Source organism: Mucilaginibacter pankratovii (assembly GCF_014773265.1).
In the GTDB taxonomy this organism is placed as follows: Bacteria; Bacteroidota; Bacteroidia; order Sphingobacteriales; family Sphingobacteriaceae; genus Mucilaginibacter; species Mucilaginibacter pankratovii.
Genome location: NZ_JACWMY010000002.1, coordinates 230137 through 287458, shown reverse-complemented (window position 1 = coordinate 287458; position 57322 = coordinate 230137). Strand labels below are relative to the sequence as shown.

Annotated in this window: 59 protein-coding genes (2 of these 59 running past the window's edge); 30 read left to right on the top strand and 29 right to left on the bottom strand. The window is 44.1% G+C overall.

The window, feature by feature from the left end; translation table 11 throughout:
• The 4 genes from IDJ77_RS04240 to IDJ77_RS04225 form a co-directional block, all read left to right on the top strand.
• Positions 1-27: the final stretch of a tautomerase family protein gene (locus IDJ77_RS04240; RefSeq protein WP_191187687.1), read on the top strand. It extends 192 nt beyond the left edge of the window; the window shows 27 of its 219 coding nt (coding positions 193-219); its start codon lies beyond the left edge, outside the window; its stop codon occupies positions 25-27.
• Between the two features lie 4 nt (positions 28-31).
• On the top strand, positions 32-766 hold the full coding sequence (locus IDJ77_RS04235) for an SDR family NAD(P)-dependent oxidoreductase (RefSeq protein WP_191187686.1): 735 nt from the start codon (positions 32-34) through the stop codon (positions 764-766).
• A 72-nt stretch (positions 767-838) separates the two neighbouring features.
• The gene (locus IDJ77_RS04230) at positions 839-1219 is read left to right on the top strand and encodes a nuclear transport factor 2 family protein (RefSeq protein WP_224750957.1); all 381 of its coding nucleotides are present in this window, start codon (positions 839-841) and stop codon (positions 1217-1219) included.
• 13 nt (positions 1220-1232) lie between these two features.
• The gene (locus IDJ77_RS04225; protein ID WP_191187684.1) at positions 1233-2318 is read left to right on the top strand and encodes an NAD(P)H-dependent flavin oxidoreductase; all 1086 of its coding nucleotides are present in this window, start codon (positions 1233-1235) and stop codon (positions 2316-2318) included.
• 141 nt (positions 2319-2459) lie between these two features.
• Here the strand turns inward: IDJ77_RS04225 and prfH are convergent, their stop codons facing one another.
• The 4 genes from prfH to IDJ77_RS04205 all read right to left on the bottom strand — a co-directional run bounded on the left by prfH (position 2460) and on the right by IDJ77_RS04205 (position 6842).
• The gene (gene prfH, locus IDJ77_RS04220) at positions 2460-3068 is read right to left on the bottom strand and encodes a peptide chain release factor H (RefSeq protein WP_224750956.1); all 609 of its coding nucleotides are present in this window, start codon (positions 3066-3068) and stop codon (positions 2460-2462) included.
• 11 nt (positions 3069-3079) lie between these two features.
• Entirely contained in the window at positions 3080-4480 is a 1401-nt protein-coding gene (locus tag IDJ77_RS04215) for an RtcB family protein (protein ID WP_191187682.1), read from the bottom strand.
• 5 nt (positions 4481-4485) lie between these two features.
• Positions 4486-5214, bottom strand: a complete 729-nt coding sequence (locus tag IDJ77_RS04210) for a hypothetical protein (protein ID WP_191187681.1) — start codon at positions 5212-5214, stop codon at positions 4486-4488.
• A gap of 1016 nt (positions 5215-6230) precedes the next feature.
• On the bottom strand, positions 6231-6842 hold the full coding sequence (locus IDJ77_RS04205; RefSeq protein ID WP_191187680.1) for a hypothetical protein: 612 nt from the start codon (positions 6840-6842) through the stop codon (positions 6231-6233).
• A 154-nt stretch (positions 6843-6996) separates the two neighbouring features.
• Between IDJ77_RS04205 and IDJ77_RS04200 the strand changes: the two genes are divergently transcribed.
• The 3 genes from IDJ77_RS04200 (at position 6997) to IDJ77_RS04190 (ending at position 10372) form a co-directional block, all read left to right on the top strand.
• Positions 6997-8799, top strand: a complete 1803-nt coding sequence (locus IDJ77_RS04200) for a tetratricopeptide repeat-containing sensor histidine kinase (RefSeq protein WP_191187679.1) — start codon at positions 6997-6999, stop codon at positions 8797-8799.
• Positions 8800-8845: 46 nt separating this feature from the next.
• Positions 8846-9466 (top strand): response regulator, encoded by a 621-nt coding sequence (locus tag IDJ77_RS04195; RefSeq protein ID WP_191187678.1) that lies wholly within the window; start codon positions 8846-8848, stop codon positions 9464-9466.
• A 69-nt stretch (positions 9467-9535) separates the two neighbouring features.
• Entirely contained in the window at positions 9536-10372 is an 837-nt protein-coding gene (locus tag IDJ77_RS04190) for a hypothetical protein (protein WP_191187677.1), read from the top strand.
• Positions 10373-10584: 212 nt separating this feature from the next.
• Here the strand turns inward: IDJ77_RS04190 and IDJ77_RS04185 are convergent, their stop codons facing one another.
• A complete protein-coding gene (locus tag IDJ77_RS04185; protein ID WP_191187676.1) occupies positions 10585-11223 on the bottom strand; it encodes a hypothetical protein in 639 nt (212 codons plus the stop codon).
• 93 nt (positions 11224-11316) lie between these two features.
• Between IDJ77_RS04185 and IDJ77_RS04180 the strand changes: the two genes are divergently transcribed.
• A complete protein-coding gene (locus tag IDJ77_RS04180; RefSeq protein WP_191187675.1) occupies positions 11317-12309 on the top strand; it encodes an HNH endonuclease signature motif containing protein in 993 nt (330 codons plus the stop codon).
• Here the strand turns inward: IDJ77_RS04180 and IDJ77_RS04175 are convergent.
• From IDJ77_RS04175 to IDJ77_RS04105, 16 genes are all read right to left on the bottom strand, one after another.
• Positions 12282-14237 (bottom strand): AIPR family protein, encoded by a 1956-nt coding sequence (locus IDJ77_RS04175; RefSeq protein ID WP_394368027.1) that lies wholly within the window; start codon positions 14235-14237, stop codon positions 12282-12284. The genes IDJ77_RS04180 and IDJ77_RS04175 overlap by 28 nt on opposite strands.
• A gap of 87 nt (positions 14238-14324) precedes the next feature.
• Positions 14325-17489 (bottom strand): Z1 domain-containing protein, encoded by a 3165-nt coding sequence (locus IDJ77_RS04170; RefSeq protein WP_191187673.1) that lies wholly within the window; start codon positions 17487-17489, stop codon positions 14325-14327.
• Positions 17486-18016 (bottom strand): hypothetical protein, encoded by a 531-nt coding sequence (locus tag IDJ77_RS04165; RefSeq protein WP_191187672.1) that lies wholly within the window; start codon positions 18014-18016, stop codon positions 17486-17488. Before IDJ77_RS04165 ends, IDJ77_RS04170 begins: the two co-directional genes overlap by 4 nt.
• 2 nt (positions 18017-18018) lie before the next feature.
• Positions 18019-19494, bottom strand: coding sequence for an ATP-binding protein (locus IDJ77_RS04160; protein WP_191187671.1), 1476 nt, complete (start codon positions 19492-19494; stop codon positions 18019-18021).
• Positions 19464-20918, bottom strand: coding sequence for a DNA cytosine methyltransferase (locus IDJ77_RS04155; protein WP_191187670.1), 1455 nt, complete (start codon positions 20916-20918; stop codon positions 19464-19466). The genes IDJ77_RS04160 and IDJ77_RS04155 overlap by 31 nt, the downstream gene beginning before the upstream one ends.
• A gap of 116 nt (positions 20919-21034) precedes the next feature.
• The gene (locus IDJ77_RS04150) at positions 21035-21454 is read right to left on the bottom strand and encodes a very short patch repair endonuclease (RefSeq protein ID WP_191187669.1); all 420 of its coding nucleotides are present in this window, start codon (positions 21452-21454) and stop codon (positions 21035-21037) included.
• A 24-nt stretch (positions 21455-21478) separates the two neighbouring features.
• Positions 21479-21778 (bottom strand): hypothetical protein, encoded by a 300-nt coding sequence (locus IDJ77_RS04145; RefSeq protein WP_191187668.1) that lies wholly within the window; start codon positions 21776-21778, stop codon positions 21479-21481.
• Positions 21775-22053, bottom strand: coding sequence for a hypothetical protein (locus IDJ77_RS04140; protein WP_191187667.1), 279 nt, complete (start codon positions 22051-22053; stop codon positions 21775-21777). Before IDJ77_RS04140 ends, IDJ77_RS04145 begins: the two co-directional genes overlap by 4 nt.
• Before the next feature lie 7 nt (positions 22054-22060).
• Complete coding sequence (locus tag IDJ77_RS04135) at positions 22061-22333, bottom strand: hypothetical protein (protein ID WP_191187666.1); 273 nt, start codon at positions 22331-22333, stop codon at positions 22061-22063.
• Between the two features lie 67 nt (positions 22334-22400).
• On the bottom strand, positions 22401-22625 hold the full coding sequence (locus tag IDJ77_RS04130; protein ID WP_191187665.1) for a hypothetical protein: 225 nt from the start codon (positions 22623-22625) through the stop codon (positions 22401-22403).
• Positions 22626-22627: 2 nt separating this feature from the next.
• Positions 22628-23155: a DUF6908 domain-containing protein gene (locus IDJ77_RS04125; RefSeq protein WP_191187664.1), complete on the bottom strand. Its 528-nt coding sequence runs from the start codon at positions 23153-23155 to the stop codon at positions 22628-22630.
• A complete protein-coding gene (locus IDJ77_RS04120) occupies positions 23118-23600 on the bottom strand; it encodes a J domain-containing protein (protein WP_191187663.1) in 483 nt (160 codons plus the stop codon). The genes IDJ77_RS04125 and IDJ77_RS04120 overlap by 38 nt, the downstream gene beginning before the upstream one ends.
• Positions 23597-23725 (bottom strand): hypothetical protein, encoded by a 129-nt coding sequence (locus IDJ77_RS27815; protein WP_262892789.1) that lies wholly within the window; start codon positions 23723-23725, stop codon positions 23597-23599. Before IDJ77_RS27815 ends, IDJ77_RS04120 begins: the two co-directional genes overlap by 4 nt.
• A gap of 65 nt (positions 23726-23790) precedes the next feature.
• A complete protein-coding gene (locus tag IDJ77_RS04115; protein WP_191187662.1) occupies positions 23791-24402 on the bottom strand; it encodes a hypothetical protein in 612 nt (203 codons plus the stop codon).
• 4 nt (positions 24403-24406) lie between these two features.
• A complete protein-coding gene (locus tag IDJ77_RS04110) occupies positions 24407-24598 on the bottom strand; it encodes a hypothetical protein (protein WP_191187661.1) in 192 nt (63 codons plus the stop codon).
• Between the two features lie 184 nt (positions 24599-24782).
• Entirely contained in the window at positions 24783-24932 is a 150-nt protein-coding gene (locus IDJ77_RS04105; RefSeq protein ID WP_191187660.1) for a hypothetical protein, read from the bottom strand.
• On the opposite strand from IDJ77_RS04105, the gene IDJ77_RS04100 reads away from it, so the two are divergent.
• The 3 genes from IDJ77_RS04100 to IDJ77_RS04090 are packed head-to-tail and all read left to right on the top strand — an operon-like array spanning position 24931 to position 27317.
• Entirely contained in the window at positions 24931-25641 is a 711-nt protein-coding gene (locus IDJ77_RS04100) for a hypothetical protein (RefSeq protein ID WP_191187659.1), read from the top strand. The genes IDJ77_RS04105 and IDJ77_RS04100 overlap by 2 nt on opposite strands.
• 20 nt (positions 25642-25661) lie before the next feature.
• Positions 25662-26360, top strand: coding sequence for a GNAT family N-acetyltransferase (locus IDJ77_RS04095; RefSeq protein WP_191187658.1), 699 nt, complete (start codon positions 25662-25664; stop codon positions 26358-26360).
• Positions 26361-26402: 42 nt separating this feature from the next.
• Positions 26403-27317, top strand: a complete 915-nt coding sequence (locus IDJ77_RS04090; RefSeq protein ID WP_191187657.1) for a DUF4238 domain-containing protein — start codon at positions 26403-26405, stop codon at positions 27315-27317.
• 9 nt (positions 27318-27326) lie between these two features.
• On the opposite strand, the gene IDJ77_RS04085 is transcribed toward IDJ77_RS04090, so the two are convergent.
• Positions 27327-27758, bottom strand: coding sequence for a hypothetical protein (locus IDJ77_RS04085; protein WP_191187656.1), 432 nt, complete (start codon positions 27756-27758; stop codon positions 27327-27329).
• Positions 27759-27845: 87 nt separating this feature from the next.
• On the opposite strand from IDJ77_RS04085, the gene IDJ77_RS04080 reads away from it, so the two are divergent.
• Together IDJ77_RS04080 and IDJ77_RS04075 are read left to right on the top strand one after the other, a co-directional pair.
• Positions 27846-29564, top strand: a complete 1719-nt coding sequence (locus IDJ77_RS04080; RefSeq protein WP_191187655.1) for a hypothetical protein — start codon at positions 27846-27848, stop codon at positions 29562-29564.
• Positions 29565-29637: 73 nt separating this feature from the next.
• The gene (locus IDJ77_RS04075) at positions 29638-31263 is read left to right on the top strand and encodes a hypothetical protein (protein WP_191187654.1); all 1626 of its coding nucleotides are present in this window, start codon (positions 29638-29640) and stop codon (positions 31261-31263) included.
• Positions 31264-31290: 27 nt separating this feature from the next.
• On the opposite strand, the gene IDJ77_RS04070 is transcribed toward IDJ77_RS04075, so the two are convergent.
• The 3 genes from IDJ77_RS04070 to IDJ77_RS04060 all read right to left on the bottom strand — a co-directional run bounded on the left by IDJ77_RS04070 (position 31291) and on the right by IDJ77_RS04060 (position 32669).
• On the bottom strand, positions 31291-31572 hold the full coding sequence (locus IDJ77_RS04070; RefSeq protein ID WP_191187653.1) for a hypothetical protein: 282 nt from the start codon (positions 31570-31572) through the stop codon (positions 31291-31293).
• 32 nt (positions 31573-31604) lie between these two features.
• A complete protein-coding gene (locus IDJ77_RS04065; protein ID WP_191187652.1) occupies positions 31605-32258 on the bottom strand; it encodes a hypothetical protein in 654 nt (217 codons plus the stop codon).
• 132 nt (positions 32259-32390) lie between these two features.
• Positions 32391-32669 carry a helix-turn-helix domain-containing protein gene (locus IDJ77_RS04060; RefSeq protein WP_191187651.1) on the bottom strand — a complete coding sequence of 93 codons (279 nt, stop codon included), beginning with the start codon at positions 32667-32669 and terminating at the stop codon, positions 32391-32393.
• A 382-nt stretch (positions 32670-33051) separates the two neighbouring features.
• On the opposite strand from IDJ77_RS04060, the gene IDJ77_RS04055 reads away from it, so the two are divergent.
• From IDJ77_RS04055 to IDJ77_RS04040, 4 genes are all read left to right on the top strand, one after another.
• Complete coding sequence (locus tag IDJ77_RS04055; protein WP_191187650.1) at positions 33052-33324, top strand: hypothetical protein; 273 nt, start codon at positions 33052-33054, stop codon at positions 33322-33324.
• A 145-nt stretch (positions 33325-33469) separates the two neighbouring features.
• Positions 33470-34810 (top strand): TlpA family protein disulfide reductase, encoded by a 1341-nt coding sequence (locus IDJ77_RS04050; protein ID WP_191187649.1) that lies wholly within the window; start codon positions 33470-33472, stop codon positions 34808-34810.
• Positions 34807-37998: a SusC/RagA family TonB-linked outer membrane protein gene (locus tag IDJ77_RS04045; RefSeq protein ID WP_191187648.1), complete on the top strand. Its 3192-nt coding sequence runs from the start codon at positions 34807-34809 to the stop codon at positions 37996-37998. The genes IDJ77_RS04050 and IDJ77_RS04045 overlap by 4 nt, the downstream gene beginning before the upstream one ends.
• A gap of 6 nt (positions 37999-38004) precedes the next feature.
• The gene (locus IDJ77_RS04040) at positions 38005-39387 is read left to right on the top strand and encodes a RagB/SusD family nutrient uptake outer membrane protein (RefSeq protein WP_191187647.1); all 1383 of its coding nucleotides are present in this window, start codon (positions 38005-38007) and stop codon (positions 39385-39387) included.
• 94 nt (positions 39388-39481) lie between these two features.
• On the opposite strand, the gene IDJ77_RS04035 is transcribed toward IDJ77_RS04040, so the two are convergent.
• The 3 genes from IDJ77_RS04035 to IDJ77_RS04025 all read right to left on the bottom strand — a co-directional run bounded on the left by IDJ77_RS04035 (position 39482) and on the right by IDJ77_RS04025 (position 40996).
• Positions 39482-39757 (bottom strand): hypothetical protein, encoded by a 276-nt coding sequence (locus IDJ77_RS04035; protein WP_191187646.1) that lies wholly within the window; start codon positions 39755-39757, stop codon positions 39482-39484.
• A gap of 147 nt (positions 39758-39904) precedes the next feature.
• Complete coding sequence (locus IDJ77_RS04030) at positions 39905-40336, bottom strand: DoxX family protein (protein ID WP_191187645.1); 432 nt, start codon at positions 40334-40336, stop codon at positions 39905-39907.
• A gap of 93 nt (positions 40337-40429) precedes the next feature.
• The gene (locus IDJ77_RS04025) at positions 40430-40996 is read right to left on the bottom strand and encodes a Crp/Fnr family transcriptional regulator (protein WP_191187644.1); all 567 of its coding nucleotides are present in this window, start codon (positions 40994-40996) and stop codon (positions 40430-40432) included.
• Between the two features lie 176 nt (positions 40997-41172).
• On the opposite strand from IDJ77_RS04025, the gene IDJ77_RS04020 reads away from it, so the two are divergent.
• Together IDJ77_RS04020 and IDJ77_RS04015 are read left to right on the top strand one after the other, a co-directional pair.
• A complete protein-coding gene (locus tag IDJ77_RS04020) occupies positions 41173-42432 on the top strand; it encodes an aminotransferase class I/II-fold pyridoxal phosphate-dependent enzyme (RefSeq protein ID WP_191187643.1) in 1260 nt (419 codons plus the stop codon).
• On the top strand, positions 42429-43271 hold the full coding sequence (locus IDJ77_RS04015) for an RteC domain-containing protein (protein WP_191187642.1): 843 nt from the start codon (positions 42429-42431) through the stop codon (positions 43269-43271). Before IDJ77_RS04020 ends, IDJ77_RS04015 begins: the two co-directional genes overlap by 4 nt.
• 153 nt (positions 43272-43424) lie before the next feature.
• On the opposite strand, the gene IDJ77_RS04010 is transcribed toward IDJ77_RS04015, so the two are convergent.
• A complete protein-coding gene (locus IDJ77_RS04010; protein ID WP_191187641.1) occupies positions 43425-43874 on the bottom strand; it encodes a DUF6922 domain-containing protein in 450 nt (149 codons plus the stop codon).
• 265 nt (positions 43875-44139) lie between these two features.
• Here IDJ77_RS04010 and IDJ77_RS04005 point away from each other — a divergent pair, with 265 nt between their 5' ends.
• The 11 genes from IDJ77_RS04005 to IDJ77_RS03955 form a co-directional block, all read left to right on the top strand.
• Positions 44140-50481 (top strand): hypothetical protein, encoded by a 6342-nt coding sequence (locus tag IDJ77_RS04005; RefSeq protein WP_191187640.1) that lies wholly within the window; start codon positions 44140-44142, stop codon positions 50479-50481.
• The gene (locus tag IDJ77_RS04000; RefSeq protein WP_191187639.1) at positions 50459-51208 is read left to right on the top strand and encodes a response regulator; all 750 of its coding nucleotides are present in this window, start codon (positions 50459-50461) and stop codon (positions 51206-51208) included. Before IDJ77_RS04005 ends, IDJ77_RS04000 begins: the two co-directional genes overlap by 23 nt.
• The gene (locus IDJ77_RS03995) at positions 51208-51795 is read left to right on the top strand and encodes a hypothetical protein (protein WP_191187638.1); all 588 of its coding nucleotides are present in this window, start codon (positions 51208-51210) and stop codon (positions 51793-51795) included. Before IDJ77_RS04000 ends, IDJ77_RS03995 begins: the two co-directional genes overlap by 1 nt.
• Positions 51796-52076: 281 nt before the next feature.
• Complete coding sequence (locus IDJ77_RS03990) at positions 52077-52580, top strand: hypothetical protein (RefSeq protein WP_191187637.1); 504 nt, start codon at positions 52077-52079, stop codon at positions 52578-52580.
• Between the two features lie 11 nt (positions 52581-52591).
• Entirely contained in the window at positions 52592-52897 is a 306-nt protein-coding gene (locus IDJ77_RS03985) for a DUF4134 domain-containing protein (protein ID WP_191187636.1), read from the top strand.
• Positions 52894-53202 carry a DUF4133 domain-containing protein gene (locus tag IDJ77_RS03980; RefSeq protein ID WP_191187635.1) on the top strand — a complete coding sequence of 103 codons (309 nt, stop codon included), beginning with the start codon at positions 52894-52896 and terminating at the stop codon, positions 53200-53202. Before IDJ77_RS03985 ends, IDJ77_RS03980 begins: the two co-directional genes overlap by 4 nt.
• Positions 53189-55648, top strand: a complete 2460-nt coding sequence (locus IDJ77_RS03975) for a TraG family conjugative transposon ATPase (protein ID WP_191187634.1) — start codon at positions 53189-53191, stop codon at positions 55646-55648. The genes IDJ77_RS03980 and IDJ77_RS03975 overlap by 14 nt, the downstream gene beginning before the upstream one ends.
• Positions 55645-55956 (top strand): hypothetical protein, encoded by a 312-nt coding sequence (locus IDJ77_RS03970; RefSeq protein ID WP_191187633.1) that lies wholly within the window; start codon positions 55645-55647, stop codon positions 55954-55956. The genes IDJ77_RS03975 and IDJ77_RS03970 overlap by 4 nt, the downstream gene beginning before the upstream one ends.
• Entirely contained in the window at positions 55956-56624 is a 669-nt protein-coding gene (locus IDJ77_RS03965) for a conjugal transfer protein TraI (protein ID WP_191187632.1), read from the top strand. The genes IDJ77_RS03970 and IDJ77_RS03965 overlap by 1 nt, the downstream gene beginning before the upstream one ends.
• Complete coding sequence (locus tag IDJ77_RS03960; RefSeq protein ID WP_191187631.1) at positions 56611-57240, top strand: hypothetical protein; 630 nt, start codon at positions 56611-56613, stop codon at positions 57238-57240. Before IDJ77_RS03965 ends, IDJ77_RS03960 begins: the two co-directional genes overlap by 14 nt.
• Positions 57227-57322: the beginning of a TerB family tellurite resistance protein gene (locus IDJ77_RS03955; RefSeq protein WP_191187630.1), read on the top strand. It continues 552 nt past the right edge of the window; 96 of the gene's 648 nt are visible here — the first part of the coding sequence; its start codon is at positions 57227-57229; its stop codon lies off the right edge, out of view. Before IDJ77_RS03960 ends, IDJ77_RS03955 begins: the two co-directional genes overlap by 14 nt.

Genomic DNA, 57322 nt, shown 5'->3' with positions numbered 1-57322 from the left:
AAAGGCATTACTGCCGAAAAAAAATAATACAATGAAAAAACAAACAATAATTGTTACCGGTGCCTCATCTGGCATTGGTAAAGAGATAGCCCGCCATTTTTTAGAAAAAGGCGATAATGTAGTGATCAATTCATTTACAGCAAAAAAGCTGGAAGAAGTTTACCAGGAACTTGGGGCAGGTGAAAACCTGGCCATGGTTGCCGGTAATGTGAGCGATAAAAAAACAGGCGAAAGGCTTGTGGCAACCGCTGTAGAAAAATTCGGTTCGGCAGATGTACTGGTAAATAACGCCGGTATTTTCGAAACCAAACCTTTCCTGGAGGTAGATGAAGCCTACCTCGACCGTTTCTTAAATACGAATTTGAAGGGTACTTACTTCACCACCCAGGCCGTTATTCCGCAAATGCTGAAACAGCGTGATGGTGTGGTAATTAATATTGGCACGCCACTGGTAAACCATGCACTCGGCGGGGTACCTATTACTGCGCAAATGGCATCAAAAGGGGCAATACACGCGCTAACCCTGCAACTGGCAGCCGAGTTTGGTAAAGACAACATCAGGGTAAATACCGTTGCACCCGGCACCATCCGTACACCTATGCATGGTAAAGATGCCGACGATAGTGCAGGTTTGCACCTGCTGAACCGTGTTGGCGAAGTGGAAGACATTGCCGAAATGGTTTATACAGTTGCAAAGAGCAACTTTATCAGCGGCGCCATTATCAACGTAGATGGTGGTTTGGCAGCGGGCCATAACTTAAATTGAGTGAAAACGTTTTTATTAACAGCTTTTTTGTCCTGTATATTACAGGTATCTAAAGCACAACTTCAAAACAAAATGGAAACTGATCAACAAGATAAATTAGCGATCACCCGGGCACTGGAGGATCTTTATCTGAAAGGAATATACGAAGGTGATATCAACCTGCTCCGCAAAGTGTATCATCCCGGCACGCTCGTATTCGGAGATATTAAAGGGGTACCGTACGCTAAAACGCTCGAACAATACCTTGATGGCGTAAAAAACCGCCAGAGTGTAAAAGACTCCGGGAAGCCGTTCAAGGGTATAATTACCTCCATCGATGTAGTGAATTCTATAGCCGTAGCCAAATTACATGTTAAAATGTATGATTTCAATTACGATGAATTTCTGTCTTTTCATAAAATTGACGGACAGTGGTTTATCGTCAATAAAATGTTAACAGACGTAGCCCAATAAATATAGCAGCATCATGTGGTATCAAACAAAAGCAACCGAAATTCTGGGTATTCAATACCCTATCCTGCAAGGGCCGTTCGGCGGTAACCTTTCATCTGTGCAACTGGTATCAACTGTATCAAATGCGGGCGGACTTGGCGGATACGGCGCTTATACGCTTAGCCCGCAAGAGATCATCGAAGTGGACCGCCGGATAAAGGCGGCAACTAATAAGCCCTACAATATCAACCTGTGGGTATCTGATACCGACGCGGTTGACGGCACGATCTCCGACGAGCAGTTCAGTCGGTCGCAACAACTATTCAAACCTTATTTTGATGAGTTAGGGATAGAGCTGCCCGAAAAACCTGCACCATTCAAAACCCGGTTCGAAAACCAGGTTGAGGTGATCCTGCACCAGCGACCACCGGTATTTAGCTTTATGTTTGGTACCCCATCTGCTGATATTTTAGAACAAAGCAAAAAGCTCGGTATTGTTACCATTGGTGCCGCAACCACGCTTGATGAGGCTATTGCTTTGGAAGCAGCAGGCGTGGATATGATCATCGCTTCGGGTTTTGAGGCGGGCGGCCACCGGCCATCATTCCTGGCACCGGCTGAATCGTCAACGGTGGGAACGTTTGTATTGCTGCAACTTATTAAAGAGAAAGTAAAAACACCGGTAATTGCAGCAGGTGGTATAGCCAATGGCAAAGGCGTAGCCGCAGCGCTGGCGCTTGGCGCCGATGCCGCGCAAATAGGTACAGCTTTCCTGGCCACCGATGAATCAAATGCCACAGCTGTTCATAAACAAATGCTGTTTTCTGACGCAGCCAAATACACCACATTATCGAGGGCATTTACCGGCAGATTGGGCAGAGGTATAACAAGCCGGATTGCAAAGGATCTGGTACACCAGGAAAAGGATTTTCTGCCTTTCCCTTTGCAAACACAGTTTATGGCGCATATCCGCAAGGCGGCCATCGAACAGGAAAAATGGGATATGATCTTGTTTTGGGGTGGGCAGATAGCGCCGGTATTGAAACATAAAAAAGCCGCCGAACTAATGCACGCGTTAATTGAAGAAACCACCGCCTATTTTGAAAACTTAAAAGCTTAAGATGATGGAAAATGAGATCAATGTGATTTTACGTGTGCGGCTTAGTCGGCGGGCCCTTTGGTTTATCGGAAAATTCAATAAAAAACCGCCCCACAAATATCATGAGGCGGTCTGTTTTATTAGTCTGAATAACGTCAAGGGTTAAAACAATTTAGCCTTTATCGTTTTTACCGGATTGCCCCGCTCCAGGGCGTTATGTTCCTGCCACTGGCTTTGCTGTTGCGCTATCAGTTGTTCGGTTTGCCAAACCATTATTTTGGCTTCCAGCCGGGCCAGGCAAAGCTTCTTATTCTCCAGTTGTGAGCGCGTATCCATCGCCATAACTTGCAATCCCGACGGCAGATGGGTTCCCCGAACTGCGGTTTCCACCTTATTTACATTCTGCCCACCCGGCCCGGAAGAACGGCAGGTTTCCAGCTTTACATCTTTAGGGTTCCATTGCATCAGTTCCTGCACATCAAAAGCGGCTACACCAACAAACCAGTTCTTGCGCTTGTGGTATTTACGATAAGGGCTTTGCGCTATCCATTGTACGGTGCCGCTCCATTCTTTTACAAATGCATCCAGGTTATGACCCATAGCCATCATGGTTGCAGATAACAAGGTGCCGTTTAATTCGCCGGCTTTGTTTTCCAGCACTTCAATTTGGATATCCTGTTGTTTGGCCTGCTTCATCATCAGGCTTTGCACGCAGGCTACAACCCGGCAGCATTCTGCCGGGCCTTTGCCCGAGGTGATTTGTATCATCATCTTTTTCATCACTAATCCTTGTTCATTCTAACGATCCGTGGATAAAACTTGCCCTGGATATCTATCAGGTCGTGTTGAGCTGCTATTACAGTCTCGATATCCTTGTAAGCCAAAGGGTTCTCTTCAACCGTGCCGCCAATCAGGTTTACATTGGCATTGGTCAGCATTTTTTTCATCGCTGATACTGTCATGCTATCCTTAGCCTTTTGCCTGCTCATGGCCCGGCCGGCACCGTGCGATGCGGAGTATAATGCATCGCTGGTTCCTTTGCCTGCTACCAGGTAAGCCGGTGTGGTCATGCTGCCGGGAATAATACCCAACTCGCCTTTGTGAGCAGGTGTTGCACCCTTGCGATGGATAATAACATCCCGGCCATCAGCCAACTGGTCTTTCCAGGCAAAGTTGTGGTGGTTCTCTACCACGTGCAGAGCCTTCAAACCTAAGGCCTTTAACAGATTAGCATGGATACGTTCGTGGCAAGCTTTGGCATAATCGCCGGCCAGAGTCATAGTTAACCAATATTCCTGCCCCGCTTCGCTACTCATATCCAACCAGGCCAATTGCTGTGCATGGCGCGGAAGTTTGCAGGTATTCATGGCTATCTGCGTGTAATGCCTTGCAATGGCCGAGCCTAAACCACGGCTGCCTGAATGTGTCAGCAGGGCCGCATACTTTTTAGCCGGTAAGCCTAATGTGTTATCGGCTAATAATTCGATCTCGCCAAACTCCACAAAGTGGTTGCCGTTACCCGATGTGCCTAATTGCCTTACAGCTTTACTGCGCAGTGGTTTCAAAAATGGAATTTGGTTAAACACGGGGCTATCTAAAACTTCGTGTTCCTGCCTGGTTTCCAAACCACCTTCCATCCCAAAATGGGTATGAGTTTTTAGGGCTTGTTTAATTTGATATTCAAATCGCTTTAAGAAACCATCACTTTCATCAATAATTGATAGGGCCATGCGGCAGCCAATATCCATACCTACAGCATACGGTATTACCGCATTATTTGTCGCCAATACGCCACCAATAGGCAAACCAAAGCCCATGTGCGCATCGGGCATTAATGCACCTTGTACGCTCACGGGAAGCAGGTTAGCCAGCTCCATTTGTTTTTTTGCCGATTGCTCAATGTGCTTGCCGCCATAGGTTTTACAGTATACCGGTTCATCCCGCAGTTCAAATGTTTTAAACAGAGGCGCATCCGTTTTGCCGATTACCTTTTCGGCTATCTTGCTTGTTAATTCATCATCCAAATAGGCGCCCGGATTATTTTTAATATTCACCAACAGGTCAAGCAATTGCTGGTTGCTGTAGTGCTTGAAATTTTTAGAGGCTATGCCAATTATCAGGCTTCGCAGCTGATCGTTATGATAACCTATTTTACTTAGATCTTTTGTTCTTAAATTGCCCATGTGGGTTATGTTTCTAATTCCAGGTAGGCTTCTTTATAGGCATACCCGGGTATGTTTTTTAATTTGTTAATGTATTTGGCGGGCTCGTTAAATTCATCTTTCCAGCGGTAACGACGGCCGCGGGTTAAGCGATAGAGACGCGGTTCGAGATAGTAGCTATCGATACGATTATCTATATACGCCAGCTCCTTTTCAATATCTACATCCATCAATTTAACATGCGTTATTATGCGAGGCAATATTTTCAGTACATAGCGCCAGGGTTCGGTAACCACATATTTCACATCTAACCTGCGGTTCGTATTCATAAATTCCACGCGTGTAAAGCAGGTTTTCTCATTCTCGGTTAATTTCATCCGGTTAACTTGCCAGCTGTAGTCATAAAACTCCTGTAATTGCTGTTGCTTAACTACGTACACGTTGCGCCCTTTACGTCGCTTTTTGCGTTTGAACGATTTATCGTGATGATACTCAACCGTGTTAATTTTTACCAGCAAAGCCTCATAAAAATCGGCTTGCGGACTACGTTTAATATCATCCCGCAGCACAAAGAAACGTTTCCAACCGCGCTGATAAGGGTGTTCTAAACGCACCTTTGGCAAAAGCCTTTGTTGTTCCCAAAGTTCATCGCGCCTTTTGTTAAGCTGTATCAGTTGCTTATCCCGATCTGTTTTTACGAGCCGCCTTTTTTGCCGCGCAGATTTGATACAGCGCGGCCATTCATGTATGTCCATCGGACTTCCATTTAATTTTGTCTTGAAATGTTATTGGATCTCTATTTCGTCCTTGAGTAAGGATATACCCTTTTAAGAGCGCTCAACAAAAGCCCAATAAATTAATTCGGCAGGCAAAAACAATCAGCATAACCACTAAAGCGGTTTAAATAATTTCAATAAAAAAAAGCATGGTGTTTGCCTACCTAATTGGCAATGAGCGAAAGGGGCGATATGTAGCGTAGCTCTGTCATGATTCCTTGATATTTAAAAGATTAACAAATCAGGAATTGGATGCAAAGATAGAATTTTAATTGAATTAACCATGAAATATACAATTATGCTTTCTTGTCGGATAAATCTTCCGGTTCAAATATTTTCGTACCTATTCCATACCAAAAAAAGCAGCTACATTTTCATGTAACTGCTTTTTATCAGTGCGCCCACCTGGGCTACACTTATATCTCTATTTCGTACTGAATTTCAATCATTTACGAGGTGCACAAAAGGCTTGGTAGCCGCTTTGGGGATTCACCTCTCTGACAATACAAAAATACCTAAAAATCAATATTTTACAAAGGAAAAAAAATCGGGGTCCCAGGTTCGAGCCGAACCCGGGCTATCATCGATAAATTGATTGTTTGATTTTCACAATGCTTGATGCCAGATTTGTGTTACACCTTAAAATTACCTGATTTTAAGGTGTAAATGAAATTATAGATTCGAGCCAAACCTATGCGCATGTGCAAATTACTTGATAATGATAGACATACTTTTTAAGATTAAGGCTTATGGCTGTTCTGTTTTTCAACCACCTTTTCCTTGAAGGAACTCCTGATCCGATCACAGTGATGTAAACCCCATTCAATTAGAGAACGCAAGCCTGGTAGCCGTTATTATCATGCTTCCACGGAAGAAGCGATCGCGGCTAAGTCTATTGCCGAAGTCATCGGTAAACAACTGAACCTGCTGGTAATGGTCTGTATTACCGGAAACAGTGGTTGAATACTGCAGTTAGCCGGTTAGCACATCGCATATTAATACGAAGTACTGATCGTTTGATTGTTACTATTAGTCACCTCAATAGACCAACGGAAATTGTCGGATTTGCCGATACTCATCAGGACAGCATCCTGGTAACTTTTCCCATTATACGCAAACCGAACGTTGGCCTGGCCGAAGCTGTTGTTGGAGCCGTCATGAGACCTGTAAGAAAGGCTGCTGTGGCTGGAGGTGGCGCAGCCTGAACTGGAGCAGGCGGTGCGAACGTTGCTGTAATCAAAGAAGCGTATAGTTCCGTTGATGTGCAGCCCGTCCGATTCATAATCCTTAAAGGTAATAATGACATCAGCGGTAGAAGTATTAAGGCTGGAAGATGATGATGACGCACGCGTCACACTATAACTGCCGCTCACAGTCGCTGTTCCGGAGGTACCGTTAAGTACCTTGTTGGTGTAGGTCTGGTTGGTTCCGGATAGCGCGGGCCCCAGTGTATTGGTCCACAAACTGTTCATTTTAGAAAACAGCGCTTTGGCACCGGTCTCATCGGTGATCGGCGCTCCGCTGCCGTTGGTATCATTTCCTTCTTTTTTGCAGGCTCCCAGCACGCAGATGGCAACCAGGGCGATGATGGTCAATTTGTTTTTCATGGTATGTTTTTTTATTCAAAATTACCGGCGGATTTTTCCTTAACCAATAGAACAAAAGTTACATTTTACGTAAATTAGAGGCGTGCAGGTTAAATACATTTCTTATTTAACGTTTTGGTTACTGCTTTTTTTAGCGGAAAATGCCTTCGCACAGATGGAAACGGGACTGGATAAAGACAGCCTGAAAAGAAAGTTATCGGTTATGCGGGCAGATTCGGGTAAGGTACAGACTCTGATCAGGCTGGGGCAGCAATATGAAACCAATAGGCCCGATTCGGCTTTGTATTATTATGCGGCTGCCGGCAAATTGAGTGCAGCGCTGCATTACCCACAGGGCACTCTACGTTATATCGCCAACTATACGGCCGTACTGAATGTCCAGGGGAAGTTTAAAGAATCATTGCAGCTGAACTTAAAGGCCATAGCTATTGCCCGGCAGGGCCGTCTGCAGCGGCAGTTGATGAAGGCGCTCAACAATACCGGGGCCGTTTATCAATATACGGAGCATTACCGGGAGGCGGTGAATTATTATTTGCAGGCGCTGCCGCTGGTCGATTCCATAGGGAGTTTACAGGAACGTTCGATCGCCTACGGGAATCTATGCGGCCTCTACCGTAATTTAAAACAGCCGCAAAGCGCTTTGCGATACGCGCAGCTGGCATTGGCTTTCGGCGAAAAGAACAGGGATGATTACGCCGTCGCTATGGCCAGCACCAACCTGGGCAACTGTTTGAAAGATCTGGGCAAGGTACGGGAAGCGATCAGTTCTATTGAACGGGCAGGAAGACTTGGCCGTAAATTAGCTGACGATAATATACAGGAAACGGCCTTGATCAACCTGGGGGACGCTTATCTGTCCCTTAAGCAACCGGCGAAATATGTGCCGGCTTTTAAAGCGGCCCTGCCCATCGCCCGTAAAATAAGTGATGTATCCGGGGAGTGTTTTGCTTTACATGGGATAGCCCTGGGCCTGTTTTTTCAAAAAGAATATCTTCAAGCGGAACGACTGCTGAACACTTCGATCGCTTTTGCCCGGCAGCACGACCAGAAGGAAGTCTGGAGCCGTATGCTGCTGCTGATGTCGGATGTCCAGATCGGACTGGGCCGACCGGAAGCTTCGCAGGATTACCGCGGACGCTATGATTCGGTAAGCAATGTGTTGCTCAATGCGCCACTGCAAAAAAACATCCAGGAACTGGAAGCGCGGTATGGGTCGGAGAGAAAACAAAGACAGCTTTTACAGAAAGACCTGCAGTTAGCCGGTAAACAACGCTGGCTGGTGATCTCTCTGGCCGGATTGGCAGTGCTGGCGCTGGTTTTTATGCTGGTTTACCGAAAACAGGAAACCTTGCGGGTTAAAGCGATGCTGGCCGGTGAGCAGCAGGAACGCCGGCGGATCAGCCAGGAAATGCATGATGATATGGGATCGGGATTAACCCGCTTACTTTTTCTAACCCGTTCTTTGATAGCCGGCCATGAGGCGGCACCGAAGATCAGCGATGCTGTTAATGGCCTCATCCGCCAGATGAACGAGGTGATCTGGATGATGAACAACGAGCGGGATACGCTGGAAAGTTTGGTCGCTTACCTGCGTGCCGCTTGCGGGGAGATGTTGGATGCGGCTGGTATAGCTATGATCTTTAAAGTGCCGGATAAAGTGCCGGACGTGATCTTAACGCAGGAGGTCAGGCGGAATATGTACTTAGCAGTCAAGGAAGCCGTGCACAATGCTTGCAAGCATTCAGGGGCAAACACTGTTACGATCGCCATCCTTACGGAGAAGGGATTAGCGGTCTCTGTGCAGGATAACGGCCGGGGTTTAGCTACGGCAGGAACGGCTTTGGGCAACGGGTTGGGCAATATGCGGCAGCGTATGGAAAATATAGGGGGAAATTTTGAAATGGTTAGTGAAGCAGGGACGACGCTGCTGCGTTTTTCGGTGCCAATATCTATATAACTTTTGTTCTATTATAAATGTGAACAGCAAACAGGAACTTTACCTGATGGAAAATATACGCGTAAGTATTGTAGAAGACCTGCCCGAGATCAGGGATGGTCTCCGTTTTATTGTTAGCCAGGCCGCCGGCCTGAGTTGTTTGGCGGCTTATGGCAGCGGCGAGGAGGCTTATGCCGGTTTGCTGGCAACCCCGCCAGATATTGTGATCATGGACATTTCGCTACCCGGCGAAACGGGTATTGCGTGTATCAGGAGATTAAAAGGTAAGGGATTTGCCGGGCAGTTCCTGATGTTTACCGTTTACGAGGACAGCGACCAGGTTTTTGAGGCGCTGAACGCCGGGGCAAGCGGTTACCTCCTGAAAAGCGCAGCACCGGAAAAGATCATTTCGGCGGTGCAGGAACTATATGAAGGCGGCTCGCCGATGAGCGCCGCTATTGCCCGCAGAGTGGTCAATTCCTTCCGCTCCTCGGGTGAAGGTGATAAGCTCAGCTCCCGAGAAATGGAAGTCCTGACCTTGTTATCCAAAGGCTATTTATACAAAGAGATCGCGGCCCAGCTTTTCCTGAGCGTAGGTACCATCCGGCAGCATATCCATCATATCTACGAGAAACTGCACGTGCAAAACCGTACCGAAGCGCTCAATAAGGTCTTCGGAAAAATGTAACTTTTGTTCTATTGAGGCGCTTTCTTCAGCAAGCTAATTTTGATGCATCACTCACCAAAATCAAAGCTTATGAAAACGCTGAAAATGTTGATCCTGTTGGCTACACTACCGGTACTGGCGCTGGCGCAAACCAAAGAGCAGGCACTCCAAAACGTCAAAGACCGCAAAGGCTGGTACATTGGTCCGGGCATCTATTATGCGGACCTTACCACCCAATGGAAATACAATCAGACGCCGCCGGCGACCGGCGTGCCTTTCTTTGACGCCTCGCAGGGTTTCGGCCACGACGAAAGCCGCACCTTGATAACCATTGGTATTGAGCGCAAATCCATTTTCGGAACGCCGGCCCTTAGGGATGGTATTTTCGTGAACCACTATGATTACAGCGGTAATTACAGGGGAACGGAATATGCCCCAAGCTTCAACTTTGTAGATTTTGATTTAGGTGCCGATGTATTGATCGGCCCGTCGGGAAAAACCTATGCGCACTGGCTGGATACCGATGAACCTATTTCTTCAGGCGGACTGACCGCAGGCGCTTCCGCCTATATCCGCATGTCATGGCAACTTATTTTATCGCCCAAACTTCGACTTACACCATTCTCTGTTGCAATTGGCGGGCAATACCTACATATCAAAAACAACGGTAATGGTTCGGCCCAAAGCCCGCTATTGAAAGATTTTAATTACGATCAGGGCTGGAATGAAAATCTCAGCACGCTTTATTTATCAGTAGGTATCTTGGGAATAGAAACTGGCAGTTTGAGTATTACACCAGAGGTCAGGATACTTACGCTCAGCGCTGCTTCCACCAGCCTGAAACCGGCCCGTATCATTGGCGGTGTACAAAGTGAATCGAACCCGACATTTATTACTTTCGGCGTTAAGGTATTGAAGAAGTTTTGAAAGGCCGTCATCAACACCTTTGATCCGGATGGATTTCAAGATGCCCGGCAAAATTGCTTAATTTCCAAAGTATTGAATATTCCGATCAGTTCAGAAGCACATTTTGTTTCTTAATTGAAATAGATTTAATCTGTATTTGAATAAGGATTTCCTGGTGGTTGGTAATTTACGTAGCCCATCCGCGGCTACCATTGAAAAACTGTAAAATAGATTTATGTGCTTTTAGACAGCCGCGCGACAGTATCAACAAAAAAACAGGCAAACTGATGAGCCCTTATTTTTGCAAAGATCAACAGAACAAAAAACAACAAAAGCTCATACCATTTATGTTCAATGGCCGAGATGAGACATCCCGCAAAGAAAATCACATATACCGCTTTGAAAAGGTCGTTGAGTATATACCAGTAGCCCGCATTATCATAGTTTTTGTCCTTCTGTAACTTCGCACATAATATCCAGAATTCTTCAGTTGTGGAAAATGCCTTCGGGGTCGTATTTCCTTTCCAGTATGTGACCACCTGGAATACGATCCTGTGCCGGTAAAACAGGAATTCGTTTATTTTAAGGAACCACCGCCACCATTTGCTGGTTTTAAGTAATGGATGAAGCCATACATAGTATTTCATCATGATAAAGTCTATGGTGTTGACGATATGCCCGACGATATAAATAAATGGGATAAGAAAGATGACCAGTATAACAGCATAGTCTTTTACAAAAGTGTACTGTACCGAAATACAGGAAATCTGATTAACTACAATCTGAAAGAAAATAATTCCCAGTGTGATAAGCAGCAATAGTCCGGTCATTAAATAAACCAGAAAATCCCTGAAAGTAAAATTGGTTGTCATAGGGCCGGTTATAAGTTATCATGCAAAGGTCTTTAAAGCGTCTGATATATTGATTTTTATCAGTAACTTTATTTACAAAACCAATTTTATACTATGTCCCAAAATCTCTGGATATTGAAGTCAAAGGGCGAGAAAAGCAGTTTCGGCGGAAATGACGGGTATGATGACAAACCTGATGCCTATTATGTGTATGATAATTTTGTGCCTAACCATAACAAATTACGGAAAGGCGACTATGTACTGATTGCAGATAAAAAGTATCTGCATGGCTTTGCGGTTGTTGATCATATAGCTGTAACCGAAGGCCTGGAGAAAAAACGATACAGCTGCCCGGTATGCGGGATCAAGGAACACTCCGCAAGAAAGAACAAAACGCCGAAATACAAATGCAGAAAAGGACATGAGTTTGAAACGCTAAAGGAAGAAATAACACCTATTCGCGAATACCGAGCCGATTACAGCACCAGCTTCATCAATCTGCCCGAAAAGACAAGTGTCCAATTGCTGAACAAGTACTATATGAACCGGAATCGATATTATTCAATTCAGCGCGCAATGCCATCGTTCCTGGAGGAGCTGTTTCCCGATCTGTTGCGACAGCTGGGCTCACCTGCAGGAGTTGTTCTGAGGCCATATATCAATACGGAACCTTATAAACCATCAGAAAAAGACGAAAGGGCATTCCGCACCGGGAGATCATATTACCGGCCGGATCAAAGTAAATTCAGGAGCGATCTGTTCGGATATTACGGCATAAAATGTATGCTGACAAATTGTACAGTTGCTACTGCACTGGAGGCCAGCCATATCTGCCACTATCGCGGTGATGAAGACAACCATTGCGAAAACGGGCTTTTATTGAGGCGTGACCTGCACGCCTTATACGATGCTGACCTACTCGGTATCTGCCCGGATGATCTGACAGTTGTGCTGGGCAGTGAAATCGCAAATACTGTCTACGCCGGGTTTCAGGGTAAAGCCCTTGATCTTAATAATTCAGGTTGCAGGCCTTCATCAGTGGCGCTGGAAATACGCTGGAAGGTATTTCAGGAAAAAAATCACGTCGTAACCGCTGCATTGCGATAGATTTCCAGCAACGCAACGGCCTGTTCGCTCAGTTGTTCTGTCAATTGCCGGTCGAGCTTCAGTCGCCGGATCACGTTTCTTATGATATTGATCTGGAACAGGTCAAATCCCAGCCTTTCCCTACCTTCTGTTTCTATTTTCTCCCAATCTGCAATCTTCAGTCCGTTCAGGTTATCCGTATTTCTGTTCAGGACTGTACCGGCTGCAATAGGTTCATTAAGGTCCGCAGCGATAAGTTCAAAGTTTATGCCCATTTCGGCCGGGGCAATTGATGAAAGGGCCTTCCAGCATTCTTCGCGTTTTCCCCATTCGCTGATCAGCGCAAATTCCTCCGGTTTCTGCTGAAAGAACTCATTTATCTTCAGCAGTACGCTTTTCAGTAATAGCCATAGCGAGTCGGATAACCGCTGCGCGTTCCAGATCTTTGAAAGATTCAGCCGTTCTTCGGTATGATAATTTATCCATGCAACTGTATAAGGTACCACCAGATAACGGAGATCACCCATCGAGTTCGGTTTTTTGCCGTAAATACTTTCGGCGGCTTTAAAAAAAATCGCAACAGCCACATTATCCTTGAAATATTGCCTTGAGGGCTCGGTATCTTTTTCCTGCCAGACAAAATGAAGATAGTTCTTCTGGCTCCCTCTGGCCACCCAGTAAGGCAAAAGCTTCCAGCTGTTCCTGTATTTGGCAAACTCCTCTTTCCGAAGCACCTGCCACGAAGGATTTTTCAATTTGAATGCATTTTTTCGGGTGGTGGTGTGCTCTTTATTCAGCTCTTCTTTGTATTGACCTTTCACCCGTTCATAAAACCATCGGGTCTGCTGATTCCCGTTTCCCGCTGGATTGGCCCAGGTAGTTCTGGACAGTTCTTCCAGTTTGATCTGGAAAGGCTGATTTGATGTCAGGTCAATTTCGCTCACTTTATTCTGGCTGTTGGCATATTTGGATATTTTGGAAACGATCTGATCCATCTGCCGCGCATTATTAACGCAGGTTATTTTAATCTGTACATTGACCTTACGTAGTTCGGCCCTGTCCTTTTTTCTTGCATAAAATATTGAAGATGTGGTTTGACCACCGTTTACGATCTGAAGACCATTGATGCGTTTGATAAAAGGGAGTCCTGTAATACTGTCATCTTCAAAAGTTATGTCGCTTGCCGTTGCTGATATCCCGTTATTATAAGCCATAAACATGCCTGGACTGTCAAGAATTGTTTTACGGATTTCACGGTTCACTTTGCCAAGATTCTGAAGATATACCCGCACGTTCTGCTCCAATAATCTGGTGCCATAAATATTGTAAAGGTCGGCAAGCAACCCTGCGGGTGCTACGGTTAAATAAGCAGAGTACTGATCGTCTTCCTGTTCAACAGCAAGGAAACGGAGTTTCTGACCGAATTGTTCTGGCAGATCAATTTCGATAGATTCCCTTTTACCCTGTGATGACCATACCTGATAGATGCGTTGCAGATCCCAGACCTCAAAAACAATATCTTCATCTTTTGAAGTTTTGGGAAGGGCAAAATCACTGCGTGTGAGCGCATCTGTTAGCAGAATTATCCTTGTCCGCATTATTTTCGTCTTAAACTCCTGAAAATTGCTGATGAATTCTGTTTCGGCGGCTGATTCCTCTGTCTGCGTTAGATCACCTTTCTCAATATATCTGAGAAACCTGTATCCTAAGTTCAGATTGCTGGTTACCCTTGCCTTCTCCATATTATAGATGGTGCCATCGCCTTTATAATCGGCAATGAAAATGTCCAGCGTTTCAAAATCATCCCATATGGCATAACCATTCATCTGACGAAGACGGTTCTGGGATTTGTTTCGATGTACACTTGTACATATCTGGCAGTTCCCTGTCTCACCGGAATCGGCAAAATATTCCATGACCAGCTGTGTGAAAGCGGTCTCTCTGAACATCCCGTCCCTACTGTTTTCCAGTATCTCCTCGATGTTCTGGAAAAGCAGTGAGCTGAAATTCTGTATTTCAAAATTAGCCGCCATCCCTTATTTCGCCTCCTCTTCGTCGTCCGGAAGTTCCTCCCCCGCATCATCCGGCTGATGAAAGAGCTCATTGATTTCTTTAACAAACTGAGGATTGGCCAGATATGAGATCGGTTCGTCACCGGTGACAACCGGTAAACTTATGGCATATCCCGTTGCCGGCACATCAGTGCCACCAAAACCTGCGGGATCTAAAATATAGATCAACAACAATGCATTTTTAGCACCACGGTATTTGCGGACAAACTTACCAACTGCCTTGGTATTCACTTCGGCTGCGGCCCGTTTTGCTTCAGTGAACCGGCTGTCCTGATCATCCATATCCAGATACTCGTGCGGCGGACTGATAATATGGGATTTTCTGATCCAGTAAGTATCTTGCCTGGTATATTCCTTGCCGTCCTTATCTTTAAAACTTCGTTCCTGACGACGCGTTCTGCCGACTGCAACATCGGCACCATTCACATCAAACAGATGAGGATTCTCATCGTTACTGTTACTGATCAGCACAATGGTCCAGTTTGTCAGATTATTTTTTGCTGCTTGCGCTGCAAAATATGCTCTCAGATATGCCGGAGAAATATTCGCCTGACCCGTACTGTAATTATTAATAAAACCGTCAACCACGCTTAATTCCGCATTTTCCCAGATCAGGTGTTGGCCCTGCCTGGTAATACCGGACGGCTGACCCAATGCCGCCATTAAAGAGGCAGCAGTATCAAGGTTTTTTTGCAGAATCTGCGGCGATTTGGAAAGCAGATAGGTTTCCAGAAGTTCTCCGGAATAGCTGAGATCAAGATCAGTACCGCTTCTGGTTTTCGCCGGAGAAGATACCAGCAAAATTTTACCAGGGGCTTTCCAGACTTTCAAACCGTAGTTTCTTGGTTTCCGCTCAGCAAGTTCCATAATATCAAACTGATCTTTCAGGTCCTCAGCAGCCTTGGCAATATACTGATACCATAATACCAGGTCTTCTGTTGTAAACAGACGGCACAAATCAGCATACCCCGGGCGGTAACCGAACCAACGTCCCATCTGGAGAAGGGTGTCATAGAATCTTGTCGCACGAAGAAAATAACTGATCGAAAGACTTTCCAGCGTTAGTCCTCTGGATAATTTATTGCCGCCGACCGCTATTACCCAAAGCCCGTCCGGATGTTCTTCATAGTCCAACGGTGCAGTATTTGTGTAGGAAAGACCTTTCTGCGGGCCATGGACAGCGCGGACTTCTATTTTTTCAGCAGCAAAAGAAAGATACGGAATGATCTCATTCCACGAATTTTCCATCACCCTGGGGTCATCGTATCCGAGCCCGGCCATGATCGCCTCGCTCTTTCCCGCAAATTCTGCCAGCCAGATATCATGAAGAACGGATAAAAAACTTTCGTCATAGCGAATGAGATTCCTTAGCTCAGTAAGATAATCATTGGTCAGCTCTGCTATTTTATTGATCCATCTGATATACCAGGAAATATGGACTAGCATAGAATTATGATCTCTTTCCTGACCGCGGGCCATCCTTATCGCACATACCAGGATAAAACAGCAGACTGCCCGCTTCAGGCTATGCGGAATTGCCTCTGGCAAATCATCATTTTTCCGGTGGTCGGCAGGTATTTCCGGACTGTCCGCCTCGATGAAATTTACAAAACTCAGCTGATTGCCTTCGGTTTCACTTTCCGGGTCTTCCAGGGTTGTCCGGAAGACCTTCTGATAGCCGATGTAGTTGGAAGGCGGTGGCAGGTTAATGATGAAATCTCTGGGAAAAAGATCTTCACACAGTTTTATCTTTTTCCCACCGATGTCAAGTGTATTTTCTGCCGTCTGGTTGATATCATCGATAAATACATTGGCAAAAGGTGTCGCCGTATAGCCTATAAAAGCGCTCTGATCAAACAGACCCAGCAATGCTCTGATACAAGCATTTATGGTGGATGCTGAATCTTTGCTGATGTTCAGTGAGGCATAATCAGCCTCATCGTCAATAACCAGCACCGGAATATTACGGATGATAAGTGAGCCGTTATTTTCAACGGCATTCGGACTGTTTACAAACCAGGAAAGCAAGCTCTTAAGAACGGTAGGGTTTTTCTTGATAACGAGCGCATAGTAGTCATTTGTATTCAACGGATTATTCCGTAATGTTCTCATTTTAATATCACCGTCAGAACCGCTGTGGGTGATGGTATGCACCGGGGGCAGGTTGCTTTTGCGGTAAACTCCTGTTCCGGTTACGGTCTGTGATTGTGAAAACTTCCCGGTAAACCCTTCGTCCACCCGTAGTTGGGTTTGTTTACGCAGGTTTTCATAGAGACCGGACAGCACAATGATAATACGGTAGCCCGCATCTGCAGCTTTATTAATCAGTCCGATATAATTGCCTGTCTTTCCTGACTGCACATCGCCGACAATCATTCCTCTTTTGTCCCACGAACCACCCGCGGCCGGATTGCCAAGCCTGGTCAGGATATCGTCGGTTAGCTGGTCCAGCTTTTTAATTACCGGAACCGGCATGTTTTTCCCGTGCAGGTATTCTTTATAGAACTTCCAGAAACTCCAGGGGGCGCGGTCTGTATCCACTGTCCAGCGGTCTGTTATGTCTTCCCGGTCAAAAATCTGGTAATCCGGCGCATTGACTTTATGTTTACCCCTGAAACTTACTTCAACGGCGATGCGGTTAAGCAGGGAGTCAATGTTACCCGCGGAAAATGAATCAAAACCCCGGAATGCGGCTTCCAGTGCCTGCGTCAGCGCTTCATCATCGATATTGGTTTCATCAGCCATTTCAAGAAACCCCTCTGCAGTCTGCAAAACATTTTTTCTGATCTGTTTTTTCCGGGCAAGTGCCTGTTGCATCTGTTTCAACTCCTCAGCGATCTCTACCGGCGGCTTTCCCTGCATAGCTTCCTTTACTAACTGCTCTGCCTCATCAAAAGCATCCAGATTTAAGGCGAGGTAGGCGGCACTCTGATAAAGCACCGACCTGCTGGGTTCGACATCTACTCTTTCTTCCAGCGACCTTGCCGCTGCCTTTTCAAGATTAAGCGCTTTCTGTATCAGTTTACAATAGATGCTGTATTCTTTACGGCGACGGGCGGAAAAAGCCATTTCAGCAAATTCCATAGACTCTTCGTGCCGGTCATTAACCTTTTTTTCGAGCTCGTTCATCTTATTCCGCTTAATGTTCTTGGGTTACTGAATTCGACTACCACCGCGTATGCAGGCAGATATGTTTCTTTATCATCAGACACTTTTGTCTGCTTCAGCTTTTCAGTCAGGCGGTATCCGGTCTGCTGTTCTGTTCCGGTGATAATACCGCTGACTTCAAGCCGTGCAAATTCCTGAAAGGGAAAACTTTCAGTCTGTGTGCCCAGCCAGTAGTCGAATCCCGTGCCTTTCACACTTCTTTTTGCGATCATCGAAGTTTCTGTAGCTACAATAGACAAGGCAATGCCGCAGGCACCGTACTCGGTGGCTTCCTGCATATCGCTAAAACTGTTCCTCATGATCTCGCTTACCTCACTACACGTAAATTCATAATCATCCTCAAAGTGTCCTTCAGCCGGCATGACGATCACCCTCGGATGGCCGTTAAAATCGAGACATACAGAGGCAGCTTCTGCCAGATTACCTCCGGCACCGGGTGATAATCCGACTGTTCCGTCTTTGAGAATGTTCAGGTTTATTTGTTTCATTGTCAGGTTAATTGTTCGGTAAGGTGGGGATAATTACTGAACGGGTCAATGAAATAAAGTTCTTCTTTTGCTTTCTGCGGGGAAAAGCCTTCACTTATCAGTTTATTATAAACCGCTTTCATCATTTCCGCGACAGCCTGGTCGTCAACTGGCGGTGGTGCAGGCTGGTCAGCGTACAGGTTTTCATTAAAAACAATGGATTGAACCGGCAGCGTCATTTCCAGCAGGCTGATGAGGCGTTCAAAATCGCGCGCGTTTTTTCCAAGCTGATCACGGACAATCCGGTATGACGGATGTTTCCGGTTGATCTTAAACACTTCCCGGCCTTGTTCCTCCGCGGTTATCCAGGCAAATTCGAAACTGGAGCGTCCCATCTTCCGTTGTTTCTGTTTACCTCGGTAACGATAAACCTCAACAGCATTTTTTCTGATCTCAGCACCGTATCGTTTCAGTTTTTCCATGAACATTTTCGGTGGCTGGGCTTTGGACTTGCGTATATCGATCTGCCAGCTGAAATCCAGCGATGAATCAATTTCCACCATGATCCGGGCAAGCCGGGTAAAATCGTCTTTTCTGAACAGGTCCAGCCAGTCGCCTGCCACAAGTATTCTGTCGTTACGGTATATGTAAAATCCCTGCTGCGCTGTCCAGCCGGCGGTACCTCCGGCAGTCTTGAATTTTTCCGGACTGATCTTTGAAACATGCGGCAATACAAAACCTTTGATGCTGATCTGGCCGTTATCGTATATTTCTTCCGGGAAGGATTGTGTAGCGGGTTCTTCAATCAGGAAAGGGTTCCAGGGCTGAACCGGATTGCCGTTAACAGAGAGTGTAATTTTCTTTTTTTCTATAAAACGGTGAAAAACCATGGAAAGGTGTTTTTCGACCTCCCTTACGGCCTCCCAGAATTTTGTTTTGCTGATTAGTTGTTTGTTCTGACCAAAAATGATCCTGTCCAGTTTTTCCCAGAAAATAATGGTACCTGAAGCCCGGGCACCAAGTTCCGCAGCCAGCTCCGGTTTGGACAAATAACGGATGATCTGCCAGACATCCTTGCTGACCACATAATCTAGGTCCCAGCCGCGGTAGGCCGGTTCTGACCCTCCGGCAGCTTTTGAAATGACCGTCAGTCGACGGCATTGGGAAAACGAAGCAGTTTTGAGCCCGAGCCCGAAACGACCCAGGTCCGATGGCCTGCGGTCAGACAAAGGATTCGATGTTCCCGGCCGCAATGCCTCGATCATTTCCTCTTCCGTCATGCCTCTACCATCGTCAATAATGGTTACAAACGATTTCTCTTCTTCCCACTGAAAATTCACCATAATATTCCCTGCATCAGCAGAAATGCTGTTGTCGATAATATCGGCTATTGCGCTCGCAAGATTGTATCCTATGGCACGGAAAGTTTCTATCAGCGCAGCGGGCTTCGGCGGTATGGTTTCTGCGCCTACATCATCTGGAAGTTCGGTATCTGACATGGTATTCCGGTTCTGATAAGGTTTATTATTTTATCGGCAAGTTTTTCGGCCATCAGTGGCGGTACTGCATTTCCGATCTGGCGGAAGGCGGCATTCATCGCTCCTGAAAACTCAAAGCCGTCAGGAAATGACTGCAGCCGGGCAGCCTCACGTACAGTAATCGTTCTTGCTTGGTCACTGTCATAGTGTATATGGGAATAACAGTCTTTTCCCAGATGTGCCATCAGTGTTCTGGCTGGCTGATTGCTCTCCATTTTGCGCCATTTATTCGGGAATTTCCCGACATCATAAGGGGGTATGATGCTCTTTCTGATCTGTTTATGAACTTCAGGGTCGTTATCCGCGGTGATATTCATTTCGAGCAGTTTTGCTGCGAGCAGTCTTTCGGCTCTTTCGATTGCCTGAGGATATTGATCTCCGGGTTCCATGATCCGGAATATCTGATAATCCCTCGGCAATATCCGGGTCACATTGGCAGTAACTCCTGTTGAGGCCTGATAGCCCGGCCAGTTGCGCATAAGGTGCTGATAATTATTTGCCGGATCGCTTAGCAAATAAGCACGGTCGGTATTCAGTTTTTTGATACCCCTTTTCATTTTCGAGGTCAGATGTTCCATAATAATCGGCAGATCGGAAAGGGCTTCTTCAGCACTGACCGGAGCAGGCAGGTTGGCATCAAGCTGAAGGGCTTCAAAATGCCCCGGATTATTCAGATCAATATGTTTTAACGCAACATTGCGTGAACCATTGTATCCTCTCGGCAGTTCGATATATCTGGTCGGTGCAGGAAAAGAAATTTCACCCTGAAAGGTATTGTGTACGGCAATTAAAAACATCCTTTCCCGCATCTGCGGCAGGCCGAAAAAAGCAGTATTGAGCAGGGTATATTTACAGTGATAACCATATTGTTCCAGATCATGGCATACAAATTCGGCAATATTGGTGCCGCCGTAATTGAGCATATCAGGCACATTTTCCATCAGAATAGCCATCGGACGCAGTACACGGACATATTCGAGGTATCTGCGGTACAACTGACTTCGTGAGTCGTTAAGAAAAGCCTGCGCATCACCATTAATTTCCCGGAGTTTGGCCCTGCCTATCCTAGTGAACGCCTGACATGGTGGTCCGCCGATGATGATATCTATCTGCTGATCAATAGGGCCTGTTATTTCCAGGTCTCTGAACAGATCGGCGGGGGAAGTGTCTTCAATATTCCGTGATTTGGCATATTGCTCAAATAATTTATGGCCTTTATGAAAGTTTAAGGCATGTGATCGTGCCGCCTCCTGATCGAGCTCCACATTTCCTATAATTTCGCAGCCTGCCTTACGAAAACCCAATGATAAACCACCGCAGCCTGAAAATAAATCAAGTACTCTTAAACCATCTCCATTCCTAAACCGATCAATTTTAAGCTGCATGTAAATTCTTTTTCATTAAAAAACCTTTATTCTGCTCGTTTTAAGCATAAAAAGATCCTTCCTTTTTTTTGGAAAATTAACGAAAAAAAATCATAGCCGGGATGGAGAAGAAGGTTTCAGGCTGAATACAAGGTAGTAATTAAATTCTGTAATGTTTCTTCCACTATATTTTTTTTTAATTGACACTCCCAGATCGTGATCACGCGGAGATTCTTTTCCAACAGCAAGCCATAAGCTGCGCGGTCATTTTCTTCATTCCGGCTGATCTTGGTCAGCCACCATTCGGTGCGGGATTTGGGTACGGTAAAATATTTACAGTTCTGGTGGCCATGCCAGAAGCAACCGTTGATAAATATGACTGTTTTATATTTAGGGAGGATAATATCCGGTTTCCCCGGGAGTTTTTTATCGTGCAGCCGATAGCGGAATCCTTTTGAAAAGAGATATTTTCTTACCAGGATTTCCGGCTTCGTGTTTTTGCCGCGGATGCGCGACATATTATAACTTCGGGTTTCTTTTGAGTGAACATCTGCCATTATCGGGATATCAAAGGCAATGCCTCATTCTTGTTCGTTATATTCCTGGGATGGCAGCGGTATATATTTATCCAGCCCTGTTTCCTTCAGGTATACTTCCTGCATCCTGTCGTAAATATCAATCTCTGAACTTTCACATAATTCAAGGGCTTTTGACATCAACTCATTTCGGAGGACTGCGCCCTCTGCTGTAAAAGTAGGTTCTCCGGTTTCAATATTGATATACTGCGTAAAGTCATCGTCCGGATGAGCGTTGACCCCCTCTGCAATCAAGTCATGAAAAAACAAATCCACGTCCTTTATATCTTTAATTTCAGTAATCATCTTATTATCGTTAATTGATTAACCCTGTTTTCTGCTGCCTGCCGCAGCATTATTTCGACGCCTTCTTCCCGTGTCATAACCGCGCCGAACTCCCGTTTAGAATCTTCATCGCTATATATACCATTGCGATCATTCCACATCAGCCATTCTATAATATCGCTGCGTTTCAGATTTTCAGCCAGTTGCAACAATTCCGCTTCCGAAATTCCCACTACTCTGATGTAAGCATAATTATTGTCTTTCCAGAAACTCCCGCGAGTGTGAATGATTTCCATCTGATAATCAGTTTTTTATATTCCAGGATTGTACGTATGAAGTAAGGTCTTCACCTACGACCACCAGCTCATTTTTGGGCACGGCTATTCTTTCTGCATTTTCGGTCTGTTTGATATTCCTTTGCAGCTCTTTAAGGTTAACTACCAGAATATCATCCTCCGGATCAAATTCAGATGGGTCTTCGGTTACAATGAAAACTTCTTCTGATTCTTTATCCGGCACATCAGAAATCACTTTGCAAATCTGGCCCTGCCTTACCGGCATTAATAAGTTATCCATTTTCAAATTTATTAAAATTAGATGTTAAATCACTTTTCGGTTTTACAATTCGCAATTTCTGCGGTAATCAGCGGCGTAAAAGCAGTATGATTGCAGTAATGATCATCAGCATCGCTATAATATTTACCGATTTTTCAACAAATGCGGTAATCAGCGCTATACTGTAAGATTTAAAATATTGTAAACCTCCAACGCCACGGCGGTTAAACCTGCGCTTTCCGATGAGGAAGCGCAGGTAAATACCGACTACCGACAGTAATATTTCAATATGATTGCAAATCAGATTTTTCATAGTCATAATTTTTGAATATCTCCGCTTTTCAAAAATCCCTGCTGTACAATACTCTGCAACCACTGATTGGCAAAGTCGGCATGTTGCTGTTGCAAATACACGTCATATTCTTTTACGATTTCATTCTTAAAGGTCAAACTTTCTTCGTAAATGCCCATGTTTGCCTGCTGATACAGGTACGGTATCAGCATCACTTTTTCAAAGTCTTTTTTATCGCTTTCCCGTTTGTCAATCATAATAAAGCACATTTCGGGATCTTGCATCAGGTCGCCGTTTTGCTTGTAATAATGACATAGACTGATTATTTCGCCATGACCCCAATAGACAGTACCGGCACGCTCAATTGTAAGCGGCATAAACGGCTCATTAAAGATTTTCAAATGCTGTTTACCCTGCATCTTATCTACCAGTTCACAAAATATTTTGGTGCTGAATTTATTTAGTGTTTCCATATTAAAACGCGCCCTTTGTGCGGTTGCGCATCCGACTTGATCAATTGATAAAACGGTTTCGCCCCCGTTTGTCTTCATTCAATACTTCGCTGCCGTACTTATTCCTTATTTCTTCGAGCGATTTGCTGCTGCTCTTATTTACTTTGTATTCGGCGGTACGGAAATACCAGGCCTGTTTTTTGGAAGCGAACAGAAAACCGGCGGCTTTAAGGGTTGCCCTATTCGGGTAAGTATTGCCTGTAACCCAAATCCAATAGCCTACCAATTCGATGGTGACAGCTTCTAAATGAATAATTTGTTCTATGGCAATGCGATAGGCCTCTGATGACAGTATTTCGTTCTCGGCTTCTTCATCAGAGAGATTTGCGCCCCTAACCGCTTTAGCGGCGGCAAATGCATATTCTTTATTGATATCCTGCATCGTAGCAGTATCACCCCCTAAATCGGGGTGGTACCGCTTAGCCAGTTGTTTATATTTCGCCTTCACTTCTTCGAGCGTGGGGCAATCATTAAACCATTTCATAAGCTGTAGTTATTTAAGAATTCGTTAAACTCAAACCGGAATGCTTGCGGGTTCTCTTTAGCCAGTTGTTCGGCATAACCCTCATAAAAAAGTTGGTCGGTCAGTTCAATAAATAGTTCGTACATGACAGTTGATTTTGGAGGTAAAGCCTTAAAGCATGCCCCGACATTCAGACGGGGCATAGCTTCGTTTAAGCGTTAGGGAATACAATGTTTGCTTCGATCTCGCCCAATTTCTCATGGCAGGCATCAAAGATGAATTGGGTAACCATGCGAATGAGATTCGGGGTGTTGGTGGTAAATTCACGGCCTTTATCATCTTTGATGATCAATTTGCAACTCTGATACGGGTTGTTTTCCAACTCGTCGTTTTCTTCCACCAGTTTCACCTCAAAATCTTCCAAAGTTTTAATGCGACCAATGAGCGCCAACCGTTGGATCGTCAGGCGGTGCAGATTGCCCACAGATTTCAGGGTTTGCTCCAAATTCAAAGCGGGTTTGATATATTTTATTTCTGCCTTTGGCGCTTCTTCCGCTTTCGGGGCTTCGTCTAATCCCTGTCCTGTTGTGTAGGGCGCAGCGTGAGCGTGTTGGTTATCCACTGCAGCGGTAGTATAGGTCTTTGCTTCGGGGGTTGGGGTTGCCTCAGCTTTCGCAGCCTCGGCGGTTTTTTCATCTTTAACGGATTCATCTGTTTTGGCTACTTTTCCTGTTAAGTTCGGACGATTCTCAATTCGTGGTGCGTTGTTGTTTTTTGCGTTTGTACCTTGTACTTCCTTTGCATTTTTTTCTGCTGTTTTCATTTTGTTAAGCATTAAGAGTTAAAAAATTTGTTATTTCTTTTCTCTTTTCCCGACCCTTTCCCTGAAAGCTTTTTCCAAAAGAAAAAGGAGAAAAAGAAAGCAAATGGCCGGGCACGAAAACAGAGCAAAAAGGAAACGGAATAATTGGAGGGGACCCTTTGGGGAGGCAGCCGTTTATGCCGTAGTCTTTTTGCATACTATCAGCATTCTTAAAGCAACAGTGCCCAATTTAGCATCCTTTTTCTCCTTCTTTTGGAAACAGCAATCCCAAAAACAACCTGTTATAAGTATATCGCAAGTGCGGAGGTATTCAGGGCTATCTGCCTGAATGGTGATGCTTTTGCGCTTTAAAGAGCACTTGTTTTGAACGGAGGTGAAAATCAGGTGCCCGCGATAGGGATCGCAATGGCATCCTGCGCAGCAGATACAATGAAGAGCCCGGCCGCAGGATCGCCATATGGAATGTTCAAAACTCCTTTATGATGATACCACTGATATTCGTAAATTTCCTTTTTAAATCCCATCAGCATGTCAGCAACACTTGTTTACCACCGTACCCGCCCATATTCGGACCGGGAACTGTACCAGGCCTTAATGGCTTATCTGGAGAACAATTACGTTTTCCGTAAACTGGAAATAGACCAGTGGTTAGGCAATGACCGTATTATTTATAAGCATAGGGAAGAATATGATCCGACAGACTTTTCTTTGGGAAAAAGTTCCGAAGAGCTCTGGGCGGACGGAGCATTCGAAGACTGGCGGGTTTGTACGCCAATGGCAGTAAAAAATATCTGTTCAGAGTTCCTGTTCCGGAACGGGGCAACAGCAGGCAAAAATCGTAAGACCCTGATAAAAGATATTGTCACGGCTGAAACCAACCATGGTTCGCTTATAGAAACCATAAAATTTAATCCGCTGTTAAAGCAGCTCATTGACAAGGGGCGGCAAAAGATAACCGGCGTCAAGCCCTTATTATATGCCAGTATTAAGCGGGTAAAAATTGAAATAAATGAAGGCGACACTTGCTATTTTTGCTGGAACACCAAAAACCCTTACGTCGCCAATCCGGCATATGTGTTCAGAAAAGCCGGTGGTTCATACATTATTATCTTTTTCACGAATCTGTCCAAAGGCACAGAAACAGGTAGGCTGGAAATTAATATGGCCCGTTTTATCAATGCACCTGCTGATGAAGTCGGACTGACACCGGAACAGGCCGTCTTGCAGCGTTTCTGCTGATACCGGCAGGAATCACCAAAATGAGCATACAGAAATACACTGTTGATTTTCAACCAAACCTCGCGCAGCAAGAACAGGTAAAAAGCTGGATGGTTAGCGAAAACCTGGAAAATACCGGGCTGTACCACTACCCGGACAATATTACCTATCACGCAGATAAGTGCACACTGGCAATAATTACCCGGGATCATGAAGCAATTGGATTTGTAACATGGGATATATTCAAAAGGTCCGGGCATATCGCTGTGGCAGCTATAGCTGCCACGTACCGCAAATCAGGTGCCGGCAGGTTTATGGTTGAAGCTGTTTTGAACTATTTAAAACTACAGGGCCTAGCCGCAATTCACCTGGAATGCGCGCCTGCCAATTCAGAGAATTTCTGGCGTAAAATGGGATTTCAGCCAATGCCTGAGATACCCGCTTATACAGGCAAAGGATCTCCAGCTTTATTTAAAATACTTTCAACTGCACAGGAGATCGGTGTTACGCCTGGTGAAGCCGTCCAGATTTACAAATGGGGCAGCGATGAGAAAACTTTATGGCCCGTCAGCTACCGGACAGGAACAAACCAATTAATAAATCCTATTATCACACCGGCATACAAAGACTGGTGTATCGAGCATATCAAATTCGGCATCGCCCTGCGAAGCGATAAAATAAAGAATTTCCGGTCAGGCACCTGTTATGACGATCCTTTCCTCATTATCACTGAACTTTAAAACTTATAAAACTACCAGATCAACAGTAAAAGCAAATTTATAATGGTTAAGAATCAGCATTACGTTCCCCGGTTTTATTTACGGCAATTTGAAAATGATCAGGGCCAATGCTGGGCATTTCATAAAGACACTGAAAAAGCGTTCCCGACAAGTGTAGCAAATATAGCCAGTGAAGGTTATTTTTATGATGACCAGAAACTTGACCAGATCACCGGGGTAAATCAGTTTGTGGAAAATTACCTTGGAGAACTGGAAGCGGCATTCAGTCCGTTTCTAACTAAATTCCTGGCAGATGTCGATCAATGGAAAATTAAAAAGCTTGACCAGTTTACCAGAGAAAAGTTATGTGAATTTATCGTATTTCAGATTATAAGAACAAAAGAGCACAGGGAATCGATCTATCAGGGCATAACCCAGTTTCAAGAGCAAATGGCCGCTTCGGGATGGCAGTCTGATGAAATGATAGCCAGTATAAGGAAGGACGATACAAAAAGCCGCGCAAAAAAGAACCAGATCGAACAGATCGTTTTTGACTCAGATTTCAGAAAAAGCATACAGGAGATTTTAAACAGCCACATCTGGATCATGTTTAAAAACCTCGGACCTGTTCCTTATTATACATCCGATCACCCTGTCGTAAAGCGGCCGCATATCAACAGGCCGCACAGGGGCGACTCGGGTTACAGGTCAAAGGGAATTGAGATAGCTATTCCTTTATCAGCTACTCATTTGCTGGTCATGTTTGAACGTATTTATTTTAAAGAGCTTGAATACCGAGAAAACTCGGTTTTGGTACATCGTGATATTGAAGATATTGACAGCTACAATTCTATGCAGGTTTCCCAATCATTCAGGGGTATTTATTGCAGTTCAGGCGAATTTAGACTGGCGAAAGCCATGGTAAAAGAATATCCGGACTTAAAGAATCTGCATCACCAAAGATTTGGCTCGGCTTGATACCCGCAACTAAATGACATCCACCAAAACGTAATGGTCATTAGGCGCATCATAATGTGCAAGCCCCTGGTCCACTAAAGGCTGCCAGACCCGCTGGATTGCTTCAGGCCAGTTAGCTTCACTCGTGAAGCTTTTGTTGGTATTGGAGGATGATATGATCTTTTTTCCAAAAAGTTCGCGGGCTTTTAAAATAATGGCAATCGCTATTCCATTACCGCTGTAATGTTTCATAAAGAGATCGATCACTTTCAGATGGATATCATCATTCATGATCAGGAGGCTAAAATCAGCCGCATTTTCATCCGGCCCGCCTTCGCCCGCCCAAATCAGAAATGCGTAAGTGTCGAATTTGTAGGTGTTATTGAAATGGAGAAAATACTCAAACTGGAATTCGCCCTTTCTGGTCACTAATATCCCTTGCGAACGATCGTTATAATGCATGTTGATTGGGTGGTAGTCTAAATATGCAAAAACTAACTCTTAGATTTGAGTTATAACAAAACTGACTAAACCTTTCCATATTAACACATGAATACCAGCGCTTCCAAATTAGAATCGATCACCGCTCTCCTTATGGAGAAATGTGCGCCTTACGAAACGACATATTTTTTGACGTATCTGGGATCTTTGCTGCTGGCTTTACCCAAACGAAAAGAGCATCCCGGTCTTAGAAAACTGCTTTCACCGCTGCGGCAAATTTTTTACGCGGGTAGTTTGAATATGCAATCGAAAGTGCCGGGAACCAGAACAGATGTAAGTAAAGAAGCCTGGGATGAAATTGCTGATCTTCTTCAGGCGGTTGAGGTGGAGTACTCCAAAAATATAGGCTTCTACCAGATCGAAGGAGAACCGCTTGATTATGAAAAGATCAAAGTCGTGTTGCCAACTTTCTTGAGTTACTTTTGCAGCGGGCCGCTTTCATACCAGGAACAGGAGATGGAAAGAATAATGCGGACATTCGTACACTTCGAAAAGACTATCTATAACTCAATGGGTGTTTATCCCCAAGACTTTGTTGCTTATTATGAGCATCTTGATTCCCTGATGAATAAAAAGCTGAATAAAGCGATTTATTATGCACACCCGGATCGCTGGAAAGCGTTCACTGATGCCTGCCTGGCCAAGGGCCTTGATGATCCTAAAGACTGGGTGGCCGAAGCGCCGGAAGAAATTCACGCCTACGCCCAACTGATGCAGGATCCCGGCTACCTGATCGTTGTGAAAACGGAAGATATTGATGATGAGCAATTTACGCGCGCAAAGTTCAGGATCATCAGCGATCTTCTGTCATCGCAACGGTTGCCTGCGGATGGACTCATCTTTTACACAAAGGAAAATCCTCTTTTGGAAAAACCTGTATTTAAAATTGAGGAAGATACTTATTTGCTTTTTTTTCAGAAACATATCCTGGACGCCGCTTACAAGTTGCTATTTAATTTTTGCAAGAAGGAACCGGGGCAGGTCACTAAACACCGGGACACGTTACTCGAAACAAAAACGGCTGAAATATTTGAGAAATTCTTTAAGAACGGGGCTTTTATTTATAAAGGGTATTATGTTGATGGAAAGGCTGAACAGGACATACTGATCCTCCACCGGGGATTGGCGCTCATCATTGAATGTAAAGCCACCAACTTCCGTGAGCCCCTGCGCGATCCGCTCAGAGCCTATACCCGTTTGAAAACAGATTTTGATGCCAACGTCCAGTATGGCTATAATCAAACCTACCGGGTAAAATCAAGGTTTATGGCTGGGCAGCCATTTAACCTTACCGACAAAAACGGCAATATGCTGTACAAGGTCAATCCTAAGCGCTATCCTGACGTCTTCTCGGTGGTGGTAACATTGTCCCGCTTCGGCATGATCGAAACAGATCTTGGCGCGATGCTCAGTATAAATGATGATGACCAATATCCCTGGGCTGTCAATATTGATGATCTGGAGGCCATTTTGCTGGTACTGGCCAAAGAAAACAAGCATCGTGCGGGGCGTTTAAAAGACTATTTAACTCACCGGGAAAACTATCATAACCACTTGATCTGCGATGATGAACTTGAATTGTTCGGCTTATTTCTGACTAATAGACAACAATATGAAAAGATGAGCGCCGCAGAAGACTACGTAGTCCTGGAACCCGGCTATACAGCGCCGGTTGAAAAGGCTTACCGCGAAGGCCTTGGATTTGAAAATGAAAGATATTATGAAGAGAAAATTTCCCGAAAAATAGGATTTATGTACGAGTCATAGCTCAACAAGTCTAATTAAAAAATCACATTTGTTTACCTGAAAAATATCCTGAACAGTAACGTTATACAACAACATGATCAACTTTATCGACGGAAAGATGCTTTACATTTTATATGGAGAACGTTCGTACTTCAAATATAACAGGCTCTATGTAGACACGCTTTTAGGGAAGTTTGGCGAAGGGAAATTTGACCAGGAGCCATTGACCCATGAGATCTTAAAATTCTCTTACGAGTGGGCAGCAGACACGTTTTTGGAACTCATGCACAGTCAAAAGGATGTACGATTCCTGTATTACCTCTTCAAGGTTCACGAAGACAGCATTAAACTTTACTACCACAGTCAAACGGACCCTGTCGCCCTGGAAAATAAAGATGTTCACATCAGCACGCTTTCCGTAAACAGGCGCATACTGAAACTTGCTTTGGAACAAGCCTGCGATATAGATTACGTAGGTAGAATTGATCCTGATCCTTCTGTCATGCCGGGATTTCTGATGCGTATGGAAGATCTGCTTTTTGTCGGAGAGCGTTTGTTTGCTTTCGCGGAATATATGGCAGAACAAAGAATGATGGAAGATCCTATGGAGATCATTATAGAAAAAAACGCCTATACTATTCAACGTAAATACCACTATGACGCCATCTACGGCAACATGGAAAAGCTATTTCAGGAAGGTTTTTCAAGCGGCTTGGTAGACAAAGATTCTGTTAAGGAATTACGTGAAGAACTACAGAAATGCATGGGCATCAACTATGATTTCGCTGGCGGCCAGATCAAGGAGATCAAGAAATATTTTTCACCTGCGGCACCGGATATGCAGACTGTCCAGTACGAAGCCTTACTTATCAATCTGCAGCACAATGGAGTAAGTGTAGAAAACAGTGAGAATTTTTATGCGGGGCTGGCTTTATGGAGGGCGAATAAACTGCCGATACAAAAGTCAGTATACCTATCACACTCGCTCAAAAGGTATTTTTTCCGCCCCATACTGATCGTGAATATAAACGGTGAAGAAAGGGCATTGGTAGGTGACGAAAAATGGCAGGAAAGTATCCTGGTGATGGCGACGAACGGTTTTCAGTGGCAGCATGCACCGGAAGAATGGAAAAGAAATGAGGCTTTCAAAAAGTATCTTGACCGCAAATCTGAAGAGCATGACAAGATCCTTGAAGATAAGGTTAAAGAAATACTTACCGCGCGAGGAATTCCTTTCATCCACCATGTCGTACAATTATCTCCGTTAAAGGGACCTGCCATCAGGGTCGACAAAGAGCCGGGAGAGATTGACTTCATTATCGTTGATCCGAATTGTAAAAAAATACTAATTACCGATTGTAAGTATCATCGCGCACGCTACGAAATGGTCGGATTTTCAACTGACTTTAAAAACTTTCGTGATGAATACGAACCGAAAATAATCAAAAAAGTAAAGTTTATAAAGGATCACCTGCCGCTTTTACAGGAACATTTTGAAAGGGAGGCAGAGATCGGTTTTGACCTGACGGTATTCGACGTAGACGCACTTTTTATCGTCAATACCCCGACCTTTTATATATTGAACGGTACAATAAAGACGGTAACCATTACGCATTTAGGTGAGCTGATCGACAACTGCTACGCAATTCCCGATGTAACCGCCAATTTTGAGGACGGGTCAAAAAAATCTATAAAACATCCCTATTACACCATCCAATAAGCCAATCATGTGTCCGGCAAAGCCTTGTTAAGATTTCGTCCGCTGCCTTAACAATACAACATTTTCGGGGTCAGCATTTTCACGCAGTACCCTCAAAGACATAGAAAAATCAAGGTTATGCTGCTTGGCAAACTCCTCCAGTTCTGCCTTGTCTTCGGCTTCCCCGACCTCCCTGATCTGAACGACCAGGGCAAATTTTCCGTTGTACCATTCCAATTGCGGTAAAATTATCGGTGTATAGGTCAAATCACGAAGATCTGCGCAAACGGCTTCCAATGATTCGAACGGGTTTGTTTCAGCTGGTTCCATAATATAATTTTCCTCAAAAATATTCGATTCCGCTAACTTCCGGGATAAAGTGTTTTAAAAACCTGTTCAGAAAGTACTTCAATATGTTTGTTAACCATTGGCGCTACCCGCTTGTAAAAAGTCGTTCCCTGGTCAAAGATAACCTGAACGGAATTCGCAAATTCCGGGATGCGTTTTGCTTTAGAATTTAATTCGGTTCCGTGTTTGATATTATTGACGATTGTCCGTAATTCATTGATCTCCGCAAATCCTGCAATACGGCGCGCATTTATTCCTTTGGTTTTCAGAAAGGCTATCTGGTCATCAGCAGAGGAAAGAGAACGTGCAGGTGCATTGTAGGCACTTTTCAATAACTTCTTCAGTTCTATTTCAAATGATTTGTAGAGGTAAACAAGTCTCATTTCGGCTATTACCGCCATTTGCTGCTCCAGCAAAATCTGATTGTCCACACAATCGCCCGAAAATTCGTCCAGATTTTCTATCAGTTCCTGCGGCAGACCATCGGCAACAGCCTGCTGACGTTTGATTGTGATTTTCTGCTGCTCCAGATGTTGGTTTTGTATTTCCGTTTTAAGTTTACCGATGGACGGAACGATTGCGAGGTCATAGGGTTGCCCCAGGTCGGGGTCCTTTTTAACGATAACCATTTCTTTCAGGTCTTTGAGGAAAGCTTCAAAATCTTGCATAGTTTAAGTTTTTTAATTCCGGGTTCCGCTAATATAGCTTTAAGGCGCAGCGCAAATCCAGGCAAAACAAAATAAGCTAAGACGTGCGCAGCCTATTTGCGTAGTAGATAGAAAATCGAAATGTGGTGTTATTTATTTGCTCTTTCGATCTTTCCTAAGCGGAGAGTATTTAGGTATCTCAAAATCAAAATCCAGAAGTTCCCTTGGATGAACTTCTAAAGCTTTGGCAATTGCAGCGATGTTACTAATTGACGTGTTGCTTACTCCACGCTCAATATTGCCTATTTGTTTTATTCCAAATCCAGTTCTATCAACTAAATCTTCTTGAACGATACCTTTTCGTTTCCTTATTTCTATTATTTTTTCGCAGACTTTCTTAATAAATTCCTGATCTCGGTACTGACTTGCCATGTATCAAATTGAGACCGATTTATTTTCAAAAATTAGGTAAAATTTTACCTAAAATTAAAATAAGTATTTATATTTGATAATTAGACATATACGATTTATGTGAAATAAATAGGCGTTTTTAAACGCGAGTATTATTTTTGCGAATCTTCATTAAAAATATTGAAGCATTCGCTTTGAGTCTTGCATCGGAAAATTGACACTTTCAAATGAACGCAAGGTGAGAAGCAGGAATGCCCATGCTACAGGTATGGGTATCCCTTCTTATTTGCGTTCACGGGTGTGTCAACCCTTCCGGTGCGATAAGTTGGGACCCATGCCTGTAGTATATTAAACAGATCATCCCCTTCAGCGGACTCCTTACTGATGACAAAAACTCATTGTAATGGATGCATTAAAACCAAACAACAGCAGACCTGATTTCGGTAGCCTTACCGGGATAATGGAACGTTTTGCTCAAATTCCTTATGAGCAGTTCCAACAGGAGCTACATGACTGGTTTTATAATTCGCTTTCGGAAAAAGGGATCGATCTTCAACAATTACAGGATAAAGGGCTTACCCGCTTATCCGATCTGGTAAGCTTTATTTATCACGAGGCTGAATTAAAGCAATTGTTGAACGATCAATCCAATTCCGATGAGCCGCGCGACGATTAAGCTTGAAATTTGGTTCCTCGTAATCTGCCCGCCCGAATGAGCAATCGATGACGGCAGCCTGCAGTCAGTTAATAGTTAAGCATTGCAGGCAGCTGTTATCACATCTTCGTGCCCTTATTTTCTATAGATTTTAATTAGAACACACATGAAAAAAACGATACTCTACAGTGTCCTGGCCGCGCTTTGCCTCCTCACAAAGGTTAGTGCACAAGACAAAATAATCAAGCCCATAGCTATAGGTGACCACCTTCCGGAACTCATCTTAAACAACGTACAACATTATTCAAGCCCGACGTTAAAACTGTCCTCTTTCAAAGGCAAAGCCATCATCATCGACTTTTGGGCCACATGGTGCACTCCCTGTGTGAAGATGATCCCACGCATGGATTCCCTGCAAAAAAAGTATGCGGGCCAGTTACAATTTATCTCCGTTTCCACCCAGGCTGCCGCAACCGTAGACCTGTTCAACCGCCGCATCGAGCAACAGCAAAAGATAAAACTGGCGGTGCCATCGGTTACGGATGACCGGACGCTTTCAACGCTGTTTCCGCATCAGTATTTACCGCATTATGTATGGATCAATAAGCACGGCATTGTGACGAACTTCAGCAGCTTCGACCAGGTAAACGACGAAACCATAGCAACTTACCTAAAAGGCACCAACCCGGAGCAAAAAGAAATGCCCGAAGTGGCCGAGGTCGCTTATGATAAAAGCAAACCTTTATTTTTCGATGGAAATGGCGGCGAGCCAAAACAGATCTTTGCCCACAGCATCTTAAGCGGCTATGTCCCCGGGCTATCCCTTGGGTTTACTGTGAAGATTGATTCCACGAACGGCATCAAGATCAGTGCCCGAAATCAAGGCATCGCCCAGTTGTATGAAACCGCCTACGGCTATGGTTTGAGATTTGCCGGCGGAAAGAACGTAATCTATGAGGTTAGTGACACTACGCTCGTCACTTCAGGATCAATAGGCGAGCGATATCTTAACTGGTTGAGTTCCGGTAATGGGTATTGTTACGAATTGCACTTTCCTGCCGGAAAGGTCGAATCAGCCTATCCACGAATGCGGGAAGACCTCAAAATTTATTTTCCGCAATACCGTGCTGCGGTTGAAAAAAGAAAAGCCACCTGTATGGTACTTAAACGGACTTCGGCGGCAGATAAGATACAGAGTAAAGGTGGAACTCCAACTGTAAGCTTTGAACCAATACACGCTTCTGTAAAAAATGCTTATCTCAATAATTTGATTGTAAACCTGGATATGATGGATTCCAATCGGGCGGTAGTTAACGAAACCGGTTACAAAGGAAGAGTTGACCTGGAGATCAGTGCCGGCATGGGTGACTTTGACGCCATTAACCGGGAACTGGCCAAGTATGACCTGCACTTTGATAAGGAAGAGAGGGAAATCGAATTTTTAATTATCCGTGACGCGCCTGCAGTAAACGCAGCACCTCCGGCTGCAAAGGGGGGCCAACAATGAAAAAGTTTATACTCTTTTTGTTTTCTCTGATTATAGCCACGCACGCCTTAGCCCAGCAAGCATATAATATAACAGGTATAGTTACCGGAAGTGATGGACAAATCTTACCCGGTGCGACGATAAGTATTACTGCACTTCAAAAAAGTATCGTTACGGATATGAATGGCAAGTTTCAAATCAATGTCCCCGCAGGCAAAACGAAAGCAACAGTCACCTTCATCGGCTATGATACTACGTATTATACATTCGACCCGTTAAAAATGCAAAAAGTATCTATCGTGATGCAGCAGAAGCAAACGGGGCTGAAAGAAGTCGTGATCAGCACCGGTTACCAGAACCTGCCCAGAGAACGTGCCACCGGCTCGTTCTCCCGCGTGGACAGTTCGCTCATGCAGCGTCGTGTCAGTACCGATGTATTGAGCCGGTTGGAAGATAATGTGCCTGGGTTAAGCTTTAACCGGAGTTCCACTGCAGGCGGTGTAAACAACCCGATCAGCATCCGGGGGCGCAGCACACTGTTCGCCAATGCCAACCCGCTGATCGTATTGGATAATTTCCCTTATGAAGGCGATTTGTCTGCGATCAACCCCAATGACGTGGAGAGCGTAACCGTGCTGAAAGACGCGGCTGCGGCTTCCATTTGGGGTGCACGGGCAGGAAACGGGGTGATCGTGATCACCACCCGTAAAGGCAAACGCAACCAAGCACCGACAGTATCGCTAACCTCTAATGTGACCACCGGCGATAAGCCCGATCTTTATGCCCAGCCCAGGATCAGCAGCGCAGATTACATCGAACTCGAAAAGACGCTGTTTGCTAAACAATTCTATAGCAGCGATGAGGCATCGGCGAATCATCCCGCGCTATCCCCGGTGATCGAACTGCTGATCGCACAGCGGGACGGCAAGATCAGCGCAGCCCAGGCACAGCAACAGATCGAAGCATTAAAAAATCAGGATGTGCGTAAAGACTACAGCCGTTACCTGTACCGTAAAAGCGTAAACCAGCAATACGCCCTGCAACTGACGGGAGGCTCGGATAACCAAAGCTACCACTTGTCGACAGGTTTCGACCGTAACCAAAGCAACTTGTTACGCAACGACCTGTCACGGGTTACAGTGAACGCGGGTAATACCGTTTGGCTGCTTAACCAACGCCTGTCCCTAAGCGGTGATATGCTGTTCAGCCGCCAACGCAGCACGAATAACAATCCCGGAACGTTCTTCTGGAACGGCGGACAGCGGCTGTACCCGTATGCCAGCCTGGCCGACAACAACGGCAATCCAGCAACAGTCACCAAAGACTATCGCCTGTCTTTTTTGCAAGGTGCAGAGAATGCCGGCCTGCTGGACTGGCAATACCGCCCATTGGAAGATCTTGCGCTGGCAAACAATACCATTACCGCACAAAACCTTCGGATCAACACCGGATTGGGTTACCGGATCATCACGGGGCTGAATTTGCAGTTGAGATACCTGTACGAACATAACAACACCACCGGCGCAAACCTGCAAAGCGCGGGTAGCTATATTGCCCGTGATCAGGTCAATCGTTATACTTCCGTTAACGATGATGGGACGATTAACCGGCCATTACCCTCAGGCGGCATCTATACCGGGGAATACACTAACGCAGAAACACATTATGTGAGAGGGCAACTGGACTACAGCAAACAGATCGGGGAAAAGAACGAACTGAACGTACTTGCGGGTTACGAACTTCGCCACATCGGCACCGAAGGGCGGCTATTCCGTTATTACGGCTATGACGAAGAACACGGTACGAGTCAGCCCGTTGATTATATTTCCAATTTTCCATTCTATTATAACCCGTCATCTTCCGGCCGTATCCCCAATCCCGAAAAAAGTAATCTGCTGACGGATAATTTTGTATCGTGGTTCAGTAATGCCTCCTGGGCCTACGATGGTAAGTATATTTTATCGGGGAGCGCAAGGTTTGACCGTTCCAATCTATTCGGTGTTAACACCAATCAAAAAGGTGTGCCGCTCTGGTCTGCCGGCCTGGCCTGGGATATCACTAAAGAAAGTTTTTATAAAGTTGACTGGTTACCATCGCTGAAGTTAAGGGCAACTTATGGCGTAAGCGGTAACCTGGAGCGAACGCTGTCCGCATACACCACCGCCACCTATTACGGTGGCGCTTCGCAACTGACCGGATTGCCATTCGCCACCATCGTCAATCCACCCAATCCCGACCTGCGCTGGGAACGTATTCACATGCTCAACTTCGGCCTGGATTTTTCGACCAAAGGGAACCGGCTTTCCGGCAGCATCGAATACTATCGTAAAAAAGGAACGGACATTATCGGGGACGCGCCATACCCGGCTTCTTCCGGCATTATTACCTTTAGGGGGAATACGGCCCAAACTGAAGGTAACGGGATCGATATCAACCTTAACGGGCGGATCATCGAAAATCAGCACGTCACTTGGTTATCGACCCTGCTGGTCAGCCATGCGACCGATAAGGTCACCCGCTTCTTGCTCAAGTCATCTGCCAGCAGCTATGTGCAGCAAAACATACCGGTGGAAGGCAAACCGCTTTACGGGATATACAGCTATGCCTGGGCAGGACTGGACCCTAAAAATGGTGATCCGCAGGGCTTACTGGATGGGGTGATCAGCAAGAACTACAGCACCATTTTAGGCAATACGCCCGACGAACAGGTCATCTATCATGGCCCTGCACGTCCCACATGGTTCGGTGCCTGGCGTAATACGGTACGCTGGAAGCAAATCACACTTTCCGCTTCGGTCAGTTACCGCTTCGGTTATTATTTCCGGATGAACTCAATCATTTATGGCAGCGATATGGGACTAAGCAATGGCAATGGAGATTACGCACGGCGCTGGCTAGTACCCGGTGACGAAACGAAAACGAATGTGCCTTCGGCTCCGCAGAGCCGTAACAATGGCCGCGACCTGTTCTATTCCTATTCATCAACACTGGTGGAAAAAGGTGACCACATCCGGTTGCAGGATGCGAGGCTATCCTGGCAACCGGGAATCAACTTTACGAGATGCTGGGCAAGCCATGCCGAAGTATTCCTGTACGCCAATAACATCGGCCTGATCTGGAAAGCGACGAAACTGAATATTGATCCGGACTGGGCTTATCAGGCACCACCGTTCGCTTTATCAGCCGGTATCAGTTTAACCCTTAAATAAAAGCAAATGAAATATAGCATCTATATCCTGATCGGCGTCATATTGATCCTGATTGTGACCCTCGGCCTTACTTCCTGCCAAAAAGAGTTCCTGGATAAAAAACCAAATCAATCCGTTCTGGTGCCGACCACGCTCAGCGATTTTCAGGCTTTATTGGATAACAGTACCACCATGAACAGCGCCCCCGGAATGACCGTCATCGCATCTGATGACTTCGATAATACAGCAGACGGACTTGACCAGGTAGAAGTTCCCCTGGAGAAAAATGCCTTCCTGTGGGCATCGGACGTTTATGAAGGCTTTGCGGTTACGCCCGACTGGGATACGCCATATCAGCAGATCTTTTACGCGAACGTGGTGCTGGACGGGCTGAAAAGCCTGGAGCAGACCAGCACCCAGGCAAAGCAACTAAAGGGCAGCGCCCTGTTTTACCGGAGCTTTGCGCTCTACCAGTTGCTGCAATTATTCGCCAAACCCTATAACCCCGCAACAGCGGCAACTGATCCCGGCGTGCCCGTTCCGCTTACCCCAAATGTCAATAACCGGCCCGGGCGCGGAACCGTGGCAGAAGCTTACCGGCAGTTGACCGATGACGTGAAAACCGCGGCGGGACTGTTACCGGTAACAACCAGTATGCCGACCAGGCCAAACCAAGCGGCCGCCTATGCTTTACTGGCGAGGGCTTACCTGACTATGCAGCAATACGGGCAGGCCGCTGCGGCGGCTGAAGATTGCCTGAAAGGCAATAACAAATTATTGGATTATAATGATCTGGACCCGTCCTCCGGTGCACCGCTACCGGCAAGTATTCAAGGCGGCAACCCGGAGGTATTATTCTATACGGCCAGTTTATATTCCTTTTACTTTCTGCCCTCTACCGTGATTAACAAAGAACTGGCAGGCAGCTATGCCGCCAATGATCTGCGAAAAAAGATATTAATCGATCAAAGCGGGCCGGACCGTAATTTTAAAGGAAATTATACAGGAGACGTCTTTTCTTACGGACTATTCGCGGGACTTGCAACCGATGAAATCTACCTGACACGGGCTGAGGCTAATGCGCGCACGAACAAAATCACCGATGCGCTGAAAGACCTGAACACACTACAAAGCAAACGTTATCAAACAGGGACTTTTTCGCCGGTAACTATCACAGACCCCGAACAACTGCTCAATGCCATATTAACCGAAAGAAGAAAGGAACTGCCGGGCAGAGGAACCCGCTGGTCGGACCTGCGCCGGCTGAACCAAGACGGCAGGTTCGCAGTAACGCTCAAACGTAACATTGGCGGAAGCGAATACACGCTATTACCAAATTCGCTACGTTACCTTTTTCCTATACCCGAAAACGAGATCAATACAAGTGGTATCGCTCAAAATCCAAGGTAAATAGAGAACGCCTCACTGATCAGGGTGAGGCGTTCTTTTTGTACGGCTATTTCTATTACAAGATGTTGTATGAATCGCGGCCGGTTATAGAGATTTAATTACTGAACCCGTTGGCAACGTCAATGGAAACAGCATGGCTGATGGCATCGTTATAACTGCTTGCCGTGTTAGGATCATAAGTAGCATCAAATGTTGCTTTACAAACCCTGGTGGAAGCGGTACACGCCGCAGAAAGATTTGTTGTCAACCAAACATTTGATGAGTTCCTTTTCCATTGCTGGGTCGCAAATTTTGCAGGTTTGTGTACGGTTGAGGCAAATGCGGCGGATACGCCTACTAACAATCCTGTTAAGGCTAAATTTAATTTCATGGTACGCATAATGTTGTATGCTTTATTTTATCAAAAAGCACGAAAAACTTTAATGTAAATTATAAACAGATATCCTTCACCACTCTCGTTAGTGATTAGTTAACGGCCGTAAGCGTTCACCTGGTTAAGCTTACTGCATAAAATTTTTCAGTTCTTTGGCTGATTTCTCCTTCCCCTGTTACAGATAGATATGGCAAAACATGTTAACAGCAAAAAAAACAGGTTGAAAATCAGATGGGTATTCCAGCCCATTGATTTAAGCACACCACCACAGGAACACGGTGTCCGCCTGTAAAATCCTGCGACAACCAATGTGATATAACCTGAAAACAATGTCAGCAGTATAGCGGAGAACCATAATCCCGTTAACCGTGCACGTGGAATAATCAGCAATACGGCTGTCACAATCTCTGTAGGCGGTAACGCCATAATCAATATACCGGCAATCCATTTCGGAAATTCCTGGTTGTGCATCTGATCACGAAACACAGGCAGATCCATCAATTTACTAACGGCGGTATACGTGAACAGTATGACCAGCAGAGTGCTGATGATCTCAATAATGAAGGTGTTCCTCATTTTCAGCATAACCAAATTTACTGGCCGAGCTAACCTTTTACTGGTGATAAAAATCACCAGTTTGACGGAAGAGAGTTACCAACTGCTGTGATATTAAAAGCCTTTAGTTATCAGGCGGCTAAGGTTTTCCCTGGTCATGTTCAGGTATGATGCGATGAGCCGTAAAGGGACATCCCGAAAAATGCCGGGGTAAGCATTCCGGAACTGGCGGTACCGTTCTTCGGCCGCATGAGAAAGCAAGCGGCTTCTGAAAAGTTCATATTGGCGCTGTTGTAAAATAAAGTATTTGATCAAAGGCTCAGCTTCAGGAAATTCCCGCAAAGCTTCCAGGTCGGCATAACGTAAAGTATAAACGTTAGTAACCTGTAAAGCCTCCAGGTAGTGGTCCGTGCGGTGTGACAGATAACCTTCCCACAGGAAGATCAGATCCCTGGCAGAAAAGAAAGCTTCCGTAATATCCCTGCCCCGGCCATCAACATAATAGCTGCGTACAATACCCGATTCTACCAGCCACATCCGGTAGTGCTGATTTCCCGGTGCATCGATGATTTGTCGGGGCTGGTATACTTCCCTGATTAAAAGCTCACGTAACCTCTCTTTGAAAGCCGGCGATAGCGCCACAATATTTGCCAGTTCAGCGATAATTTCCTCAACACTCATTTTTCACCTCCTATATTCTATTGGTTCAGATTGAATCAGAAAAAACCTTAAAACAACCAATAAAAATGCACCCAGGTGGTGACATGTGTTTATTTTAACAATTAATTAATATTTATTTTCATGTCACCACTTAGCTTGTTTTTGTAACATAATTTTCGGGCATAAATACTTTACCTATGCCAAAAGACTATACAAATACCAGCTTTAAAGATTTCGAAAACATCGCAGGACAGGATGTTTTCACCACTGCTGTAGAATTTCAGGAGTATCTCGATTACCTGAAACGTAACGGACATCTCAATTACCGCATTGAATCACTCAGCCCGGTCGGGCCGGAAATGAACCTGATGCTGCCGGGTGATAGCGGGCCTAACCGGTCGGTCTGCCTGGTATCCAACGATTACCTTGGCTTCAGCCAGCACCCAAAGATCAAAGAGGCAGTTATCAAAGGGACGGAGATGTTCGGGACCGGTTCCGGCGCTTCCCCGGCTATCGGCGGCCACTTTATATACCATCAGCAACTGGAAAAGAAGATCGCCGAGTTTTACCGCCGCAAGGATGCTATATTGTATACCACTGGTTACACGGCTAATAGCGCCACTTTACAATGCCTGTTGCATAAAGAGGATATCGCCATTTTAGACATGGCGGTACATGCCAGTATTTACGAAGGGGTCAGTAAAACCAACGTCAAAACATTCCTGCATAACAACCTCGAAATGCTGGAACAGGTACTCAGAATGGCAAAAGATAAATACCGCACAAAAATGGTGATCATCGATGGCGTGTATAGCCAGGATGGTGACCTCGCGCCTTTAGACCGGATCGCGGAATTAACGCACAGGTACGGTGCTTACCTGGTCGTTGACGATGCCCACGGCATCGGCGTGGTCGGGGAGAACGGCCGGGGCGTGATCGAACATTACAACGCATTCGATCAGGTTGATATCATTACCGGAACTTTCAGTAAGGCGCTCGGCAATATCGGCGGCTATGTGATTGCCAAACCTGAACTCATTAACTATTTAAAATTCCAGTCTAAACAACATTTGTTTTCAACCACCGCCACGCCGGCGGTACTGGGAATCATACGGGCTATTGAACTGATAGATGAAGAACCGCAATGGCGGGCCAAACTTTGGCAGAATATATCCTACCTTAAAAATGGCCTGACTGGCCTCGGCCTGGATGTCGGCACTACGGCATCTGCGGTTGTACCGGTCAAAGTGGGCGATATTCCCCGGACGCTGGAAGCAGGGCGCCGGCTTTTGCGCGCCGGGGTTTACACTAATCCGATCATGTACCCGGCAGTGTCCAAAAAGGATGCGCGCATCCGGATGAACGTGATGGCTACCCATACAACCGAACATTTAGATAAGGTCCTGTCAGCATTTGCAGATATCCGGGATTTACTTTTTATCCCAGGTGCCAGATGAACAGAATAGCCGAAAAATTCTATGCAGCCATGGATAACCAATTGGCCGAGGTTACGCTAAGCGGTCAATCACCAACCGAACAATATAGGACCTCCATCATGATCTGCAAAAAAGCGATGACAAAAATGAAGCGGTTTGTCTCTCATTATGCATTTGAAAACGTAGCGGAAGAAATACATTTTTTTAAAGATGTCAAACCGTTATTTTACAGCAAGTACATCTATTTCATCAACGTTTATAATTTTTTGATGCAGTACCCTGCGGGTGGTGAAGAAGCGGTCAAGACCTATATAAATTTTCACATGGCAGACCTGCAACGGTTTTTTGATAACAATAAGGCATTTTACCAATATTACCGATCTGGTGGTACCCAAATGGATGAGGTCTATTTTACGAGAGGTGGCTTTGACGTCCAAATGGAACTGGAAGATTTTGAAGAAGATGAACAGTACAGCACCAGCCATGATTACAAACTATCCAAGATCATGGCCAATGAAAAAGTTCAGGATTACCTGAACCTTGAACTCGCCCGAATCGATAACGGGGAACTGATCCAGCTAAACAATCAAAAAATATTTCCGTTCAACCATCCGAACTGGACCGCCAGCCAGACCGATGCTGTAGAACTGCTTTATTCTCTTAAAGCATCAGGTGCAGTAAATCATGGCAACATCGATATTAGTGAACTGGTTGGGGTTTTCGAGTTCGTGTTTCAAACCGAACTTCACGAGACTTATCACAAATTATTAGACATTACCCGGCGAAAGAAGGATATGTTCATATTCCTAAATCGTTTGATGAATAGTTTTGCCAGCTTTATTTATGAGAAGTTTAACTAATATCGAACGAAGATAACGGTATAGGACCCCAGGTCAATTAAAGCTTGCCTGGCATCAATCAAAAGTTTCCAGATCTCGCAAGTCTTAACAAAAAAAGCGTCCGCAAACTGCGGGCGCTCTTTTTGTTAATGAAAAAGGCAAAGCCTGAAATAGTTAAATATAAACCGCTGATGTACCAAAATCCCGACCTTGCCGACGATATTTATTTCGTTTTTTTTTCCGTGCAGCAATTGCATTATATCGACTTACTGATATAGTTTTTGTAACAACTGAAGATATTGCCTCCGTCGTCACAATGCACATCCCATTTGAACCACCTACGATAGGGTTAGTGCTCATACAAAGAAAATCATTCATCGGTATATGCAAGATGGCATGCGCCGCCTCAACCGCACGTAAATTAAGCGATTTCGCAGTGATGATTACTTTCTTTACCTCTTCGTCACCATAATAACTTAACACCTGACTTACGTCCCGCATCGTTCCGCGTTCGAAAGCACGTGTGATTGTAAATTCGTCAGCATTCACTGCTTTACGGAAATCATCGTCGAAGCCCCAAGTGGCCTGGACAGATAGTTGTGGTTTGTCAGAAGTTAAATTCATCGTACGACGATAAGGCTCTGGGTCAAGGTGAAATAATCTGTTAATTTTCGAGAGCCAAAAATATAGAAAAACTTTTTTATTTAACAACAAAAGAATAATGTTTTATTTTTTTTGCCCTTAAATGACTTAACAAGCGTACGTTACTATTGTTTCTTTGGTTAAATTTTATCATTTTTATCAATCACACACTAAACCTAGATCACGAATAATGCCATATGTTAATATAGCAGACTCCTATTTATCCCAAAAATGCATTAACAAATGCGTGGCGGAACTTAGCAAGTTAACTAATGAGGATCCGATCCTTGTAATCGAAGCAAGCAATACCATAGAAGAGGTCGACATACTTGTCATCGGGTATTTTCTGCTTTTCCATCAATACGCTAGGGAACGGAGAATTATCAATTTCAAAATTGAACTTCGACTAACGAAAAACTTAAAACCTTTTAGTCGCCCGGACGCCGACGAGTTAGATAAAATCGCGGAACTTGACGCACTGAAAGGTCGATACGAGAACGATACCCGTAAACTATTTTCAGACGAGGTAGGATGGATTATCAGACAGTATATGGCCTACGCCTTTTTACAGGGCAATAACAATCCGTTCACTGTAACTTATGGTTACGTTTTTAATTATGAAAATGAAGATGGCTCAGTCGATGACATCTCCATACATTCGGATCGTAAATCATCCTGGTTTGTTATTTCGGGGAGTTTTATACCCATTCTTCGTGTCAACAATATTAGCTATGAACTGTATTTCACAGAGCGAACGGAAGCTTTGGAGTTAGAAATAGATTATGTTTATTATCCAAAGAACAGTGAACTTTATAGCTCCGTTTCCGCGGCGTTAAAGAAAAGACTTTATAACAAGGATATATATATTCAAAAAAATAAAGTAAAAGCATTTCGGGTACTTACGCGACTCGCTTTCGTTCAAGCCCTCAGTAATGCAAGAATCCTTAACTTTTATCTAAATAACACGTCATCCTTCGCAGATCAGTTACAAGCGGGAAGCCTGAAAGGCCAAACTGCCATCAATTACTTCAGAAGTATTCGGCCAATCTTTAATGAATTACAACTTAAACCGCCAATATTTCATTACATTTTCTCAACGTTAATGGCATCTAAACTGCTGCCAAATAAACTAAACGGCGATACGAAGTTAGAATTTGAAACCACCATTAAATCATTATGGAGCTTTGTTAAAGAATTAATATTTGGAATACAGGAACTCGCAAAAAACGTGGTGGAACATTCGACCTATCACGAAGGTATAATTACAGCCCGCACTTATAAATTAGATAGTTATGAAAAGCTTAATCCGGAGTTGATCAGCGTCTTCCGAACATATCAACAATGCCTGAAGAAAGAACACTCATCGTTTTTTGACGTTAATGTTGCAGACGGCGGCTTGGAAGGGGTATTAAAGACGCTGACCGAGCAATCAAAGCAAAGCCATCAAAATCACCCATCTGAAGAACTTGCCAAGGATATCGAAAGCCTGGAGACAAACAAGATCACTTTTGGAGATCTATTAAATCCTAATCAGCCATTAAGACTATTTCAGCAAGCAAAGCGTGCTACAGCCCACCTCGGACTTCTTACACTGGCCAAATTAGTAGACAATAATCACGGTCTTCTAAGAGCAAGTAATTGGGAAACTGACAGTGATACGATGCTAAGGGCAAGCGAAACAATTTACCAGCAACAGTTTCGGGATAAGACAGCTATGATAGACTATGGTACAAATTATCACTTTGTACTTCCAATCAATCATGAGTACACTTATCGTCCCCAATTTCATGAAGAAACAGGGATTCCTGAGGTGTCGGCTGAATATGCCTTAGGCATTGAACATTTATCTGATTTTATATTAATTCCAGTACTGCAGTTCAAACTTGAGAACCTAGATGATCATCAGATTTATGAGGTTAGATTCCAAAAGCCGGACACGGATGATGTAAAAGTGGATTACTGGGATATTTTTCCGCTTCGCAACATCGTCCGGTCAGACATTAAAGCTAAAATCGCATTCTGCCTGCACTTGGACAATATCAACGTTGACTACGATCGATTATACCGGTTCCTTGGCAACTGGGAATTAACGTTCACTGGCATACCACTTATATTAACAGGTATAGCTACGGAGACCCATTTGCGATTGGTTGAAACTATTAGGATGCATGGACGCACGCAGCAGTTACCTTTTTGGAATGAAAAGTCTCTGATTGTCGTATATAATTATGTCGAACATGTAAAGAGTAATCAACGCTTTTATTATATCGACGTTATATGGGGGGAATCAGAAATCGACTATCTTGCGTTAAATAAGTTGATATCAAAATCCAACTTTAATTCAACTAGTGTTTTACAGCAATTAGCAGCGGTTGATAACAGTGAGTCGGGTGATGATCAAGCTGAAGAGGTAATCGCATATGAACTTAGCGCACGTAAAATTGCAGCGCTCGATGGTTTCGGACTGTTTCATCACCCGGGTTTACTTTTGCCAATAGACCTTATTATTAAAGCAGGCCCTCCTTATTCTATCTATGAACAAAATGCACTTTCTCTGCTACAAAACAGGATAGCGACGCTTGAAAAGCCAGCTTGGATATATGAAGACCCTTTAGTTGCTTACTTTTTGTCCATTCCAGGTTACAAAATAGCTGATTCACATTTCAGAATCGGTTCTAAATTACATGTGGATAGTTTTTATTACGCTAAGCGTTTTTTCCAAAATAGTTTTTTTGCCAGTCCTATCGCTTTTCTTTTAACACAGGAAATTTTAAACGCAATGGTGACGGAAAGCATAACCTGGTCCGACCTTAAAACACATGGAATAACAATTTTTGGATATGGTCAATACTCTGGCTTGGTCTTAAGTTTAGTAGAGCAGTTTTTAATCCGCACCTATGAACGGAAAACCGGCTTCAAACAATCGGTAGATAAATTAGAGATCAATTACGAAATTATCAATGATACGGAACATGTTAGCTTTTTAAAAAATGAGATCGTGCATGGTTATGGCGTATTAATCACACCTATTGCCAGTACTTTTTCAACATCTATCAAAATGCAAACGGAGATTAAAGCTAAATATCCCGCGATCCAACTTTTTAAGTTGCATTTGAACGTCATATACGCTCACAATTCAAAAAAAGCTACCATTGAGAACGAGGACATAGAGTACCGGTTTGGAATCAGACATCAAGACTTTACGAATCGATTAGTTCAAGTAGACGCGTTTAGTAATCAGAACCGGCGTGTTGAACAACGATTTTGGCTTCCTCTGCAAACTAACTGGGAACCGGTTGAAAATTGTAATATTTGCCGGCCAAAAAATGAAAGGAAAGTAGAATTGCCGCTGTTTTACACCGACAAAACAATGTCTACACCATCACTGATATTTTCCACCCCTGTATCCAAAGACGTAGAGATTATTAATAACAACCCTTTCAAGCTTACTCGTGATAGTCTAAAATATGGCCACTATGTTGACAATAACACGCACTATCTCTTCTATGTTGAGGTAAATAAATTCTTTCAGGACAATTATGGAGTAATCCGTGACTGGCTTAAGAAACTGCGTGACAGCAAATCGTTGAAAAAATGTATTAATAGAGGTGACCACGTTATATTAATTGCCCCCGGGCACTATTCTAATACGGGTTTCTTGAATTTGGTGAATGAGATCTTATTTTCAAACATAGCAACCGTTATTCACTATGATGCTCAAAGTGATCACATTCAAAATTTCCAACTGTTTTATGAACAAGAAATAAAGCGCCCCGGCAACACCATTATTTTTGTTGACGATGTGATTATGAGCGGGAATACGTTTCTACGCACTAATTACTTTCTTAAACTTAACCGGGAACGTAACAAAGGATTTGACGCCTGCATAGTACTTTTAGACCGTTCAGACTTTCATGTGCATGAAAACCTTAAACGTAAGTTGTTCGGCTCTGCCAAAGTATTTTTCTCTTTTGGTAGTTTACACCTTCCAGCACTGAGTTTGACTCCACATGACTGTCCGATTTGCCAAGAACAAGAAAGATATGAAGAGATTGCCGCCAATTCATTTTTAGACAAAGTAAAATTTCATTTTCTTGAGCAAGCTTCCAAAATTACTCCTATTTCGATAGACAAGTTAAGAAAAGGCCTCATTGATCCGCAAAGAAGTCCCAAGACGTTAGATGGGTTTAAAGACACTTATTTTGATTTGTACTATCACGAGGATTCTAACCGATATATTAGACGAATTGATGCAATTCATCGGATTTATGAGTGGTTTAAAAAATCGGACAATGCGTTAAAATTTGAAGAGCAATTGTCATTTGTAGAATGGAAGCAAGCTCTAAGAGAAAACACCAACAGCCCGATTCTTGGATCCGATCTGTTTAAGCGAAATATGGAGGTAACTGATAGTCGTTATGTTTCCTGTTACTGTTCAGATACCTTACTCAAAGTTCTGACACAATATCCTTTCACACAGTACAAGCCTGTAAGAGAAAGAACTTTTAGGTGGGTAATGGATTTTATGCGCGAAGAAGTGAGAGCTTATACAACGAAAAACATTCCATTTACAAATGAAAAGTTTCGTACCCTTAAATTCTTAATACGTCGGGCAGGTCTTTTGCACCAAAATTATATAATTTCAAATGACTTCTTTGAGTTACTGAAAGCTATCCTCGGTGACCAATACATACCAAAATTAATTACAAATGAAAAAGAAACTCTTCAACGAATTTCGACTGAAATTAATGATTTACCGCAGAAAAATAGGATGCAATTTGAGATAGATAATTTTCTATCCCAGTATCATGCATCACTACGCTCATTAAAAAATTTAAACAGTTTTATTTGGTTTTTGACTGGTCAAATTAAGGAACTCATACATCAAAATGAGGCGAGAAGTATTCGTTTAGAAGAAACTCTGCTGTTCTTCGAAAAGCCTAATAACAATAATCCACCACTGTTTAAACAATTGTTACGCATCCTTAGAGAGGAAAATGGCATTCTTTTCAAACGGTTTGCCGAATTTTTTAAACCGCATACTGTACAAAATATCGGTGCGTATAAGTATGACACTGCTCAAATTTATCAGGCCTTAGGGGATGAACTGGTTAGAGAGCATTATCGATTTCAAACATTAAAATTTTTCCTAAAAGAAGCTGCAGGGGGAGAGCCGCAAGTTAGCGAGCCTTTGAGGAACTATCTGTGGCTGCTCCAATACTTATCAGAGGAGCAATCAGGTTTGCAGGAATCACTAATTTCTAAAACGGCGACTATTATGTTGCGCTTACAGCGTATTTTGTTCGAAACCGACGAAAAGTGTGGTTCTTTTTTTATCGTAAAATACAAAAAAGACAAGGATGATGAGTATTTCATCGCTTATAACGATGGAGAAAAGGGCCGGTTAAATACAGAAATTTGGAAGGCAGATCATTCTGCATATATAAAAAATTTTCTGGATGGTGATGTTGAAAATAACGGCGTTTCAATGATCACGATCACCGACTTGAAACGGCAGGGCGAACGATGGATTGATACCTTTCGAGTGACTAACGTAAACACACCGGTTAATCTTGCCAAAGATATATTGACGGGAAATTTCAATCGACTGATGATGGTCAGAATTAATGGTCTTGGCATCGAATCGGTCAAGGAAGGCAGCCGATTTTTTGAAGCAAAAGATAAGCCATTAGGTGTAATCGGTTTCTTTAACAATAAAAAAGAGTCGCAGCCCGAAAGTAATTATAATCAACGATATCTACTGCTCTTGAGAGAGTCGTTAGCTACATTCATAAAAAACCATCATGAGAATAATGAGTTCCGAGATTGGATCGATGCCGATAACTTTCGGCGGGTCGCTCTATTAACAGGGCATGGACGCGATATGCTCATGCGGCTTGCTACAACCGAATTCCCTGCATACGAGGGATACTTGCCCTATAAGCGAATTGTTTCTACGATACATCTAATTCAACATTTTATTCTTGATATAGAGCGCGATCCGACTATGAAGAGTATTTATAAGCTGCTTTTTAAAAAGTACTTTTCCCCGATACCTGTAAACATCGATTCACTAAAAAATATTGAAAAGCTGGTTAATCACATCCACTGGTTGGACGAGATTGAAAACCGTGCCGCGGTAAAATTTAATTTTTATGATTCGATTAATGGAAGGGAGGTTATAACTGACTCACCACTCGACCCCCAAATAGACTTTTCATTGCCTTTATTGGACATGATTTTTTTTGAACTGGCTGTCAACGCAAAAAAAAATAGATGGCTATTGTATCCATCCGGGGAGTCAAATAAAGTTCAATTAAATGTGTATAAAGAAGGCAAGAACGTCATCATCACTTTTAGAAATACAGGTCCAGAAGTAAGTGCTCAGGAAATGAAAAACCTTAATTCTTCCAGTAATTCGAAACGCGAAAACGAAGCTTCCGGAATTTATTTAATTAAAAACTTACTTCATATTTTTGATCTTGGAGAAATTGGTTTCTATCTCAGTCCCATTCAACAAAAGCTGAAGTGGTTTAATGTTAAACTCACACTTTATCCATGGAAAAATGAAGAAAGTACTACTAATTGAGAATCAATACCTCCAATTTAAGTCCATAAGAAAAGAGCTTCAAGAACATTATGAAGGCGAATTTGAAATTTATCCACTAGAAATCGGCGACGAAGAAACAGACCGAAAGGAATTTGAAGCGTTGATGGATCAGGTAAGAATCGCCTTGAATGAACGTTATGGCAAGATGGAAAATAAAAAATCAAAGAGTGTTTTGCGGACTTTAATCAAGGATGAAAACTTCGATCTCTTGATTATCGACTATAAGCTTGTAGGTTATGATGGTGCCCCTACAGGAATTCAATTGGCTAGTGATTTTAGGGCGGATAATATCAGATGTCCTATTCTGTTCTTGAGCAGAACGCCAGACAATCGGTCAGATATTTTAACAACAAGAGGATCGGTATCCGAACCCTACAGTTGGGCCAGTAAAGGCTATAGTGATCATGATCTTCTGGATGGAGGTTACGTCAATAGTGATGTGACTTCGAAAATTGATGCTTTGATAAAACTCAACAAACTGGAGGAGGTTCAGACGATATTGCTTAGTTTGGTTCGGTCCGAACCGATGATGCAACTAATCAAAACCGATGATGTCAAATTTTTTACGGATCGAGTCTATAGATTCAATTTCGACGAAGGGCAAAAAAAAGAAATTATGGAAATGGAAGAGGATCCAATGCAAGATGAGGAAATCCGCGTTCGATTTTTAAATAAATACAGAGAACTTTTAAAAAACATATCATAATGGAAGAAACCTTACTATACCTTTACAAAAAATCCTATCAGCTTTTCAATCTGACCCTGTTGAACTTTATGTTGGGTCTAACTTCCGGAATGGCAGTAACGATTTACACAGGAAGTGATCATTATGTGGATTTGGATTTAGCAGTATATTCTCTGAGTGCATCGGTAGCGATTGCGATTATCATGTCGCTTATACAAAATGACATTCAGGATAAACTAAGAAACAACCTTGATGCAAATAGCGGACTTAAGGAGAATCAAAACAAAAAGTCATATTCGGCCATCGAAATGATCGCTCTGAAAGCGGTTTGGTATTATAAATTTGTTTATCCGTTGCTTTCTGTCTTACTTGTCATAAGTTTATTCTTCGGCATGAAATTTTATCGTGACGGCCGTAACTATTTAGCACAACACATACAAAATCCGAACGCGACCATATCAGCCAAACTAGACCGTGTATATGAAGAACAAATAAATTCAATGAAAGAAATTCAGGCAATGAAGTTAGAGCTAAGAAAAAGTCATGCTTCTGACTCAATCGAAACAAAACCCAACGACATCAAAATCCCTCATGCTGTAGGTAAGTAAATAAGGACATCGACGCAGTCTAGTGCAATAAAAAGGTAAGTTCACTGTGGATTTCTTTTGATTTTTTTACAGCCGAACCCTCCTTATTCCATATTGCGCATAATAAACTAAGCCTTTAGCTCTATTACCTCGTACGTGTTTTTAATCTTTATATGTCTACTTTAGTTTTTGCTTCAGCAAATCGTTCGCCACAACGTCCCAAGTTGTGACGTAATGTTTTAGCATCTCCTCACTTTTGTTTTGCCCGGCGGTATGGTGCCGCCGGGTTAAAAATAAAGGCTATGTTAAATACGATTTCCTGGCAGCAATACCTGACTGCCATTATCCTCCTCAGTGCCGCCTGGTATAGTTATATCGGGTTGCGCTACTACCGCAATGAAGTTGCCGCCTGGCTAAAGATCAAACCCCGCGACAAAAGTACTGTGCCTGCCGTCGCCAATAAGTTCACGGTAGTCATGGGTGAGGCAAAACCCGACACAGATACCGGCTTATACCCGTCAGAAGAACTGATATTTTCCGGTGCCGAATCTGATGGCATCAGTGATCAGACCCTGCCTTTGGGCCCCGGTGATGACCTGCTGGCAGAAGCCAAGGCCTTAGTTGACGCGTATGGCGACAACGATAACAAAAATGAATTCCTTTCTTTTTTAAAACTACTGCTTGATAAATATGAAGTTTTCCGCGATGAGATCAGCCTCCCCGCTGTAATCCAACCGTTGCGCGAATTCGCGGATAGCCGCTTACCGTTCCGTTTGAAAGAAACCGAATGGCCATTAACCTTTTAATACCAAATATCATGAAAGCGAAATTAAAAAACATTTATTCGATCATCATCCTGATGGTCACCAGTTTCAGCGCATTCGCGCAGGATGGTAACGCCGGTATCAATGAAGCGACCAACCAGGTAAAAAGTTATTTCTCTACAGGCACAAACCTGATGTATGCTATTGGGGCAATCGTCGGCCTGGTAGGTGCGATCAAGGTGTACAAAAAATGGAATGACGGAGAGCACGACACAGGGAAGGTTGCTTCCAGTTGGTTTGGCAGTTGCATCTTTTTGGTGGTCGTGGCCACTGTGCTCAAATCATTCTTTGGCGTATGAGTTATCAGATCAATAAAGGGATCAATCGCCCTATAGAGTTTAAGGGGTTGAAAGCCCAATACATCGGCTATTTAGGTGGCGGGCTGGTCGCCCTGCTCGTCCTGTTTGCAGTGATGTACCTGATCGGCCTGACTGTTTACCTGTGCATTGTAATCATTGCCGGATTGGGCAGTGGGCTGTTTTACAAAATATTCAGCCTGAGCCATCGATATGGCGAACATGGGCTGATGAAAAGGAACGCCCGGAAATACCTGCCCGAATATTTAAAATTCAGATCAAGGAGATTATTTTATGAAAAACGCTGAGCAAATATTCCCGATCTACAAGGTCGAACACGACAGCCTGCTGTCGATGCAGGGCGAAGTGAGTATCGCATTTGAAATTCAATTGCCTGAGCTTTTTACGTTATCCAACGATGAATATCTGGCTTTTCATCAGACTTGGGTTAAGGCCATCAAACTGCTTCCAAAAAACAGCATCTTCCACAAGCAGGACTGGTTTGTTGAATCTGCTTATCAAGCCGGTTTCGGCGACAGGACGTTTCTCAGCCATGCCAGCGAACGTTTCTTTAACGAGCGGCCTTACCTTGCGCACCGTTGCTATGTGATCCTCACCAAAAGGCCCGAAAACTTCCGGCCCGTGATCAGTGCTGCCAGCAGCCTGATGCGCAGGCACCTGGTACCGGCATTAACAACAGATGCCGAGTTATTCCGCGATTTCCTGGATAGTGCAGGCCAGTTCAAACGGGTCATGGAAGATAGCGGATTGGTGAAGTTGCGCCGGTTACCCGATGAGGAACTTGCCGGTACGCTCGTAACGCCCGGAATCCTTGAACAGTATTGCTTTTTGCTCAGCCCGGATGATGAACCTGCATTAAAAGATATTCATTTAAAGGATGAGTTGCGGATCGGTGATAACCGCTGCCAGTTGTACACGCTGGCGGAGCCTGAAAATTTACCGGCGTTATGCGGGCCGAGGATCACTTATGACCAGTACAGTACGGACAAAACTAAGTTCAGTACGGGTTTTGCCAGCCCCATCGGTGCCTTGCTTAACTGCAATCATATTTACAACCAGTATATATTTATTGAAGACAGTGCCAAAACCCTAAAAAAACTGGAAGCCAAAAAGCTGCGCCTGCAATCGCTATCGGCATACTCACGCGAAAACGCAATTGGCCGTGATGCCACACAGGAGTTCCTGCACGAAGCGATCAGCCAGCAACGGCTTCCGGTTAAGGCACATTTCAATATCCTTGGCTGGACAGATGACAAACAGCAGCTTAAGGATATCAAAAATAAAGTCAGCTCGGCGCTGGCCCAGTTAGACGCGCAGCCCAAACAGGAAACGGATGGCGCTCCGCAGATCTGGTGGGCCGGCTTGCCCGGCAACAGCGGCAACTTCCCGATGAACGATACCTTCGACACATTTGTGGAACAAGCCGCCTGTTTCTTTAACCTGGAAACGAATTACCGCAGTAGTTTATCACCTTGCGGCATCCGTTTGGGTGACCGCTTATCAGGTAAGCCCTTACACGTTGACCTGAGTGATGAGCCGATGAAAAGCGGCATTACGACCAATCGTAATAAATTCATTTTGGGCCCTTCCGGGAGTGGTAAGTCTTTCTTTACTAACCACCTGTTGCGCAGCTATTATGAACAGGATGCGCATATCGTGCTGGTCGACGTCGGCCACAGCTACGAAGGCTTGTGTGAGTTTGTAGATGGTTACTATTTCACCTACTCAGAAGACAGCCCGATCAGTTTTAACCCATTCTATATAGGTGAAGGCGATACGCTGGACACCGAGAAACGCGAAAGTATTAAAGCGATGATCCTTGCACTCTGGAAAAAAGAGGATGAAGGTGTACAACGCTCCGAATACATTGCCATATCCGATGCCCTGTATAATTACTACGAACAATTAACAGGATTTGCCTGCTTTGATACCTTTTATGAATTCCTGAAAGGTGACTTTTATGAAACGATGAAGCAAAGCAAGGTGAAGGATCAGCATTTCGACATTGACAACCTGCTCTTTGTGTTAAGGCCATATTACAAAGGTGGTGAATATGATTACCTGTTAAATGCGACAGAAAACCTTGACCTGCTGCACCGCCGCTTTATTGTTTTTGAACTGGATAATATCAAAGACCACCCTATACTTTTCCCGGTTGTGACGCTCATTATCATGGAAACCTTTGTCAGTAAAATGCGGAAGTTAACGAAGGAAACGCGCAAAATGATCCTGATAGAGGAAGCCTGGAAAGCAATCGCAAGAGAAGGAATGGCTGAATATATCAAGTATCTTTTTAAAACGGTCAGGAAGTATTTCGGGGAAGCGTTGGTGGTTACTCAGGATATTGAAGATATCATCAGTTCTCCCGTGGTGAAACAAGCGATCATCAACAACAGTGATTGCAAGATCCTGCTTGACCAGCGCAAATATCAAAATGACTTTCCGAAGATTCAGGCTTTGTTGGGTATCACGGATAAGGAAACCGCGCTTATCATGAGCATGAACCGGACGAATGATGAGCGGTACAAATACAAGGAGGTCTTTATCAGCCTGAACGGCCAGCTTTCGAGGGTATACCGCACAGAAGTAAGCCGTGAAGAATACTGGACTTACACCACGGAATCAGCTGAGAAAGCCAAGGTCAAAGCTTACAAAAAGAAATATGGCGACATCCGCAAAGCAATAGCGGTAATCGTACAGGAAGAACAACAAACTAAAAATAACGCCGCATGAAAAAATTACTGATTGGATGCACCATGTCGATGGCTGTCATATCATTGGTTAGCTGCCATAACAAAAGCCATAACGGAATTTACGTTGCAAGTTGGAAAAATGAATTTACGATGGCTGATGATACAATCATTATCAAAGATAACATTGTAACAAAACGCACAGGTTTCCGAAAGATTAGAAATGGTCAAGTGAAACCTAAAGAATGGGGAATTGATAGGTGGGTATTTAACGCGCCTTACGGCCCAATCATAGAAGTGGGAGATCAGCAGATAAGTATTGGTAACACAGTTTATAAGCAGATAAATTAATGAAAAAATTAATTCTCATTAGCATCGTGATATTGACTTGCTATAGTAGCAGATCACAAGCACAAATCCCAGTGGTAGAAGCCGTCAAACTGGTAGTAAAAAAAGTAATCAAAGCCATCGACCTGAAGGTTCAGCGCATGCAGAATAACACTATCTGGCTGCAAAACGCGCAGAAAACGCTGGAGAACGAACTCTCCAGATTCCGATTAAACGAAATATCGAACTGGTCGGAGAAGCAGCGGTCGTTATATGACGAATATTACCAGGAATTATGGAAGGTAAAATCGACGATTGCTTATTACCAACGGATAAAAGAGCTGACTTTTAAACAAGTAGCTATGGTCAGTGAGTATCAACGCACCTGGAACCTTTTCCAGTCCGATAGACATTTTCATCCCGAAGAGATCAATGAAATGCAGCGCGTATATCTTGGTATCCTGGATGCAAGCGCCAAAAACCTGGATCAGATCATGATGGTCGTTAATCCCGGCAGGACACAAATGACTGATCAGCAAAGACTGGAAGCTATTAACCAGGCCGGCGACCGGCTGGAAGAGAACTATGGCGACCTGAAGCAATATAATAACCAGAATATGATCCTGAGCCTGCATCGCAGCAAGGACCTTAATGAGGTACAAACCATCAAAAACTATTATGGACTGCATTAAATTAACCTGCTTTTTTTTGTTGTTCGGCACAATTGTCCGCGCGCAAACATTCGCTGAATGGTTCAAACAAAAGAACACGCAAAAGAAATACCTGTATCAGCAGATCGCGGCTTTGCAGATCTACAGCGGCTATCTTCAAAAGGGTTACCGCATCGCCAAAGGCGGATTGGGTACTATCGGCGATGCCGTAGGGAATGAGTATGATTTACATCGTAGTTATTACACGCACCTTAGTAAAGTGAACATTGTGGTAAAGAACAATCCTCAGGTAAATGACATCATTCGCTGGCAGCAGGATATATTAATACAAACCCGCGACCTGAAAAACATGAACGGACTCACCGGTAACGAAGCGCTTTATGTCAGTAAGGTATGTGAGGCTCTTTTAAGTGATTGCGATGCCCGGTTAAATGATCTTCAAACGATTATGACAGATCAAAAAATTAAAATGAGTGACGAGGAGCGCATGCGTCAAATCGGGCGGCTACATCTTGCAATGCAGGATAATTACCGTTTCGCAGCAACTTTTCGTTCGCAATTGCAATTATTCATACGCAGCAAAAAACAAGAAAACCGGGACATAAACACTTTAAATCATTTGTATGAAAACCGTTAAAACGTTCAAAATTGGCGGGGTCATGTTGATCCTGTTTTTAGGCATGGCCATAAGAGTCAATGCGCAGAGTGACGAATTGCAG

Excerpts from the sequence above, each read along its gene's own strand:
- IDJ77_RS04075 (WP_191187654.1), top strand. The coding sequence starts at position 29,638 with ATGATCAACTTTATCGACGGAAAGATGCTTTACATTTTATATGGAGAA.
- IDJ77_RS03965 (WP_191187632.1), top strand. The coding sequence starts at position 55,956 with ATGAAAAAATTAATTCTCATTAGCATCGTGATATTGACTTGCTATAGT.
- IDJ77_RS04010 (WP_191187641.1), bottom strand. The coding sequence starts at position 43,874 with ATGAATTTAACTTCTGACAAACCACAACTATCTGTCCAGGCCACTTGG.
- IDJ77_RS04035 (WP_191187646.1), bottom strand. The coding sequence starts at position 39,757 with ATGAAATTAAATTTAGCCTTAACAGGATTGTTAGTAGGCGTATCCGCC.
- IDJ77_RS04065 (WP_191187652.1), bottom strand. The coding sequence starts at position 32,258 with ATGCAAGATTTTGAAGCTTTCCTCAAAGACCTGAAAGAAATGGTTATC.
- IDJ77_RS04235 (WP_191187686.1), top strand. The coding sequence starts at position 32 with ATGAAAAAACAAACAATAATTGTTACCGGTGCCTCATCTGGCATTGGT.
- IDJ77_RS04180 (WP_191187675.1), top strand. The coding sequence starts at position 11,317 with ATGTCCCAAAATCTCTGGATATTGAAGTCAAAGGGCGAGAAAAGCAGT.
- IDJ77_RS04105 (WP_191187660.1), bottom strand. The coding sequence starts at position 24,932 with ATGCTGATGGGATTTAAAAAGGAAATTTACGAATATCAGTGGTATCAT.
- IDJ77_RS04125 (WP_191187664.1), bottom strand. The coding sequence starts at position 23,155 with ATGAAGACAAACGGGGGCGAAACCGTTTTATCAATTGATCAAGTCGGA.
- IDJ77_RS04040 (WP_191187647.1), top strand. The coding sequence starts at position 38,005 with ATGAAATATAGCATCTATATCCTGATCGGCGTCATATTGATCCTGATT.
- IDJ77_RS04215 (WP_191187682.1), bottom strand. The coding sequence starts at position 4,480 with ATGGGCAATTTAAGAACAAAAGATCTAAGTAAAATAGGTTATCATAAC.
- IDJ77_RS04165 (WP_191187672.1), bottom strand. The coding sequence starts at position 18,016 with ATGAAACAAATAAACCTGAACATTCTCAAAGACGGAACAGTCGGATTA.
- IDJ77_RS04225 (WP_191187684.1), top strand. The coding sequence starts at position 1,233 with ATGTGGTATCAAACAAAAGCAACCGAAATTCTGGGTATTCAATACCCT.
- IDJ77_RS03970 (WP_191187633.1), top strand. The coding sequence starts at position 55,645 with ATGAAAAAATTACTGATTGGATGCACCATGTCGATGGCTGTCATATCA.
- IDJ77_RS03985 (WP_191187636.1), top strand. The coding sequence starts at position 52,592 with ATGAAAGCGAAATTAAAAAACATTTATTCGATCATCATCCTGATGGTC.
- IDJ77_RS04120 (WP_191187663.1), bottom strand. The coding sequence starts at position 23,600 with ATGAAATGGTTTAATGATTGCCCCACGCTCGAAGAAGTGAAGGCGAAA.
- IDJ77_RS04140 (WP_191187667.1), bottom strand. The coding sequence starts at position 22,053 with ATGGAAATCATTCACACTCGCGGGAGTTTCTGGAAAGACAATAATTAT.
- IDJ77_RS04000 (WP_191187639.1), top strand. The coding sequence starts at position 50,459 with ATGAAGAAAGTACTACTAATTGAGAATCAATACCTCCAATTTAAGTCC.
- IDJ77_RS04015 (WP_191187642.1), top strand. The coding sequence starts at position 42,429 with ATGAACAGAATAGCCGAAAAATTCTATGCAGCCATGGATAACCAATTG.
- IDJ77_RS03995 (WP_191187638.1), top strand. The coding sequence starts at position 51,208 with ATGGAAGAAACCTTACTATACCTTTACAAAAAATCCTATCAGCTTTTC.
- IDJ77_RS04070 (WP_191187653.1), bottom strand. The coding sequence starts at position 31,572 with ATGGAACCAGCTGAAACAAACCCGTTCGAATCATTGGAAGCCGTTTGC.
- IDJ77_RS04100 (WP_191187659.1), top strand. The coding sequence starts at position 24,931 with ATGTCAGCAACACTTGTTTACCACCGTACCCGCCCATATTCGGACCGG.
- IDJ77_RS04230 (WP_224750957.1), top strand. The coding sequence starts at position 839 with ATGGAAACTGATCAACAAGATAAATTAGCGATCACCCGGGCACTGGAG.
- IDJ77_RS04205 (WP_191187680.1), bottom strand. The coding sequence starts at position 6,842 with ATGAAAAACAAATTGACCATCATCGCCCTGGTTGCCATCTGCGTGCTG.
- IDJ77_RS04155 (WP_191187670.1), bottom strand. The coding sequence starts at position 20,918 with ATGCAGCTTAAAATTGATCGGTTTAGGAATGGAGATGGTTTAAGAGTA.
- IDJ77_RS04170 (WP_191187673.1), bottom strand. The coding sequence starts at position 17,489 with ATGAACGAGCTCGAAAAAAAGGTTAATGACCGGCACGAAGAGTCTATG.
- IDJ77_RS04195 (WP_191187678.1), top strand. The coding sequence starts at position 8,846 with ATGGAAAATATACGCGTAAGTATTGTAGAAGACCTGCCCGAGATCAGG.
- IDJ77_RS04200 (WP_191187679.1), top strand. The coding sequence starts at position 6,997 with ATGGAAACGGGACTGGATAAAGACAGCCTGAAAAGAAAGTTATCGGTT.
- IDJ77_RS04150 (WP_191187669.1), bottom strand. The coding sequence starts at position 21,454 with ATGGCAGATGTTCACTCAAAAGAAACCCGAAGTTATAATATGTCGCGC.
- IDJ77_RS04160 (WP_191187671.1), bottom strand. The coding sequence starts at position 19,494 with ATGTCAGATACCGAACTTCCAGATGATGTAGGCGCAGAAACCATACCG.
- IDJ77_RS04110 (WP_191187661.1), bottom strand. The coding sequence starts at position 24,598 with ATGCAAAAAGACTACGGCATAAACGGCTGCCTCCCCAAAGGGTCCCCT.
- IDJ77_RS04020 (WP_191187643.1), top strand. The coding sequence starts at position 41,173 with ATGCCAAAAGACTATACAAATACCAGCTTTAAAGATTTCGAAAACATC.
- IDJ77_RS04085 (WP_191187656.1), bottom strand. The coding sequence starts at position 27,758 with ATGCATTATAACGATCGTTCGCAAGGGATATTAGTGACCAGAAAGGGC.
- IDJ77_RS04185 (WP_191187676.1), bottom strand. The coding sequence starts at position 11,223 with ATGACAACCAATTTTACTTTCAGGGATTTTCTGGTTTATTTAATGACC.
- IDJ77_RS04030 (WP_191187645.1), bottom strand. The coding sequence starts at position 40,336 with ATGAGGAACACCTTCATTATTGAGATCATCAGCACTCTGCTGGTCATA.
- IDJ77_RS04055 (WP_191187650.1), top strand. The coding sequence starts at position 33,052 with ATGGATGCATTAAAACCAAACAACAGCAGACCTGATTTCGGTAGCCTT.
- IDJ77_RS04045 (WP_191187648.1), top strand. The coding sequence starts at position 34,807 with ATGAAAAAGTTTATACTCTTTTTGTTTTCTCTGATTATAGCCACGCAC.
- IDJ77_RS03960 (WP_191187631.1), top strand. The coding sequence starts at position 56,611 with ATGGACTGCATTAAATTAACCTGCTTTTTTTTGTTGTTCGGCACAATT.
- IDJ77_RS04115 (WP_191187662.1), bottom strand. The coding sequence starts at position 24,402 with ATGAAAACAGCAGAAAAAAATGCAAAGGAAGTACAAGGTACAAACGCA.
- IDJ77_RS03990 (WP_191187637.1), top strand. The coding sequence starts at position 52,077 with ATGTTAAATACGATTTCCTGGCAGCAATACCTGACTGCCATTATCCTC.
- IDJ77_RS04145 (WP_191187668.1), bottom strand. The coding sequence starts at position 21,778 with ATGATTACTGAAATTAAAGATATAAAGGACGTGGATTTGTTTTTTCAT.
- IDJ77_RS03980 (WP_191187635.1), top strand. The coding sequence starts at position 52,894 with ATGAGTTATCAGATCAATAAAGGGATCAATCGCCCTATAGAGTTTAAG.
- IDJ77_RS04210 (WP_191187681.1), bottom strand. The coding sequence starts at position 5,214 with ATGGACATACATGAATGGCCGCGCTGTATCAAATCTGCGCGGCAAAAA.
- IDJ77_RS04090 (WP_191187657.1), top strand. The coding sequence starts at position 26,403 with ATGGTTAAGAATCAGCATTACGTTCCCCGGTTTTATTTACGGCAATTT.
- IDJ77_RS27815 (WP_262892789.1), bottom strand. The coding sequence starts at position 23,725 with ATGTACGAACTATTTATTGAACTGACCGACCAACTTTTTTATGAGGGT.
- IDJ77_RS03975 (WP_191187634.1), top strand. The coding sequence starts at position 53,189 with ATGAAAAACGCTGAGCAAATATTCCCGATCTACAAGGTCGAACACGAC.
- IDJ77_RS04130 (WP_191187665.1), bottom strand. The coding sequence starts at position 22,625 with ATGAAAAATCTGATTTGCAATCATATTGAAATATTACTGTCGGTAGTC.
- IDJ77_RS04190 (WP_191187677.1), top strand. The coding sequence starts at position 9,536 with ATGAAAACGCTGAAAATGTTGATCCTGTTGGCTACACTACCGGTACTG.
- IDJ77_RS04060 (WP_191187651.1), bottom strand. The coding sequence starts at position 32,669 with ATGGCAAGTCAGTACCGAGATCAGGAATTTATTAAGAAAGTCTGCGAA.
- IDJ77_RS04050 (WP_191187649.1), top strand. The coding sequence starts at position 33,470 with ATGAAAAAAACGATACTCTACAGTGTCCTGGCCGCGCTTTGCCTCCTC.
- IDJ77_RS04095 (WP_191187658.1), top strand. The coding sequence starts at position 25,662 with ATGAGCATACAGAAATACACTGTTGATTTTCAACCAAACCTCGCGCAG.
- IDJ77_RS04080 (WP_191187655.1), top strand. The coding sequence starts at position 27,846 with ATGAATACCAGCGCTTCCAAATTAGAATCGATCACCGCTCTCCTTATG.
- prfH (WP_224750956.1), bottom strand. The coding sequence starts at position 3,068 with ATGATGATACAAATCACCTCGGGCAAAGGCCCGGCAGAATGCTGCCGG.
- IDJ77_RS04135 (WP_191187666.1), bottom strand. The coding sequence starts at position 22,333 with ATGGATAACTTATTAATGCCGGTAAGGCAGGGCCAGATTTGCAAAGTG.
- IDJ77_RS04025 (WP_191187644.1), bottom strand. The coding sequence starts at position 40,996 with ATGAGTGTTGAGGAAATTATCGCTGAACTGGCAAATATTGTGGCGCTA.
- IDJ77_RS04175 (WP_394368027.1), bottom strand. The coding sequence starts at position 14,237 with ATGTTCAGAGAGACCGCTTTCACACAGCTGGTCATGGAATATTTTGCC.